The following is a 49,430-nucleotide window of genomic DNA, read 5'->3' as shown; positions in this document are numbered from 1 at the left end:
TTTTAATTATTTTAATTGAAATTCAATAAAATAGGAAAAAGACTATATTTGAAACTGGATATTGATTATTTTTTTACCTTTAAATCTATTTTTGAGTTCAATTTGATGGTATATTTGAATAAAAAAAAGAGTTAATTTGCCATTTTGAATATAGAATAACATATTAGTATTGAGTAAAGAAAATGCCTTAATATCAAAAAAAAGGCTTCCAATTGGAAGCCTTTTTGAGTATGTTTTACGTTGAACTATTTTTTTATAATCTTTTTGCTAAAAGTACCTTTGTCTGTTGTAATTCTAACAATGTAGTTTCCGGGTGTTAGATTGCTTAGATCTACAGATTCGATATTTTTTTCAATAGTTTTTAATAACATGCCTATTACATTGTAAATTTCTACTTTCTGAACGTTATCAGAAGAAATATAAAGTTGATTCGTTACCGGATTAGGATATACTTTTACTTGAGAATAGTCGAGATTTTCATTTAATCCTAATGTGCTGTAAGCTGTTTTTACATAAAATAAATTGGCAGTATCTTTTTTTGAAATTGTATGGTTTCCTGCTGCTACTGACACAGTAATAATTCCTGCTGTTGCAGTATAATTTGTTCCGTCAATTTTTGCAGTTCCTGCCGGTTCAACAAAAACTAATGTTAATGTGCTTGGTTGTGTAGTTGTGTAAGTAATAGTAGTTGCGGTTTCCATTTTTAGACACTGCGTTAAAGTTGAGCCATTATAAGTTACAGTTCCTTTGTTTGTAGCAAGGTTACCGGTAATGGTATAAAATGTGCTTACTTTTCCTGACAAAGTAAAATCATGAATTTGATCTCCTGCCGCCGGTATAGTAGTTCCTTCAACAGTTATTGTGCCTGATAATTTTGCAGGTGTTCCTCCAGTACCACTTGTTGTAATAGAAAAAGAGAGAGTTGATGTTGGAGTACCTGTTATTGTTATTGTTTTAGTCGTTGTGTTTTTTACGAAACTTATTCCTGATGCCGGTAATCCCGCTACAGTTGCATCTGTTGCATCGCCGCCCCACGTTAAGATCATAGGTTCAATTGCTGTTTCTGCAGCTACAGTTTGGTTTATATCGCTATCTGTAGTTAGCGTTTGACTGTTTTCAACAGTTGGTATTTCGTTTTGTACGGAAACTAATGTACTGGTATAGTTAGAAAGTGCTGACTTCAGAGCAGCAATCACCGTTGATGATTTATCGTCTGTAGCATTGTTGAAATTCCATTTTAAATCTCCGCCAGAAACTCTGCCTGCGTATTGCATTACTTTAGTTTTTGCAACCGAAGGTTCGTCGATTACTAGATTTTTTATGTAAAGTGATGCATCAGTATCAAAGTTGTTGTATGTATTTGCTCCAAGAACAGATTTTACAGTGGCCGGAACCTGATCTCCGCGATTGGCTGGAACGTAGGCATCAAAGTCAATTGTAGCATTTATTTTTCCTGAAATATTGTATAAAGGATTTGTATCTCCATAGGCAACAAATCGCATACTATTAGTAGCTATATCAGCATCAAAAATGTTGTTAAAAGCTTTGATATTACCTCCGGCTTCACCAGAAAAAGTACCTACTGTTCCTGCGTTATTTTTTTGAGCAGCCTCATCCCATGCATCTGTTCCCTGCATCGAAATCATCATAGGGTTTTTAGTATTACGGAAATAATTTCCTTCTACAAATAAAGAAGAGCCCATTGTTGATCCTGCTCCGTATTTTGAATTCCCATCATAATAATTGTTATAAATATGAGCAGAATAGAAACGAACACGTGGATGGCGAGAGTCAGAATGATCAAACCAATTATGATGATATGTTATATACAAACCGGTTGTTGTTCCTTCGCTCAAACCCAATAAACTGGCTTTACCGCTATCCCAAAAGTGATTATAAGCTAATGTGATATAGGTTGAACTTTTATTATCTAGAGCTCCATCTCCTTTTATTTGATCAGCATCACTTCCTGCATCTCCATAAAATAAATCACAATTATGAACCCAGATATGATCATTGTCTTGCTGCATTCCAATGTTGTCACCGGCTGTACTGTTGCAATTCATGAATCCAAGATTGCTAACTTCGATATTTGATGCTTTTTTAAGGCGAATTCCCATACCGTTTACAACTGCATCATTACCAATACCTTCTATGGTAAGGTAGCTATTTGCATTATTAGCATTTTCTATTGTAATATCTCCGCCCTCCATTATAGCCATATCAGTAATGTTTCCAATTAAGCGTATGATGAACGGACGTGTGTCTTTTCCTTTTTTAATTCCGTATAGAATATTTTGTAAGCCAACACAAGGATTTGTACTAGCTCCGGTAATATTCATCGAAATCGTATTTTTGGTGTTTTGTGTTATGTAAAGTATTACGGCATTATCTTTTGGTGTGCCATTTGCTTTGTATCCTCCAGGAAGTCGTCCGCCTTCAAAAGCAAAACCTGTTCGATCTTGTGCGATTACTGTTAATGCTGGAGTTGTTGATCCAGATCCTTCTACTGTTGCTGTGACTGGTTTTATGGTAATAGTATAGTTTCCTGCAGCAAGCCCTGGAATATCTGCGCGAAAATAACTTCCATAACTGCGAATTAGTTCGTTGTCGATTTTCTTGTTAGTTTGTCCACCTCCTGTATAATATACGTTATAGGTATCTGCTCCGCTAAGGGGAGTCCATTTTACAAAAGCCGATTCAAGCCAACCTGATGATTCGTTTATTACAACTTGTGACCATATTTGGCAAGAGGTCAATAAAAGCATTAGATAAAGTAATTTTTTTTTCATGATTGTGGTTTTTAAGTTAGATAAAGCGTGGTTTTTTGTGGTTTAACTTTTCGATTATTATTTATGAATAAATTGTAATCGATTACACAAACATAATCATAATTTTAATATTATCATTAATTTTGATATAAAAAATACATGATGTAAAAAAATAGATATTTTTTTGTTTATTTTGTAATAAATTGCATTAAATGTAATTTATTACACATTCGTAGCCATAAGGCTTAATGCGGTTTTGAAAGATTTTATTTATTTCTTATTATAAATTATTTTTATTGCGATTTTCTAATTTTAAATATTGAAACATAATATATAGTAGGAAAAAGAGTATAAATTATTTTTATTGTCAAAAGGTTAATTTCGTGATTCTGGTGGAAATTTAAAATTTTTGACATTTTCTCTTGGAAAAAGATGATGAATAAAATGTAATGAATAAAAAGGTAATCCTTGTAGTATTTTAAGAAAAGGTATAAAAAAAGCCTTTTTGAATTTTCAAAAAGACTTTGTATTTATTAGGGAAAGAAACTAATCTTTACTTGATAATTTTGATAGTAATCGTAAGAACTCGATGTACAGCCAAACTAATGTAATCATTAATCCCATTGCACCATACCATTCCATGAATTTTGGCATTCTTTCCTGAACTCCTTTTTCGATTTGATCAAAATCTAAAAACAGGTTCAGAGCAGCAATAATAATTACAAAAACACTAATTCCAATGCTCATCATTCCATTTCCGTAATGAACAGGAGTGAAATTAAAAATCAAAGAAGCTATCCATGAAATCAAATAATAAGTTGCAATTGCTAAAGTAGCAGCGATTACCACTGATTTAAATTGTTCTGTAACTTTTACAATTTTAAATTTATATAAACCTAAGCAAACCAAAAAGGTTACTAGTGTTGCGCTCACTGCATTAATTACAATTCCGGGATACTTAGCTTCAAAAATTGCAGAAATTCCTCCTATAAATAATCCTTCAAACATAGCATATCCGGGAGCTAAATATGGAGAAAGGTGGGGTTTGAATACTGAAATTAAAACCAAAATAAAACCTATTATTGCTCCGCCAATTGCAGGTAATAATGCATTCATTCCGTTAAATGCCATCCACCATGTTACCATTGCAGATCCGCATAATATTAAAAATAAAATAGCTGTTTTATTGATAGTACCTGACAAAGTCATTTCCTGATTGTAATCAATAATTTGAGCCTGGTGTACTTCTTCAGCTTTTGAAACAGCATTTGATGAAAAACGCTTGTTGCTTAAAAATGGATTTTTTGAATTGAAGTTCATATTTCTAATACATTTAATTGAACCCAAATATATGGAGTTTTTTTGAAGGTCGTATTGTTTCGGTTAAATTTTTAACATGAATTTCTCTTCTGAAACAAGCAGGTTATAAAATAAAAAATCCACTCGTGATAACGAATGGATTTCTATTTATTTTGAGTGATATTTTATTAGTTCAAAAGATCTAAAACCAAAGATGGAAACAAACCTAAAACAATATTTAAAGTTATTGAAATAACCGCAACTGCATAAATAAGAAGAGGTTTCCCAGTACGTTCCTGATTTGGTTCTTTAGAATACATCGCTAAAATTAATTTGAAATAATATCCAACACTAATAATTGAATTTATAACAGCAACAATTACTAAAGCAATATATCCTGCCTGGATAGTTTGATTGAATAAGAAAAGTTTAGCAAAGAATCCGGAGAAAATAGGAATACCAGCCATTGATAATAATGATCCTGTTAGGATTGCAGCTAATAAAGGATTTGTTTTTCCTAAACCATGAAAATTAGTAATGTCTTCATTATCCTGATTTTTACAAACATAAAGTATTACACTAAAAGCAGCGATTCCGGCCAATGCATAAGCAGCAGTATAATATAATAATACTCCCGCTGAAGTTGCTACAGTTAATAAAGTCATTAACATAAAACCTGCATGAGAAATCCCGGAGAATGCCAACATACGTTTTACATTTACCTGACGTAATGCCATTATGTTTCCAACTGTCATAGAAGCGATTGAAATAATTACTACAATAGTTTCAAAAGTTCCTAAAAGATCCTGATTGTCTAAAGACGGAACCAGGTTTAATGTTGAAACCAATTTATAAAGTGTTGCAATTGCTACAACTTTTGCCAAAGTACTCATTAAGGCAGTTGTTAATGCAGGAGATCCTTCGTAAACGTCTGGTGCCCAGAAATGAAAAGGAACAGCAGCTACTTTAAACAACATACCAATTATCATTAAAATCATTCCGATAGGAAACCAGATTGGCAATTCAGCAGATAAAGAACTCTCGTGAATTTCTGCAACATCAAAACTTCCCATTGCTCCGTAAATTAAACAAATTCCGAATAAGATAATTCCTGATGCAAAAGATCCCATCAAAAAGTATTTCATACCCGCTTCATTACTTTTTAAATTTAATCTTTCACTTGCCGCTAATACATAAAGAGCAATTGAAAGGATTTCGATTCCCAGGAAAAACATTGCTAAATTTCCAAAAGAAACCATTGCAACTCCTCCAGCTAACAAAAAGATTTTTATCGCAACAAAATCAGAGATTTTGGTTGGATGATTTTCGTAAAAATTATGGCTTAATGCTACTAAGAAAATAGTTAGAATAATAAATAGTGATGAAAAAGTGGTAGAGAACTTACTCACTGTAATCATATTATTATAGTAACTTGCTGTTGATCCAAACTCGTAATAGTTAAGTGCCAAAACACCCAATAAACCAATAATGGTAATTGGAACAATGGCCTTTCTTAAATTAAGAATTTCAAACAATAGGCAAAAAATACCCAATCCTGTTATAGCTATTAATGTATTCATTTTTGTTTTTTTGATTTAGGAAATCTAAAACTAATGACGCCCTAATTTATTTTTATTTAAAATATTAATTTTTATTGATAACGTTTAGAATTGTTTCTAAACTTGGTGTAATCAAATCTGTAATTGGTTTAGGATAAAAACCGAAGAAAATTAAAACAGCGATAATTGCTACGAATGAAATTCCTTCATTAATAGTAACATCTGCAAAAGTTTTAGAATTCGTTTCTCCTAACATTACATTTTGAAACATTTTAAGCATATAATAAGCTCCTAAAATAATAGTTGTTCCACCTAAAACAGCAAACCAAACATTGATTTGAGAAAGACTATATAAAACCGTAAATTCTCCAACGAAATTAAAAGTACTTGGCAAAGCTACTGAAGCCAGTACCAAAATTAAAAACATAGAAGTGAATTTTGGAGACTGAGTACGAATACCACCCATTTCATCAATTTCTCTGGTTTCAAATCTTCTAAAGATAACCTCCGCAGCAAAGAATAATCCTACCACAACAAAACCGTGGGCAATCATTTGCAATACAGCTCCGCGTAAACCATCTATAGTTAAAGTATAAGTTCCTGCAGCAATTAATCCAACGTGTGCTAATGAAGAATAAGCTAATAATTTCTTTAAATCTCTTTGTCTTAAAGCTACGATTGATCCATAGATAACTCCGGCAATTCCTAAAGCGATAAAAATGTTCATGTATTCTTTTGCAGCCAAAGGTGCAATTGGCAATTGCCAACGAATAACGCTATATAATCCCATTTTTAGCATGATACCAGATAAAAGCATTGTTCCAACAGTTGGTGCTTTTTGGTATACATTTGCTTGCCATGTATGAAAAGGAATAATTGGAATTTTAATCGCATAAGCGAAGAAGAAAGCTAAGAAGATCCAAAGTTGCTCAGAAGCAGATAAATTCAATTTGTATAAATCTTCAATCAGGAAACTTCCGGCTTTTGTATATAAGTAGATAAAAGCTACTAACATAAAGAGTGAACCTGCAAGTGTGTAGATAAAGAATTTAACTACTGCTTTTCTGCGCTCTTCAGCATCTCCATTACCCCAAATAAGAGCAATAAAATAGATAGGAATAAGTGCTAATTCCCAGAAAATATAATATAAAAGACCATCTGCGGCAAGAAAAGTTCCCGTCATAGCAAACGCCATAAATAAAATTAAAGCATAAAAACCTTTAGCATTTTTGTATTCATTCCCAAAAGATGAGAATATAATAATTGGCGTTAAAGCTACCGTTAGTAAAAGCATTGCAATCCCTAATCCATCAGCATTTAAAGCAAATGATATTTTAGGTTGATTAATCCAGGCATTTACAAAACTGATGTTTTCGCCTGCATAAAAATGATTTAGCAATACAATTGAACAACCTAAAGCGGCCAAACTAAAGAACAAAGCTACTTTTGATGCTAGTTTATCACCGGCAAAATAAGTGACAAATGCACCAATTAAAAGAATAATTAATATAAGAGAAACGTTCATAGTTGTAAAATTATTTAGCTAAAAATATATAGGAAACAATGGCACAAAGCCCCAAAACAAATGCAAAAAGATATAATCCGATACTTCCGTTTTGTAATTTTTTACCTTGAAAAGCTATTTCATTGGTTATTTTTCCTAATCCAAAAACAAGAGTAGATAAACCAGTCTCAATATAGTCTCTGAAAAATCTTGATAATCCGTTAATAGAGCGAACGAATATTGCGTCGTAAGCTTCGTCTACATAATATTTGTTGTGTAAAACTTTGGTTAAGCCTGTAATGTTTTCATCTGCTTCAGGAACATTATCTTGTTTAAAGTATTTAATGTAAGCAATTAAAATACCTAATAATCCGCCTAAGACAGCAACTCCCATCAAAGTATATTCAGTTGTTCCTAAATGATGTTCTTCACCGGCTACCTTTGTGAAAAGTGGCGCTAAATATTCATTTAACCAGCTATTTCCAGGTAAACTTATTAAACCGCCAAAAGTAGCAAGAACAGCCAAAATCATCAAAGGAAAAGTAATTAATCCGTCACTTTCATGCAAATGATGCTTTTGTTCCTCTGTTCCTCTGAAATCTTTAAAGAAAGTTAGGAACATTAATCTAAACATATAAAATGCTGTCATGATTGAAGCTATAGATCCTACAACATAAAGTGGAATATTATGGTGGAAAGCCGTTAACAAAATTTCGTCTTTAGAGAAGAAACCAGAGAAAAACGGAACACCTGAAATAGCCAATGATGAAATCAACATCGTCCAGAAAGTAATTGGCATTGCTTTACGCAAACCACCCATTTTACGCATATCTTGTTCTCCGTGTAAACCGTGAATTACAGAACCTGAACCTAAGAACAAACAAGCTTTAAAGAAAGCGTGTGTTATTACGTGGAATACAGCTACTTCATAAGCACTAAATCCTAAGGCTAAAAACATTAATCCTAATTGAGAAACGGTAGAATAAGCAAGTACTTTTTTAATATCAGTCTGAACTAAACCAATTGTTGCAGCAACTAATGAAGTAATAGCTCCAATAACAGCAATAACAGTTTGAACATCCGGTGCTAAATCAAATACAAAGTTCAATCTTGTTACCATAAAGATACCAGCCGTAACCATTGTTGCAGCGTGAATCAATGCAGAAACCGGAGTTGGTCCAGCCATCGCATCAGGTAACCAAGTATATAAAGGAATTTGTGCAGATTTACCACAAGCCCCAATAAACAAGCATAAAGCAGCTAGTGAAAGCAAAGGTATATTTAAGTTGGTTGCTCCTGCAATTGCAGTTTTTAATGTTGCATAATCTAAAGTAGAGAACATTGAGCCTATAATGAACATTCCAATTAAAAGACCTAAATCTCCAATTCTGTTCATGATAAAAGCTTTTTTCGCAGCATCATTGTAATCCTGGTTTTTATGCCAGAATCCAATTAATAAGTAGGAACAAAGTCCAACACCTTCCCAGCCAATAAATAAAACTAATAAGTTACTTCCTATTACAAGCGTAATCATGAAGAATACGAACAGATTCAAATATGCAAAAAACTTGTGCATATTTTGGTCATCGTGCATATAACTTATAGAGTATATGTGAATCAATGATCCAATACCGGTCACGAATAATAACCAAAGTAATGATAACTGATCTAATAAAAATCCAAGATTGATATGTATGTTGCTAATTTGAATCCAGTCAAATAAAGTAACCTGAACGGCTTGTTTTGTTTGGGTTAATTGATTGAAAAAGAAAAGCGTCACGGCAAATGAAACTACTACAGCAGCAGTCCCAATGATTCCTGAAACTGTTTTCCCTAAGCTCTTGCCAAAGAAAACATTGATTAAAAATCCTAAAAAAGGAGATAAAACTAAAAGTAAAGCTAAATTGGTATCCATTTTTATTTATCCTTTTAAATTTTTTAAATTATCGATACTAATCGAACCTAAATTTCTAAAGATCGAAACTAAAATAGCCAATCCAACTGCAACTTCTGCCGCAGCAACCGCCATCGAGAAGAATACAAAGACTTGTCCTTGTGCATCTTGATGATAAGTCGAAAAAGCAACAAATAAAAGGTTAACAGCATTCAACATGATTTCGATAGACATGAAAACGATAATAGCATTTCGTCTGTACAATACACCAAAAATACCAATACAGAAAAGTACAACACTTAAAAAGATGTAGTTTTCAATACCTATTTGATTTAATATATTACCCATTATTTATTTAATTTTTCTTTTTTAGACAATAATACAGTTCCAATCATGGCTACTAATAGCAAGATTGAAGCGAATTCAAACGGAACCATATATTCGTTTAGTAATATTTTACCAAGTACTTTGATCGATTGGAAATCTTCTCCTGTTGAATCGTATTCTCCAACAATTGGTTTAGAGTTGATGAAAATTGCAATCAATACAATGCAAATCAAACAAAAAGAAACGATTGCGCCTAAACGTGTAATTCTAGGTCTGTGTACATCTCGTTGTTCGTTTAGATTCATTAACATGATCGTAAACAGGAATAAAATCATAATTGCTCCGGAGTAGACAATAATGTGTACGATTGCCAAAAATTGAGCATTTAAAAGTAAATAGTGACCCGCAATAGAAAAAAAACAAATCACTAAATAAATAGCACTATGAATTGGATTTCTGCTAAAAATAGTAAGGAAAGCAGTAATCACTGTAATAAACGCTAAGAAACAAAATATAATTTGTACAGTTGTTGCGTGTGCAAAATCAGGAATATGTATCATTTAATTAGCATTATTAAGTTGAGCATTTTTGATCGCCACGTCAAGAGGCATCACTAATCTGTCTTTTCCAAAAATGAAATCTTCTCTTTCGTAGCTTGAAGGAACTAATACTTTTGAAGTTGTCAAATAAATGGCATCTTTTGGACATGCTTCTTCGCACAAACCACAGAAAATACAACGCAGCATATTGATTTCGTAGATCGAAGCATATTTTTCTTCTCTGTACAAATGTTTTTCGTCAGCTTTACGTTCAGCAGCTTTCATGGTAATAGCTTCGGCTGGACATGACAAAGCGCATAATCCACAAGCTGTACAGTTTTCACGACCTTGTTCGTCGCGTTTTAACTGATGCTGACCACGATAAACGGGACTCATTTCACGCACTTGTTCAGGATAATGAATCGTCACTTTTTTTCTGAATAGGTGTTTAAATGTGATAATTAATCCTTTCACAATCGCCACAAGATACAATCGCTCTAAAAAAGTCATCTCTTTATTAGAGACCATCTTTTTTCTACCCGATAATGATATAGTTTCTATTGACATTTTTACTATTATATTTATGATTCAAAATTTGAAATTAAATCAAATCAAAATCTATTTTATTTTTATTTGAAGCTTTTCCTGCTATCCGCTATATCTTTAATTTTTCTAAAGAAAAAAAATTAAAGGATATCGCTTCTATCACGGCTAGCCTTGGTAAGACGTTTTTTAAAATCCTAAAGCAGCTGCGATATCGTGTCTTAATATAACAACACCTGTGATCATAATATTAATAATCGAAAGCGGGATCAAAATTCTCCATCCTAAGTTCATTAATTGATCGTATCTAAATCTTGGAATTGTCCAACGCACCCACATATAGAAAAATATGAAGAAACATATTTTTGCAAACAATACTGCAATTCCTATTACATTACCAATATTTACACCTACATTTTCAACCATCCATTCCATTCCAGGATAGTTATATCCACCAAAAAATAGTACAGAAATAATAGTTGCAGAAGTAAACATACTGGCATATTCAGCAAATAAATAGAATCCCATTTTCATTGATGAATATTCTGTATGATAACCTCCAATTAATTCGCTCTCACATTCGGCCAAATCAAAAGGAGTTCTGTTCGTTTCTGCAAATGAACAAATTAAGAAGATCAAAAATGACAAAGGCTGATAGAAAACATTCCAGTTCATTCCTTGTTGTTGCAATGAAATTTCTTTTAAACTCATTGTTCCGGTCATCATCAATAATGCAATCATTGATAATCCCATCGCAACTTCATAAGAAACCATTTGAGAAGCTGCACGAACAGCTCCCATTAAGGAGAATTTATTGTTAGAAGCCCATCCACCAATCATAATACCGTAAACACCTACTGAAAGAACTCCAAAAATGTATAATAAAGCAATATTAATATCAGTTGCCTGTAGAATAACATCTCTTCCAAATACATGAAGTCTGTCTCCCCACGGAATTACTGCACTTGTCATTAAAGCGGTACTCATGGCAATTGCCGGACCTACAACGAATAAAAATTTGTTAGGTGTATTTGGAAAAAATTCTTCTTTCGAGAATAATTTCATACCATCAGCAAGAGGTTGTAATAATCCTCCCCATCCTGCACGGTTTGGTCCTACACGATCCTGAAGAAAAGCTGCAACTTTACGTTCAGCCCAAGTAGAATACATTGCCATAATCATTGTTACAGCGAAAACCACAACAATTACAACACTCTTTTCTATAATAAACGCACCATCTACCATCATTAAGAATTTTTGTTGTTAGTGTTTAATGGAATTTCAGCCATACTAATTTTTTTACGGTCGATATCTCTACCCATAAGGATTGTTTTTTCAGTATCGATTTGTACTTTCTCTAATTTTTGAGTATAGTTATTTTGATTGATAACAGAATCTTTTTCAAATTCTCTTGGTCCTTCAATAACCCAGTCATTCACATTTTTGTGATCAAAACGACAAGAGTTGCAAATGAATTCTTCTACTTCATGATACTCATCTTTACGACCAGTTACACGTTGAATTTCTCCTCCAAACATCCATACAGTTGTTTTTCCACAACATCCCGGAGTTGTACATTCTCTGTGTGCGTTATAAGGTTTATTAAACCAAACTCTTGATTTAAAACGGAAAGTTTTGTCTGTTAAAGCTCCAACCGGACAAACGTCTATCATGTTTCCTGAAAATTCATTATCGATAGCTTTTGAGATTCCAGTTGAAATATTAGCGTGATCACCACGATCTAATACTCCGTGAACTCTGTTGTCTGTCAATTGGTCTGCAACTTGTACACATCTTTGACATAAGATACAACGGTTCATATGTAGTTGAATATTTGGACCAATATCTTCCGGTTCAAATGTTCTTTTTTCTTCAATAAAACGTGATTTTGGATTTCCGTGTTCGAAGCTTAAATTTTGTAAATCACATTCACCAGCCTGATCACACACTGGACAATCAAGTGGGTGGTTGATTAATAAAAATTCTGTTACAGATTTGCGGGCTTCCGTTACTCTGTCCGAAGATTTACTGTTTACTTCCATTCCGTCCATACAGCCTGTTACACAAGATGCCATTAATTTTGGCATTGGTCTTGGGTCAGCTTCACTTCCTTTAGAAACTTCAACTAAACAACAACGGCATTTACCGCCACTGCCTTTTAATTTTGAGTAATAGCACATGGCTGGCGGTACCAAATCTCCACCAATCATACGTGCAGCCTGCAGGATCGTTGTTCCTGGCTCTACGTCTATACTTTGACCGTCTATGGTTACTTTCATCTTTGTTTTGTTTTTTTAGTTTCAGGTTTAAAGTTTCAGGTTGTTGAACTTGAAACTAAAAAAACTTGAAACTTGAAACTATTTTAAACTGTTTGTTTGCCTACTAAATGTTTTACTTGAGAGAAAGGCTCGGCAACAAAGTGCTCTCTGTTTTTTATTTTTTCAGGGAAACGAACGTGATATTCAAATTCATCTCTAAAATGACGAATTGCGGCTGCTACCGGCCAGGAAGCTGCATCACCTAATGGGCAAATTGTATTACCCTCGATTTTGCTTTGAATACTCCATAACAATTCGATATCCTCTTCACGGCCTTGACCATTTTCGATTCTCCATAATATTTTTTCTAACCAACCTGTTCCTTCACGACAAGGCGTACATTGTCCGCAAGATTCATGGTGGTAAAAACGTGCAAAATTCCAAGTGTTTCTTACCACACATGCAGTGTCATTGTAAACGATAAATCCTCCAGAACCTAACATTGATCCGGTAGCAAAACCACCATCACTTAAAGATTCGTAAGTCATTAATCTGTCTTCGCCATTTGCTGTTTTAAAAATCAATTCAGCAGGTAAAATTGGCACTGAAGATCCTCCTGGAACAAATGCTTTCAAAGGTCTGCTGGAAGACATTCCTCCTAAGTATTCATCAGAATTCATGAATTCATCAACGCTTAATCCTAATTCAATTTCATAAACACCAGGGTTCTTAATATGTCCTGAAGCAGAAATTAATTTAGTTCCTGTTGAACGTCCAATACCGATTTTTGCATAGTCATCACCAGAATTGTTGATGATCCAAGGCACAGTAGCGATTGTTTCAACATTATTTACAACTGTAGGGTTTGCCCAAAGTCCTGAAACTGCTGGGAAAGGTGGTTTGATACGAGGATTTCCTCTTTTACCTTCCAAAGATTCTATAAGTGCAGTTTCTTCTCCACAAATATAAGCTCCGGCTCCACAGTGTACATGTAATTCTAAATCGTAACCTGTTCCTAATATATTTTTTCCTAACCAACCGGCAGCTTTAGCTTCGGCGATTGCTCTTTCTAATATTTTGAAAACCCACATATATTCTCCACGAATGTAAATATAGGATAGGTTAGCGCCTAAGGCAAAACTAGAAGTAATCATTCCTTCGATCAATAAGTGAGGAATAAATTCCATCAAATAACGATCTTTGAAAGTTCCGGGTTCTGACTCATCGGCATTGCAAACTAAATGTCTTGGTTTTCCTGACTTTTTATCAATGAAACTCCATTTCATTCCTGCAGGAAATCCTGCTCCACCACGGCCACGAAGTCCTGACTTTTTTACTTCTTCAACAACTTCGTCCGGTGTAAGCGTTTTTAAAGCTTTTTCTACAGATGCATAACCGCCATTTTGACGATATACTTCATAAGTTTTAATACCAGGAACATTGATTTTGTCTAATAATATTTTCTGTGACATCTTATTTATCGTGTAATATTATTTTATCATCTCTGCAATCAGCAATTAACTGATCGATTTTTTCTTCTGTCAATTTTTCTTTGTAGAAATCTCCTAACTGCATCATCGGAGCATATCCGCAAGCACCTAAACATTCTACTCCGGCAATGGTAAACATTCCGTCTGGAGTTGTTTCGCCCATTTTAATACCTAATTTTTCAGAAGTGTAATCCATTAAATTTTCAGCACCATTTAAGCAACAACAAGAAGTCTGACAAAATTCGAACATATATTTTCCAATTGGTTTTTGGTTGTACATGGTATAAAAAGTAACCACTTCGTAAACCTCAATTGGTTTTATATGTAAAATTTCAGCAACTTTATCCTGTAACTCAATACTCAGCCAGTTATCATGAGCATCCTGCACTTCGTGCAAAACAGGCAGCAAAGCTGATTTTCTTTTGTCTTCAGGATAATGGCTGATCAATTCATTGATGCGGGACATCAATGCTTCAGTCATATTTATTTCTTGTTTGTAATGTTTACGTTCCATTTTTATTTTGGATTTTAGTCCCGAATCTTCGGGATTAGATTTTAGATTTTTCAATCTGCAATCTATAATCTACATTCTGCAATCTTTTTATTTTAGATTTTTAATTCTGATTTTAATCCGGAATCTAAAATCTATAATTTTTTAGGCATCTAATTCTCCGGCAATGACATTTAAACTTGATAAAATAACAATTGCATCTGATAATAAAGCACCTTTTATCATTTCAGGGTATGCCTGGTAATAAATAAAACAAGGTCTTCTAAAATGTAATCTATACGGGGTTCTGCTTCCGTCAGTAACCAGATAAAAACCTAATTCTCCGTTACCTCCTTCAACAGGGTGATAAATTTCTGCAACTGGTACAGGAACTTCTCCCATTACAATTTTAAAGTGATAAATTAAAGATTCCATTGAAGTATAAACATCTTCTTTTGGAGGCAGGTAGTAATCAGGAACTTCTGCATGATATTCATTTCCGGCTGGCATTTTATCTAATGCCTGGCGAATAATGCTTAAACTTTCCCAAACTTCAGCGTTACGAACACAGAAACGATCGTAAGTATCACCTGATTTTCCAACAGGAACAATAAAATCGAAATCTTCATATGAAGAATATGGTTGTGCAACACGAACATCATAATCAACTCCTGCAGCACGTAAGTTTGGACCTGTAAATCCGTAAGCCATTGCTTGCTCTGCTGAGATTGCACCTACGTTTACGGTTCTGTCAAGGAAAATTCTGTTTCTTTCAAATAAGTTTACAAATTCTTGCCATGCAACAGGAAAATCTTTTAAAAATACTTCCAGTTTGCGGAAAGCTTCTGGTGACCAATCTCTTTCGAAACCACCAATTCTTCCCATATTTGTTGTTAGACGAGCACCACAAATTTCTTCGTAAATCTCATATACTTTTTCTCTAAATTGAAATACATATAAGAAACCGGTATAGGCTCCGGTATCTACGCCCAGAATCGAGTTACAAATCAAGTGATCTGTAATACGTGCCAGCTCCATTACGATAACTCTTAAATATTGGGCACGTTTAGGGACTTCAATATTAAGTAATTTCTCTAAAGTCATCCACCATCCCATATTATTAATAGGAGAGGAGCAATAGTTCATACGGTCTGTAAGAGGCGTAATTTGATAAAAAGGACGATTTTCGGCAATTTTTTCGAAAGCTCTGTGGATATAACCTATAGTGGGTTCAGCTTCAAGAATTCTTTCTCCATCCATCAACAGGATATTTTGAAAAATACCGTGAGTGGCCGGGTGTGTTGGACCTAAATTCAATACTGAAAGCTCGCTTCCGTCTTCATTTAGTTTATCCTTTACTATTTTAGCATAACGATGCTCTGGTGGTAATAATAGTTCTGACATTTTATAATGTTGAATTATTTATTTTTTAGCAATTTGTTGTTGTTCTTCCAAAGAATCTGTCATCTTTATCAGTTCTTCCGCTGTCTTCCATTGGAAATTCTTTACGCATTGGAAAAGATATCATTTCATCCATGTTCAAAATACGTTTTAATTGTGGATGTCCAATAAAGTTAATCCCAAAAAAATCATATGTTTCTCTTTCCATCCAATTGGAACTCTGGAAAATATTTGAAATGGTTTTTATCTCCGGTTTTTCACCATTAAGAAATACTTTAATTCTAATGCGTTTGTTTTCGTACCAATTGTGCATGTGGTATACTATAGCAAACTGACGATCTGTTTCGTTGTCCGGATAGTGAATGCCGCATAAATCGGTTAAAAAGTGAAAACGCAGATCAGAATCGTTTTTCAAAAAAAGAATCAATGCTGTGATTTTATCAGCGGTAGTTTCCAGTGAAAAAATATCTCTTTCTTGTTGAAAGTTAAAAACACTTGCGTCAAATGTTTCTGTAAGTTTATCTTGAATCAGGGTATTTTCTAAAGCCATCTTATGAAATGTTATATGAAGCTAGTAATTCTTGGTATTCCGGAGAGCTTCTGCGTCTAACAGATTCACTTCGTACCAATTCCTGAAGTTTCATTACTCCATCTACTATTTGTTCTGGTCTTGGCGGGCATCCCGGAACGTAAACATCTACGGGGATTACTTTGTCAATTCCTTGTAAAACTGAATAGGTATCAAATATACCACCTGATGAAGCACAAGCTCCAACGGCTATTACCCAGCGTGGCTCAGACATTTGTTCGTAAACTTGTCTTAAAATTGGCGCCATTTTTTTTGAAATAGTTCCCATTACCATTAACATATCTGCCTGACGAGGAGAAAAACTCACACGTTCAGAACCAAATCGTGCTAAATCGTAATGTGAGGCCATTGTAGCCATGAATTCGATACCACAACATGAAGTTGCGAAAGGTAATGGCCATAATGAGTTGGCTCTTGCCAGACCTACAACATCATTTAGTTTTGTAGCGAAGAAACCTTCTCCTACAACTCCTTCCGGCGGCGCAACCATATTTACATTTGAATCGCTCATTTTATTTTAGATTTCTGATTTTAGATTTTAGATTTGGGAAATCGTAAAAGTTAAAATCAATTTTTTTAAATCAGTATATTAATTCGATGAAATCAAATTTTAAATTGTGGTTCTATATAAGTTCAGATAACAACTGTTCTTAAATCTAAAATCACTAAGTCTAAAATCTAAAATCTTTTTATTCCCAGTCTAATGCTTTTTTCTTGATGATGTAGAAAAAGCCAACTAAAAGAAGTGACATGAATACAATCATCTTTAACATTCCTTCTATTCCAAGTTCTTTGAAGTTTACTGCCCAAGGATAAAGGAAAATTACCTCTACATCAAACAATACAAATAAAATGGCTACCAGAAAATATTTTACTGAAAAAGGAATACGGGCATTACCAACTGATTCGATACCACACTCAAAGTTTTTGTCTTTTACTTCAGAGGTTCTTTTTGGTCCTAATTTTCCCGAAATAATGATTGTTCCTACCACAAAACCAACAGCCAGAATAAACTGCATTAAAATAGGAAGATAACTGTATTGATCTGATTGCATAAACTTAGGGTTTTTACTTAAAGAATAAGCCACAAAGATAACTTTCAACTCTGTAAATCACAAGCTAAAAAAGGATTTAAGTGTATTACAAAAGGGTGAATATTTGTAATTTTTATTGATTATAAATAATACCAACCTATTTTAAGGTTTTTTTAAGATTTGAACAAAAAAAAACGTTTCGAAATAAATCGAAACGTTTTTAAAACCATTCAGAGGCAAAAAAAATAAATTGCTATATTTTTCTTAGATTACTGCTACTTTAGCAGCAACTTTCCCTTTTCTTCCTTCTTCTTCTTCATAGCTTACACGGTCTCCTTCGCGTAATTCTTCCGCGTTAATTCCTGAAGCGTGAACGAAGATATCTTTTCCTGTTTCTTCGTCTGTAATGAATCCATAACCTTTAGATTCATTGAAAAATTTTACTGTACCTGTACGCATTGTAATTGTAATAATAATTTATAATGAAGCAAATGTAATATATAAATTCATACAAAAGACAATAAGGTGTTAATTTTTTGTAAAAATTATTGATTCACAGTGTTTTCGCTATTTATATTGCATCAATTTTGATATGCAACTACTTTATTTGAGAATCATCAATTGTAAGAATAAAAAGCTAAAAAAGTAGCTTATGTTTTACAAAATTTTATTAGCTTATGCAAAAGTAGTAAGACCAATCTTTGTTTCTGTGGGATAATACTTGTATTTGCTGGGCTGCTAACTTTTAAGGTGCATTATCGTGATATTAAAAAAAGGTAAAAAATAAAAAAACTGCAGCTAAATTTTAGCTGCAGTTCTATAATTGTGAAAATTGAGCAAATTAAATTGCATCAATTTTAATGTGTAATTCTTTTAATTGAGCATCATCAATTTTTGCTGGAGCATCGATCATTACATCTCGTCCTGAATTGTTTTTTGGGAACGCAATAAAATCTCTAATCGTTTCCTGACCTCCTAAAATAGCAACTAATCGATCAAGACCAAATGCTAAACCTCCGTGTGGCGGTGCTCCAAACTGAAAAGCATCCATTAAGAAACCAAACTGAGCTTTTGCTTCGTTTTCTGTAAAGCCTAAATATTTAAACATTAATTGCTGAGTCGCTTTATCGTGAATACGAATTGAGCCACCGCCAATTTCATTTCCGTTTAAAACCATATCATAAGCGTTGGCACGAACTTTTCCTGGTTCTGTTTCCAACAAAGCCATATCCTCCGGTTTTGGAGATGTAAACGGGTGGTGCATCGCATGATAACGGCCACTTTCTTCGTCAAGTTCTAATAATGGGAAATCTACAACCCATAACGGAGCAAAGACTTCAGGATTACGTAATCCTAAACGAGTTGCTAATTCCATACGAAGTGCAGAAAGCTGAGCACGTGTTTTGTTTGCAGGGCCAGAAAGAACAAAAATCATATCTCCTGGTTTTGCTCCTGTAATTTTTGCCCATTGCCCTAAATCTTCCTGATCGTAGAATTTATCTACAGATGATTTATAAGTTCCATCGTCATTGCATTTTGCATATACCATTCCTGATGCTCCAACTTGCGGACGTTTTACCCAGTCAATTAATCCGTCAATTTCTTTACGGGTATAATTTCCTGCTCCTGGAACTGCAATACCAACCACTAATTCTGCGGCATTAAATACCGGGAAATCTTTGTGTTGTGCAAATTCATTCAACTCACCAAACTCCATTCCAAAACGGATATCCGGTTTGTCATTTCCGTATGTTTTCATGGCATAATCGTAGGTAATTCTAGGGAATTTATCTACTTCAATGCCTTTAATTTCTTTTAATAAATGTCTTGTAAGACCTTCAAAAACATTCAGTATGTCTTCTTGCTCCACAAATGCCATTTCGCAATCGATTTGTGTAAACTCCGGCTGACGGTCTGCACGTAAATCTTCGTCACGGAAACATTTTACAATCTGAAAATATTTATCCATTCCGCCCACCATCAATAATTGTTTGAAAGTTTGTGGCGATTGCGGCAATGCATAAAATTGTCCTTCGTTCATACGGCTTGGAACAACGAAATCTCTTGCGCCTTCAGGAGTCGATTTGATTAAATATGGAGTTTCAACTTCACAGAAATCCAAATTAGATAAATATTTACGAACTTCCATTGCTACTTTATGACGGAAAAGCAAACTGTTTTTTACAGGATTTCTACGAATATCTAAATAACGATATTTCATTCTGATATCTTCACCACCGTCAGTTTCATCTTCAATTGTAAACGGAGGCGTAAGTGCTGCATTTAAAATCGTTAATTCAGTAACTAAAATTTCGATTTCACCAGTTGGGATATTCTTGTTTTTAGCTTCACGCTCAATTACCGTTCCTTTTACCTGAATTACAAATTCTCTACCCAGAGTTTTAGCTAATTCAAAAACAGTTTTATCAGTACGACTTTCGTCGAAAATAAGTTGTGTAATTCCGTAACGGTCGCGTAAATCAACCCAATTCATAAATCCTTTATCGCGTGATTTTTGAACCCAACCCGCTAGTGTAACTTCCGTATTAATATTTGAGGCATTTAACTCGCCACAATTATGACTTCTATACATGATCAAAATTTTAGACTGCAAAAGTAAACACAAAATTCAAGATAATATAGTAAAGTGATAAAGTTGATGTATAGAATTTTAAATATTTTGTTAATTCTGAAATTTGAAAGCTGTTATTTATTTAGATTTGAATCACTAAAAACAAACTTTAATTTATATGAACAAATTTTTTGTAACTGGTCTGTTGATTTTTAGCGCTTTGAATGTCATCGGTCAAGCCAAAAATCAAATTAAATTTACCGCTAAAATTACGAACAGAAATAGTGATACTTTAGTTATTAAAGGCAAGGATAATTTTAAACAAGTTATCCCGATTAATAAAAAAGAGATTTTTGCCGCTAATTTTGAAGCAGCAAAAGGATTTTATGTGTTTTCTGATGGTACAGAATCTTCTAATTTATACTTAAAGCCAAATTCGGAGATTAATCTAACGATGGATGCTAAAGAATTTGATGAAACAATTGTATATAAAGGTAAAGGAGTTGATGAAAGTAATTTTATGGCACAGCAAGCTTTAAAAGATGAACAATTTCAAAAAGATGCTTTTGCCAAAGAACCTACTGAATTTGCATCATTATTAGAAGCAAAGAAAAAAACTGATATTGAGAATGTAGAGAAAGGAAATTTTGATCCGGAATTTAAAACTGCTTTAAAAAATAGTTTTGAAAGTTTTAATCAATATGCTGCACAGGAATATGACAGAGCTTATAAAGCAAATAAATTAAACGGAAAGCCTTCTCCTGATTTTGATTATGTAAATCATAAAGGAGGAAAAACCAAACTTTCTGATTTAAAAGGTAAATATGTATATATTGATCTTTGGGCAACCTGGTGTGCACCTTGTAGAGCCGAAATTCCATATTTACAAAAAATCGAGGAAAAGTATCACGGAAAAAATATTGAGTTCGTTAGTATTTCGATTGATAAAATGAAAGACAATGAAAAGTGGAAAAAATTTGTAACGGATAAAAATTTAGGGGGAATACAATTGTTTGCGGATAAAGATTGGGAATCTGAATTTGTAACAGGTTATGGCGTTACCGGAATTCCGAGATTTATTATCGTTGATCCAAAAGGAAATGTTTTAAATGCAGATGCTTCAAGACCTTCATCTCCAGAGCTTCAAATGCAATTAGATGCATTATTGAAATAATTTATTTACGAAATTAATAACGTTGTAGTAAAATTATATTTTTATAAAAAACCAGTAAAACCAGTGCCTGAGCACTGGTTTTTTTGTTTATAGTGAATTTCCAATGTTAAGTTTTTATCTAATGTTACCAAATTGTTAAGTAAAAGTTTGTTTAATGCAAACAATTAATTATATTTGATAACGATTTGATAACATTAAATACCTAAAGATATGAAAAAGTGTGTAATTTTAGTTGCAATATTGTTCTCTGGAATTTTAGTTGCACAAGAGACAAAACCTGAATTAGAAGCTGTTGGAAACAAAGTAAAAGCTACTTATTACTATGAAAATGGTAAAGTACAACAAGAAGGCTTTTTTAAAGATGGTAAATTAGATGGCGTTTGGGTATCATATGATGAAAATGGGAATAAAATTGCGGTAGGAGAATACACAGACGGGTTGAAAACTGGAAAATGGGTTTTCTTCAATGAAAAAAATCTTTCTGAGGTTGCTTATGAGAACAGTAAAATAGCTTCAGTTAAGAATTTACAAAAAAATGCTTTGGCAAATAGAAATTAATACTATTTCAAATAATCTATAAACCGCTTTTGTTAGCGGTTTTTTTATGCCTTTATTTTTTTGCAGGATTTATTTCTTCTTCCATACCAAATTATAAAACCTGTCACAGGCAGGCATGCAGCAATCAGACTAATTATAAAAGCAATAATTTTTCCTGGCAGATCTAAAATTTGCCCCGTATGTATTCCGTAATTCATTTCTACCACCTGCAGGCCCAAACTCTTTTTATCAAAAGTTTGGCTTTGAATTAATTTTCCGTCACTTGGGTGAAAATAATAATTGCTTTGATGATCGTATCTTAAGGTATACGGATAAGCTCCGGTATTGATGATGTCTCCTTTTTGTTGGGGATAGGTTACAAATATCATTTCGGCTTTTGGCTGTAGTTTCATGGTTTCGACAAAAGCACGATCGACAGCTGCAAGTTTGTTATTACTAAATTTACTAGTATCGATTATTGGGGCTTTTGTTTCCAAAGCTTTATCACCACCAAAATTGAAGCTTTTATAAATGCCATTCCCAACCCATTCATAAGTAAAGGTTAAACCTGTGATAGCAATGACAACCGCGATAATTGAAATGTAAAACCCAGATGTATTATGCCAGTCATAGTTTACCCGGCGCCATTTTGCAGACCATTTTACGGTAAAACTTCTTTTTAAATCGCTTTTGCGTTTTGGCCACCATTGAATCATTCCCGAAATAAGCAATAAAATAAAAATAATTGTTGCACCACCAATAATGTGTTTGCCTATATAATCCGGTAAAAGCAAATACAAATGAATGTATTCGACGATAATAAAAAAGTCTGTTTCAGGATTTTCTGTTTTTAAATATTTCCCTGTGTATGGATTAAAGTATAAATATTCATTTTTTGTGTCAGAATAAGTATAAACAATTGCAGATCTGTTTTTACCATAATACGAAACCATGCTCGATTTATTTTTCGGAGCAATTTCTTTTGCTTTTTCCAGTAAAACTGATGGCATTAAAAACGGTTTGTTTTGAGGTTCAACCAATCGCCATTCTTTTCGGGTTATATCTTTTATTTCGTCATGAAAGCAAAAGATGCAACCGGTAATACTGATAATAAAAACAATAAGCCCGGAAATTAATCCGAGCCATTTATGTAGAAAACGTATTTTTTGTTTGAATCCCATTTTTTGAATAAAGCGTAAAAGTATACGCTAAATCAATAGAGGGCAAATTATTTAAGGTAATTTTTATAAAACGGCCTTTTTTGGCTTTAAGGAATAAGCCACATATAGAGATATAGAAGCTAAAACAATCCAGAAAACATCAATAAAGAATACCTGAATATGATTTTGCATAAACGAATTCCAGAACCAATTTCCTGATACAATTCCGTTTGAAACAGGAATTAGAAATCCTAAAATGCTTCCTGAAATCAAGCAGAATTTATTGGTAAAATCATCGTTCTTTTTGAGAATAAAAAAGACTGTAAGAATCAGCCATCCTCCAAAATATAGAAGGAAAAGATTGTCTTGTGTCAACGGGTAAAATATTTTGGTCGCTATAAAGGCTAACGCTGTAATAGGATACATGCTCAGGCAGATTGCTAAATAAATACGAACTACCGCAGCATTAAAACGTCTTTTTTTCTCTGGTAAACTATTTTTTTGTCTCGCGACTAACCAGATCATTACGCCAGAAATAATGACAAAACAAGTAATGATTCCCAGAATAAAACTCACGATTTTTAGAGGATAACCTCCATAATCGCCAAAATGTATTCTATATAAAACATTTTTTACAACATCTAAATAGTTGTTTTGTGTCACAGGGTTTTTCTTTGCAATTTCTTTTCCGTCAGCAATTCTGTAGACTACTTTTCCTATTCCTGTGAATTTTTTATGGCTTAACATTTCGCCTTCAACTAAAACATGCATGTTAGCATCGCCATAATTCTGAATAAAAACACGGGTGATTTCAAAATCTTTCCAGTTGTTTTTTGCTTTCGCAACTAACTGATCGATATTAAAAGGTGTTGCTAGTTTTTTATTGTCGAATTTATAATCCGGATCTTTATACTCTAATTCTTTGTATAATTTATCCTGATCGCCTTTATATAATGCCATTACGGCTGGTGCTACAATCAAAAGTTTGATCATAAAAAATGCTCCGGTTACAGCATATACAAACTGAAACGGTAAACCAATCATTCCTAATGCCGTATGTGCATCTGTCCATAATGTTTTTAATTTTTCTTTTGGGCGAAAAATATAAAAGTTAGAAACGATTTTTTTCCAATGTAGCAGAACACCGGTTACGATTGCAAATAGAAAAAATAAGGCGATAAAACCGGAAAGATAATACCCAATAGGATATGGTATTTGAGCCAGAAAATGTAAACGGTATAAAAATTCACCTAATGAGTAAGATTCTTCATAAGTGAATGTTTTAAATGTTTTAGTATCGAGATAAAAAAAGCTTCCTTCTTTTTGCTTGGCCGGAGCCAAAGTATCTTTGGTACCTTCCATATAAATGGCGACTCTTCTTTCGTTGCCAGGCTTAGAAATAGTGATATTTCTTCCATGTAAAACGTATTCCTTGTCAAGCTTATTTAAGGTTGTGTTGTAATCTAATTGGATTTCTTTGGAAATAGCAGTAGATTCATTTCTTTCCCAATTGATAATTTCATCTCTGAAAAAAGAAAAAGATCCTGCGAAAAAAATCACAAAAAGAACGACACTGATCACAATTCCGCTAACGGTATGTGTATGAAAATAGATATTGTAATTGCGATTATTCATGATTTATTTTGCTATTGGATTGTAGGTTTGACCCAAATAAATAAAAAGAGAAAAAACTAAAGTTAGAAGTATGTAAATGCCCCAAATTTTTAGTCCACTTTTTGCTAAGAAAGCAATTATCATAAGTGCTACCCAAAGAATGAATCCGCTAAAAGCCATTGTCATAAGGATATTAGCACGGTTAAACCAAGATGCCAGAGCCAAATGAAAAGTGACTGAAACAAAATAGCCACCTAATATGGCAGCTGTAATTTTGGCAAATCGTTGCCATTTAGATTGTGTTAGATATTTAGGATTTGCCGGCATATTTTGGTTAGAAATAAAGTTAATTATAATAAAATTCCAGTAAAGCAACAATAATAAAAAGTGCAGCAATAGCGAATCGGCTTATTTTTTTTAGTGGGGCTAAAATGATAATTAAACTGCCAATAGTCATCAGCTGAATAAAAAACATTAATGTACCGCAACATAGTGATTGTGTAAAAAGCCAAACAGAATAAGCTAATAAAAGAAGTCCTAAACCTAAAAACTTGGTTGGTTTAGGATTGCTTTTCATCCATTTTTCAAAACCTAAATCATAAGATAAAGTGGCTCTTTTTGATGTATAATAAAGCGTATAAAATGCTAAAAAAACGATAAGGCTTGCTATTGTTATCATAATTTAAGAATTTAAAAAACACCTTTCTAATAAAAGAAAGGTGTTTTTGTTTTTATTAGAATTTGTAAGTGAAACTAGCAGCAACTGCTCTTGGGTCTTTAGGATGAACTGTTGACCATCCGTCATAAATTTCTTCATTTGTGATGTTGTTGAATTTAACAGTAATAGTAAATTTTTCAGCACTATAAAATAAAGATGAGTTTAGTTCTGTATATGCTGGAATAGTAAATGTTCCAGAAGTTTGTCTGTTCATAATCATGTTGTCACCAACATAATTTCCTCCAAAACCTAAACCGAAGCCTCTCAAGAAGCCATTTGTGAGTTTGTAACTAGCCCAAAGATTTGCCAGATTTCTTGGTCCTGCATTTTCAGATCTGCGATTTACAAAGTCAGGATCTCCTTTTGTTAAAACGGCATCATTATAACTATAACCTAAAACAATGTTTAAACCGCTAATTGGGTTTGCAACAAATTCAGCCTCAAAACCTTTGTTTTTCTGAGCTCCATCCTGAAATGTTTGCTGATTATTTGGTTGTGGCGTTGTTGGGTTTGCAGGATCTACGTATGGAGTTTCTACCACATAAGTCTGATCGGAAACTTTAATGTCATAATAGCTAAAAGTTGCATAAAGTTTATCTTTAAAAAGATTCAATTTTGTTCCAACTTCAAATTGGTCGGCATGCTCAGGATTAAGTATTACTGGTGTAATAACTGATGCAGAACGATTTTGACCAGGTGCGATGTTAACAAATCCATTCATGTAATTTGCGAAAATCGAAACTTTATCGATAATAGGTTGGTATACCAATCCAAATTTTGGAGAAAAAGCAGTTTGGTTGTATCCGTCGTTTTTAGCGTTCATAAAACGGTCAGCACGTAAGCTTAACATAGCAGATAATCCAGGTGTAAAGTTGATTACATCAGATACATAAGCACTATATGTTTCTTGTTTCGTACTATTATCGTTTCTAGGACTATTTCCAATTATTGCAGCAGCTCCGGCTTTTGTTAAATCTCCGGTATCACCGTTTGTAGTTGTTCCAATATAGTCGTTAAAAGATTGTAAATCATCTCCTATATATACAGATCCATTTCCAAAATATCCTGAACTATGATCTGTAGCTGTTCTTTTGAAATAATCAAAACCTATAACAATTCTGTTTCTTAGACTTCCAATTTTAAAATCACCATTAAAATTTTGTTGAATATCTGTTGTCAAATTTTGATTGTCCTGATCAGTAAAATAACGATTTAATACAATTCCGTTTTTAATAGGTGTGTATTGAGTTCCTTCATACAAATAAGTATAATTTCCTTTTGATCTTGCTGAACTGTTCGAGAATACAGTTTGTGAAGTCCATTGATCAGAAAATTTATAATTCATTTGAGCCTGAATATTATATGACGGCGTTTTCATAGTAAGTTCATTACTTGTGTAAGAACGGTTGTTGTCATATTTTAATTCATTAATATTATGAACTCTTAATTGAGCTCCTCTGTCAAAAAACAACATAGTTGGATTTGTAGATTCGTTGCTCATAAATTCAGTATTAACAAGGAATGACAATTTGTTGTTTACTTCATAAGATAAGGAAGGAGCAACGAAAAATGATTCTCTAAAACCAGCATCCTGAAAACTATTTTGTTTGTTGTAAGCTGAATTTATTCTAAAATTTAAAGTCTTTTTGTCATTAAGAGGTGCATTCAGATCAACGGTTGCACGATTTAAACCATAACTTCCTACTGTATAATTTATTTCTCCTCCAAAGGTTTTGTAGGGTCTCTTTGTAGTGGTGTTGATTAACCCACCGTAAGATATCAGGCTGCTTCCAAATAAAGTTCCAGATGGACCTCTAATAATTTCAACTCGATCAATATTCGCAGGGTCTAAACTTCCGTTTGTTAAACCCGGTAAGCCATTAACCATTGTAGGTTGAACAGGAAATCCTCTTAAAGAATAATAAGCAGCTCCGTCTCCGGCGCGTCCTGTTGCGGCCCACAGTGGCGTAATTCCAGAGGCATTTTTCAAAGCATCATCAAAATTAGTTACTACTTGCTCTTTTAATAATTCTCCGCTAATGGTAGTATAAGATTGTGGGTTTTCGAGATTTTTAAGTGGTAATCTGGAAACCTGTTTAGTTTCTTTACGGGCAAAACGATTTGTTCTCCCACCGTTTATAACTACTTCTGTCAATTCTTCTGAATTTGAAGTAAGGCTGAAGTTTTCAGTGATTTCAGCACCTTCATTTACAGTAATCTTTTTTTCTTTCGTTGTAAATCCTACAGCTGATACTTTTATAGTATAAGTTCCAGGTTTAACATTTTTAATTTTGTAATTACCTGCTTCATCTGTAATAGTTCCAAATCTTGTTCCTTTTAAAGCAATAGAAATACCTTCTGGAGATTCGCTATTATTTAATAATATTTGACCTTTAATATTTGCTTTTTCTTGTGCAGAGATTGAAATACTCGTTAATAGGAGAAAACAAAAACTCAAAAAAGAAATTGTAAATTTATATTTCATTTTTATTTAGAATTAATTTTAATAGCGCAAATTTAGCTGTTGGATATTAACTAAACAAGCTATTCTTATTTATTCTAAATAAAATATTTTTTAAAGGGTTAAATTTACGTTTATTTAAAAAATTAACATCTTAAGGAAGATTTAAGCTAATATTAAGAATAAAAAAGCCCGTTCAACTTAATGAACAGGCTTTTCTTTATATCGAAAATTATTACAATTTACAATTCTAAAGCACGTTTAGCATCGCCATTCATCAATAATTCTAATGGGTTTTCTAATGCTTCTTTTACAGCAACCAAGAAACCAACAGACTCACGTCCGTCGATAATTCTGTGATCATAAGAAAGAGCAACGTACATCATTGGGTGAATTTCTACTTTACCGTTTACAGCAATTGGGCGCTCAATAATATTGTGCATTCCTAAAATTCCTGATTGAGGAGGGTTGATAATTGGAGTACTCAACATACTTCCAAAAACACCCCCATTAGTAATAGTGAAAGTTCCGCCTGTCATATCATCAACAGTAATTTGACCGTCACGAGCTCTAAGAGCTAATCTTTTAATTTCAGCTTCAATTCCGCGGAAAGATAAGTTTTCAGCATTACGAACAACAGGAACCATTAAACCTTTTGGTCCTGAAACTGCGATTGAGATATCAGCAAAATCGTAAGCTACTTTATAATCACCATCCATCATAGAGTTTACATCAGGATATAATTCTAAAGCTCTTGTAACTGCTTTTGTAAAGAAAGACATGTAACCTAAACCAAGACCACCATGTTTTGCTTTAAAAGCATCTTTGTATTCGTTACGAATCAAGTTGATTGGCGTCATGTTAACTTCGTTGAAAGTCGTTAACATAGCAGTTTCGTTTTTAGCAGCAACTAATCTCTCAGCTACTTTACGACGCAACATTGATAATTTTGTACGCTCAGATCCACGGTTTCCTCCAGTTGGAGTTCCCATAGAAGGCACTGCATTTACAGCGTCATCTTTAGTGATTCTTCCGCCTTTACCAGTTCCTGAAACAGTTGCCGGTGCTATATTTTTTTCGTCTAATATTTTTCTTGCTGCCGGAGATGGAGTTCCTGCTGCATAACTTGTAGCTGCCGGAGCCTGTACTGGTGCTGCTTTTGGAGCCTCAGCTTTTACTTCAGCCTTTGGAGCTTCAGCTTTAGGTGCTTCTGCCGCTGGTGCAGCCGCAGCATCACCTGCAGGTTTTACACCATCTGTATCAATTAAACAAACTACAGCTCCTACAGCAACTGCATCACCTTCTTCTGCTTTAAGCGTAATAATTCCGCTCATTTCAGCAGGTAATTCAAGAGTTGCTTTGTCTGAATCAACTTCAGCAATAGCTTGATCTTTTTCTACATAATCTCCGTCTTTTACTAACCAAGTTGCAATTTCAACTTCTTTTATTGATTCCCCTGGTGATGGGACTTTCATTTCTAAAATCATCTTATTTTTTGTTTAAGGTTTTTATGGTTTAAAGTTTCCTGTTAGCTTGAACCTGAAACTTTAAACTTGAAACATTCTTTTTATCTGAATAAATTTTTATCGAATACCATTCTAATTGCATCTGCATGACGACGTTTTGCACGTGTGTAACTTCCTGATGCCGGAGCAGCGTAAGCTTTTAATGAAGCTAATCTCCATTTTACAAGATCAAAGTTCATTAACATAAAGCTGTAAGCTCCCATGTTTTTAGGCTCTTCCTGTGCCCAAACATAATCGTCAGCATTAGGATATTGTGCGATAATTGCTTTTAATTGCTCAACTGGTAAAGGGAATAATTGCTCGATACGAACAACTGCAACATCATTTCTTCCGTTGTTTTCTCTTTCAGCAACGATGTCATAGTAGAATTTACCAGTAACAAAAACTAATGTTTTTACTGCTTTTTTATCTACTGTATTGTCGTCAATAGTTTCCTGGAAGCTTCCGTTAGCTAATTCTTCTACTGTAGATACGCATCTTGGATCACGCAATAAACTTTTTGGAGAAAAAACTACTAAAGGTTTACGGAAATTGGTTTTCATTTGTCTTCTCAACAAGTGAAAAAAGTTGGCTGGCGTTGTACAATCTGCAACATACATATTTTGTCTTGCGCAAAGTTGTAAGTAACGTTCCATTCTTGCCGAAGAGTGTTCTGCACCTTGTCCTTCATAACCGTGAGGCAATAATAAAACGATACCATTTTGGTTGTTCCATTTATCTTCACCACATGAAATATATTGGTCAATCATGATTTGTGCTCCATTAGAGAAATCTCCAAATTGTGCTTCCCAGATAGTTAATGCGTTTGGATTCGCTAATGCGTATCCATAATCAAAACCAAGAACTCCATACTCAGATAAAAGAGAATTGAATACGCCGAATTTTCCTTTTTTGTTTTCGATAGAATCCAATAAAATTACTTCTTCTTCAGAATCTTCCACTTTAACAACAGCATGACGGTGAGAGAATGTACCACGCTCTACGTCCTGACCAGAAATACGAATATCAAATCCCTCGGTCAAAAGTGAACCGTAAGCCAGTGCTTCTGCAGTTCCCCAATCGATAGTGTTATTGTCGTATCCTGCTTTTCTGTCTGTTACAATTTTAGTTATTTTATTGATGAATTTTTTGTCTTCAGGTAATGTTGAAATTGTATTGATGATAGAATCCAATCCTTTTTTGTCAAAAGAAGTGTTTACTTTTTCAAGCATTTGAGTATCTGTTACCTGAACAAATCCATCCCATTCGTTTTTCATGAATGGAGTTATGATCGTCAAATCTTTTTTACGGGAAGCTTCTAAATTCTCCTCCATCAAAGATTTGTATTCTTTTTCTAAAGCATTTACATAAGATGCATCGATTACGCCGTCAGACAATAATTTCTCTGCATAAATATCTCTTGGATTTTTATGTTTTGCAATGATTTTATATAAAACCGGTTGTGTAAAACGAGGTTCATCACCTTCGTTATGACCGTATTTTCTATATCCTAATAAATCGATAAATACGTCACGACCAAATTGCATTCTGTAATCTAATGCAAAAGACACGGCATGTACAACAGCTTCAGCATCATCAGCATTTACGTGTAATACTGGCGAAAGTGTAACTTTAGCAACATCTGTACAATAAGTAGACGAACGTGCATCTAAATAGTTAGTTGTAAAACCAACCTGATTGTTGATTACGATATGAATTGTTCCTCCGGTTTTGTAACCGTCAAGCTGAGCCATCTGAATGATTTCGTACAAGATACCCTGACCTGCAATTGCAGCATCTCCGTGAACGGCGATAGGTAATACTTTAGAAAAATCATTAGCATAATATTTATCTTGCTTCGCTCTTGTAATTCCTTCAATTACAGCTCCAACCGTTTCTAAGTGAGAAGGGTTTGGTGCTAAATTGATATTGATATTTTTTCCTGTTCTTGTTTTTTTGTCAGCCGTAAGACCTAAGTGGTATTTTACGTCACCGTCAAAATATTCCTGATCGTAATCTTTACCGTCAAACTCACCAAAGATATCCTGAGTAGATTTGCCAAAGATGTTTGCCAAAACGTTCAAACGACCACGGTGAGCCATTCCCATTACGAATTGTTCAACACCTTTTTCAGCAGCTTGTTCGATCAAAGCGTCTAAAGCAGGAATAATTGATTCACCACCTTCTAATGAAAAACGTTTTTGACCTACGTATTTCGTATGCAAAAAGTTCTCGAAAGAAACCGCCTGATTTAATTTATTTAAGATAGTTTTCTTTTCTTCAGAATTGAAATTAGGCTGATTTACATTTACAGCTAATTTATCCTGAATCCATTTTACAACGCCAGGGTTTCTGATATACATATATTCAATACCAATATGTTGGCAGTAAATAGATTGTAGACGTGTTACAATGTCTTGTAATGTAGATGGTCCCACTCCAATAGTCTGAGCAGCATCAAAAACTGTTGAAAGATCAGCAGTTGTTAATCCAAAATTTTCAATGTCTAAAGTTGGAGAAGATGTTCTACGGTCGCGAACAGGATTTGTTTTTGTAAACAAATGTCCGCGAGTACGGTATCCATCAATTAATTTTAGAACGTTAAATTCTTTTTGCAGTTTTTCTGAAACTTTACTGTAATCTGTGTTGTCGCTAGTCACATATTCAACAATCTGTTGAACTGGATTTTCGTCATTATAAGTCGTTTGTCCAAAGTCGAAACCTTGAAAAAAACTTCTCCAGCTTGGCTCAACGCTATCTGGATTTACTAAATACTGATCATATAATTGTGCGAAAAACTCTGTATGCGCTGCATTTAAAAATGAAAACCTATCCATAATATTAGTGAATATACTTTTTGTTAAATAGAATGGCAAAAGTACAACAATCGACTTTATTTAAACCTTTTTTTTACGTACTTTTACGTAAAAATTTGTTAAAAATAGACTCAACTATGCATAAAATTCAATTTTCAATCGATTGCAAACTTTTTTTTGTGATTTTGACAGTCTTATTTTCCAGTTCAGCAATTGCACAGCAAAACTATGTAATTGATAACAGCAATCATTTTTGGGACAAAGTACAATTTGGTGGAGGTCTTGGTTTAGAAATAGGTTCCGGATACACAGATATCTCCGTAATGCCAAGCGCTATCTATAATATAAACGAAATTGTAGCAGTAGGTGTTGGGTTGCAATTTGGTTATTTATCATCTAAAAGTTATTACAATTCCTTTGTTTATGGCGGAAGTGTAGTAGGACTTGTAAACCCGATTCCGGAAATTCAACTCTCAGCAGAATTAGAGCAGGTACGAGTAAATACAGATTATAATTCGACTCCATACAGACCAAGTTATTCAGATAATTATTGGAATACTGCTTTATATCTTGGTGCCGGTTACAGAGCCGGAAATGTTACAATTGGTGCGCGTTACGATGTTTTATATGATCCTGACAGAAGTCTTTACGGATCAGGATTTATGCCTTTTGTGAGGGTATATTTTTAGTCTAAGTTGCTAAGGTTCTAAGATACTAAGTCACTAAGATTTTTAAATATTGAAATTTGAAGAAATATATTTTTATACTTATTGTTGTTATAATTTCGAGTTGTAATAATTCGAAGAAATCAGAAGTTGCAGACACAAAAGTTGTAAAAAAAGAATTAAAACCTTTTTTTGATTCAGATAAAATAGATCATTATTATCTTGATTCGTCTAAAAGGGAGTTTGAGCATTCTAGCACTGATAATATTGTACAAGAAAAAAGAGTTTTCGAGTTTTTTTTATGGATATTATCCAGAGACTATTCTAAATAAAAATTTTGAAAATCTTTTGTTGAAATACAGCTATAAAAAATCAAAGTTATCTTCTAAACAAGAAAAAGAAATTGAAAATATATTTAGCGAAAAAGATTCTTTACAAACCGATGGATATGCTTGTATAGCTGAATATCGAGATGTTTTTATTTTTAAGAAGAAAGAAAAAACAGTTGGGATAGCAAAGATTTGTTTTAAATGTGGTCGTTTCCAGATTACAGGAAGTAAACTGGATACTAGCGGATTTGGGCTTTGGAATGAATTAGACAGATTGAAAAATATTGTCCGTCCAAATAGCAAAACTTAGAATCTCAGTATCTTAGAATCTCAGCACCTTTTACTTATAATAATTCCTAAACCACACTTTCTGCCATTCTCTTTTCAAAACTAAAAAAGAAACCTGTTCAGCAAGAATTACTAAATCTGATCCGTCTAGTTTTTTGATTTCAATTTCAGAAACATCAATTATATAAAGCAGATTAAGATATTCAGCAAATTTATACTGAATCATTCTGTAGATCTTTTCGTGAAGCTGGATTTTTAATTCTTCTGGAGAAATACTCAACGGAAAATCAATTCCTTCATTGGCGAGATTAAAGTCTTTATTGATTTGCTCAATCAGACTTAAATATAGATTTCCACTTTCGGCATCAGCCAATAAAATATCGGTATTTTCAGGAATCGGAAACATTGATGCTTTTTAAGATTGACGCAAAGTTAAAACTAAAAAATCATTTAACTGTTGATTCTCTTTCAATGATTCTTGTAGGAAGTTCAATAATTTGATGTGTTACCGGTCGATGTTCTTTTATATCTACAATTTCATCAATTAAAAGCGAGACGGCCTGATGTCCCATTTCGAATCCGGGCTGATCTATTGTTGTTAATTTAGGCGAAATAACGGTACTCATAAACCAATTGCTAAAGCCAAAAACGGCCACTTGTTCCGGTGTTTTTATTCCGGCTTCATTAAAATATTTTATAATACCAATGGCGACCAAATCAGTAATGGCAAAAATGGCATCGATATCCGGATTTTCGGTCATGATTTTTTGGGCATTTTCGTAACCGTCTTCAAAATCAGTATTGTTATCACAAACATAAACCAATTTCGAATCGTACTCAATTCCGTTTGCTTCGAGCGCTCTTTTATATCCTAAAAAGCGATCAATAGAATTTTGCGGAACATATGAACCTCTAAAATGGGCAATTTTTTTATATCCTTTATTAATAAGGTATGAAACGGCATCAAAAGCTGCTTTTGCATCATTAATGACCACTTTGGAACAATCGACTCTTTTAGCAATTTTATCAAACAATACAACGGGAGTATTTTTTCTGATGGCTTCATTAATATGAGTGAAATCATCAGTTTCATTCGAGAGTGACATTAAAACTCCGTCAACACGTTTTTGAATTAATAAAGCGAGCTGCTTTTTCTCTAATTCATATTTTTCGTTAGACTGTAGAATGATGACCAGGTAACCTCTTTTTTCGGCTTCTTCAAGAATACCATTTAATACGCTCGAAAAAAAGTGATGTACCGTGGCAGGAATAATAACCCCGATTGTTTTGGTTTCATTAGTTCTAAGGTTAACTGCAACAGAATTAGGGATGTAATTCATTGTTTCTGCCATTTCAAGAACTCTGGCACGCGTAGACTTACTAATATCAGTATATCCTTTTAACGCTTTTGAAACCGTTGTAACCGAAATTCCTAATGCCGAGGCTATATCTATTAATTTTGTGTCATTCATGAAATAAAAGTACTAAAAATAAACTGCATCGATAAAAAATTAACTTCCGAAAACGTTTTAGGAGTTTTCGAAAACGTTTTCGATTTTAAATTCTTATATTCCTTATAATTTGTTGTTAAGTTTGACAGTGATAACCATAATTACTAACTAACCAAACAAAAAAATGAAAAAGCTAGATCAATATTTAGGCACATTACTTTTAATGTTTTGCCTATTTTCTTTGCCAAATAATGGGTTTGCGCAAAATCAAAATACGATTTCAGGAAAAGTACTTGATGATAGTGGTGTAACCGTTCCGGGAGCAAACGTATCTATTAAGGAAACTGGCAAAAGTACAGTTACAGATGAAAACGGAGGATACTCATTCTCTAATATTGAAGCAGGAACATATACTATTATTGCAACAAATGTGGGTTACAAAACTTTCGAAAAGCAAATTGCAATAAAAGAAGGAGAATCTCTGGAAGTAAATTTACTTCTTGAAGGAGAATCACAAAGTTTAAAAGAAGTTGTGGTTACGGGATCATCAGCGCCAAGATCTAAATTGGAATCCAGCGTTGCAATTACTACAATGGGCGCAAAAGCAATCGAAGACAGAGCGCCATCAAGTACAGCGGCTTTGCTTCAAACGATTCCGGGATTTGTCGTTGAAGCATCTGGAGGAGAAATTGGGAATAACCTTTTTGCAAGAGGAATTCCTTCAGCTGGAGCTTATGAATATGTGCAAATTCAGGAAGATGGATTGCCGGTTTTTGAAGATGGAGCTTTGCAATTTGCTAACGCCGATACGTTTTACAGGTTAGACGAAACGGTAAGCAAAATGGAAGCTGTTCGTGGAGGTTCAGCATCAATTTTTGCCAATAATGCTCCGGGTGGAATCATCAATTTCATTTCGAAAACAGGTCAGAATGAATTTATGGGAAGAGCAAAATTCACGACGTCAGATTACGGAATGTTCAGAACTGATCTTAATTTATCAGGTGCTTTAATTCAGGATAAATTATTTTTTAATGTTGGAGGTTTTTACAGAGCGGATAATGGCGTAAGAAACACTGGTTTTACAGCCAATAAAGGCGGACAAATTAAAGGAAATATTACTTATAAAATTGATGAAGAAGATTATTTAAGAATCAACTTCAAACATCTTGACGACAGAAATACATTCTATCTGCCAATTCCATTAAAAAGTAACAATGGGAAAGTAGAAGGTATTCCAGGATTTAATCCAAATTACGGAACGTTGACTTCAGTAAATTTCAGTCACTTAAATGTGCCTCAATATGGCGGAGGAACTTTTAGTGCAGATTTAGAAGATGGTTCTCATCCGGTTATCAACTCAATTGGAGCCGAATTTAAAAAGAAAATATCTGAGAAAGTAACTTTCAAAAATGCATTTAAACAAACGAATATCGATTTAAATTACAATGCAATTTTTCCAAATGGTGGACCTTGGACACAAAGCGCTTATGCAACAGATGTTCAAAATACAACGGCAAGCAATTTGACTTATTCTTATGTTGATAATGGAGCAACGCTTGATCCAAACGCTTTGATTATGAGAGCTGATCTTTGGCATATCGAAAAAAAGATGAACAATTTTGCCAATAATTTCTCTTTCAATTTTGATTTAGATCCTGTAAAATTAACTGCCGGTTACTATTATTCTAACTGGAAATCGAACCAATACTGGAACTGGAATTCGTATTTAGTAGGTGTTTCAGACAATCCAAGATTATTAAACGTAAAAGACAATACAACTGGAGTTGATCATACCTGGAATGGTGTAGAAAGAATCACGTGGTTAGAAAGAGATGCTCAAACCAAAGGGCTATTGAATGATATTTATGCTGATGCTGAGATTAAAGCTACAGATAATTTGACCTTCAACGCAGGTTTAAGATATAACAAAGACAAATATTCAGGTTACAGAGATAATGCGAGATTTTTTGCAGAAAACTTAGGTATTTTAGATAATAATACGGCTGATGATGCGGTGACAACAGTAAAAGGAAATCCTTATACCTATTGGAGATATGATGTAAGCGAATGGTCTTATACTGCAGCTGGAAATTATAAATTCAATGATAATATGGCTTCTTATGTTCGTTACAGCCACGGTTTTAGATCTCCAATTGAGGAATCTTTTTATGATAATGCAGCAGATTTAAGCAAGCTTGAAAATACCGAAGTAAATCAGTTTGAGTTAGGTTATAAATATTCTAATTCATTCTTTAATGTGAATGCCAATTTATTTCACATGGGTTTAAAAAATGTTGCTTTTACAGACATTTTATCTGACGGGTCTTCAGAAAACAAATTTGCTGATGTAAACAATATTGGTCTTGAAGTAGAAACCAATGTGAGATATAGTATTGCAAAACTGAATTTCACTTTCACCGTTCAAAAACCGGAATACGATAATTTTACAGGAACAAATGCTGACGGTTCGACTTTTGATTTTAACGGAAATACAGCACGAAGAATCCCTAAATTTTTCTGCAATTTAAGACCAGAAGTTGATATTACAAAAGATCTTACAGCTTATGTTCAATTCTCTTATTTTGATAAAAAATTCACGAATCAGGATAATAAACAGGTTTTACCGGCTTATAAAGAAGTTGGGGCAGGTTTAAATTATACCTATAATAATCTTCGTTTTGCAGTAGATGCTTCGAACTTATTCAACGAAATTGGTTTAACAGAAGGAGATCCAAGACAAACAACTTCCGCGGCAAGCGATGTGTTTATGGCAAGACCTATTTTAGGACGCGCGTTTAGATTTTCGGTAGCGATTAATTTCTAAATTTATATTGATGACGCATTATAATGCGTTTTGCAAAACATACGGCAATGTAGAGGCGCACAGCAGTGCGTCTCCGCACCGTAACCGCACCGTAAAAGTAAAACATCGGCAACAAATCACATCCGAAAAAAATGAAAAACATAGGAATTAAAATCTCTCTTTATCTTAATTATTTTGTCTTCGCTATTTTATTAAATAGTGTGGGAATTGTGATTTTAAAATCGCAAAGAAATTACGGAGTAGATGAAGTTCAGGCAAGTATTTTAGAAGCTTTCAAAGACATGCCAATTGCTATTGTATCCTTTTTTATAGCCTCTTTTTTACCAAGAATAGGCTATAGAAAATCGATGTTGATAGGATTAGGTTTGGTTACTCTGGCTTGTATTTCTATGTATTTTGGAAACTCATTTGACAATGCTAAGATTCTTTTTGCAACCGTTGGAGTTTCATTTGCGTTGATCAAAGTTTCGGTTTATTCCTTGATTGGTACTGTGACCGAAACCAAAAAAGAACACAATGCTTTGATGAGTAGTATTGAAGGTTTTTTTATGGTTGGAATTGCGTTGGCTTATTTTTTATTTCCAGCTTTTAATAATGAAAACGATCCTAATTCATGGCTAAATGTATATTGGTTTTTGGCTGCATTATCGTTCTTGTCATTTCTGTTTTTATTTTTTGTAAAATTCAAAGAACCGGAAGTTTCGGCAGGAGCAAATCTAAAAGACGACTTTTTGCAAATGTTCAAATTAATGGCAAAATTACTTACCGTTATTTTTGTTATCAGCGTCTTTTTGTTTGTTATGATCGAACAGGGAATCCTTTCGTGGTTGCCAACATTCAATACAAAAGTGCTCCATTTACCAGAGAATATCAGCATAATGATGGCGAGTATTTTGGCTATTTCACTAGCAATTGGGCGAATGATTGCAGGTATTGTAACTAAAAAAGTAAACTGGATTTGGGTTTTAAGTGTGTGCATTTTTTCGGCAATGCTGATCGTGATTTTTGTACTTCCAAAAACAGTTGGATTAGAGGTAAAAAACATCAATACACTTTCGGATATACCTCTAATAGGGTTCGCGTTTCCGTTAATCGGATTGTTTATTGCGCCAATTTATCCTTTGCTAAATTCGATTGTATTAAGTGCTTTACCTAAGAATTTGCAAAGTTCAATGACCGGATTAATTGTAATATTTTCTGCTCTTGGCGGAACATTAGGTTCCAGAATAACGGGCTGGTTGTTTAAAAATGAAGGACCGGAAAACGCATTTTATTTTACTTTAATTCCAATGTCTTTATTATTAATATCCTTTTTTATTCTCAAAAAAATAACTGCAAAAGATGAAATTTAAACTACATATAACCCAAACCATCCAAAAATTATTGGCTCAGGAAGATACTGATGGCGATAAAAAAATAACGATTGATGATAATGGTCCTAAAAAGTTTTTATTGGATGATGAAAACGGAAATTCAGCAGTAATTGAAGGAACATATCAACTTTCGAATTTATTGCAGGAATTAGCTTTGGCTAAAAAAAACAATACCGAATTTGCCGAAATTAATCTGGATGAAATCACCGAAGATCCGGTAAAAAGAATTTCCGGAAAAATAAAAAACCTTTACTGGAAAGGACTTACAAGAACAATTGATGCTAATGGTGTAAGGAAAATTCTGGAAGACAATAAGATCGAAAATGAAATTGCGTATTTATATGTGCCTTTTGGGGATGAAATTGTTTTTGATTATTTCAAGAAATTAGAAGCTACAATTCCAAATTTGAAAGTCGTGCAAATGCCCAAAAATATTTCGCCGGAATATGTTTTGTCGCTCAATAAAAAACCAGGGATTTTAGCCTTGGCACTTCAAATAAAAAACAATGAAATTTCAGGAGTTCCTTTTGTGGTTCCTGGCGGAAGATTTAATGAAATGTACGGTTGGGATAGTTATTTTATTGCCAAAGGACTTTTGATCGACGATAAAATTGATCTTGCTTTAGGCATTGCCGAGAATTTTAAATATCAAATCGATCATTACGGAAAAATCCTAAATGCCAACCGAAGTTATTATTTAACCCGTACGCAACCGCCGTTGTATACATCATTGATTATTGATGTTTTAGAAAAGTCGAATCCGGATATTTTCTGGATAGAAAGACATCTGAAAACGGCTATAAAAGAATATCAAACCGTTTGGATGGAAGAAGGAAAACGTCTTACAGCAAATGGATTAAATCGATATAAAGCAGAAGGAATCGGACTTCCGTTTGAAGTTGAAGAAGGACATTTTGATGATATTCTAGAACAATACGCACCGAAATATAATTTGTCTACAAGAGAATTTGAAAAGAAATATCTTGAAAGAGAAGTTGTAGATGCTGAACTTGATAAGTATTTTATTCACGATCGAAGTATGCGCGAAAGCGGACACGATACAACAAATAGATTGGTTGGAGTTTGTGCCAATTTAAATACGGTTGCGATCAATAGTTTGCTTTATAAATATGAAACAGACATTGCTTTTTTGATTAAAAAGTACTTCAAAAATGAATTTCAATATTTTGAAGACAAATCCTTTTCAAGTGAATATTGGATTTCAAAAGCCAATTCGAGGAAAGAAAAAATCAATAAAATGTGTTGGAATTCGGAATTAGGATGTTATCTGGATTATGATTTTGTAAACGAAAAGCAGCATTTCTTTGAAGCAGCGCCAACATTTTATCCGCTTTGGGCGAAAATAAGCACGCAGGAACAAGCCGAAATTTTGGTTAAAAAGACACTTCCAAGATTTAAAATGAAAGGCGGAATTGCAGGCTGTACCAAAGAATCGATCGCTGATGTTGACGAAAATGCGCCAATAAGACAATGGGATTATCCGTTTGGATGGGCGCCGCATCAAATGCTTTTATGGGAAGGTTTATTGAACTATAATTTCAACGAAGAAGCGCAGGAAATGGTTTATCGATGGCTTTGGTTAATTACCAGAAATGCGGTTGATTATAACGGAACAATTCCGGAGAAATTTGATTTGTCGATAAGCTCACACAAAATTTTCGCAGAATACGGAAACGTAGGAACTGAATTTGATTATATCACAGAAGAAGGTTTTGGCTGGATGAATGCTTCTTATCAATACGGATTAACGATTTTAGAAGACGATTTAAAACAAAAACTATCAGATTTAGTAGATCCTGATGATTTGTTTTAAAAAATAAAATAGCCACAAATTAAAACGACAAACCCGACAGGTTTTTAAAACCTGTCGGGTTTACTATGTGTAATAAAATGAAATTTTTTGCCACGAATTAGACAATTCTCCATGAATCATCATAATTATATTTGATTCTGAATTTTACTGAAAACTGAGACTAAAAAACTATACTTTTCTTCCCATTAAATTCTCGCCAAAAGTTCTAAGAATATCTTTCTTTTCGGCGTTAATATCCATTTTTTCTAAAGTTTCAAAAGCTTTAAAAGTATACATTTCTATGGCATCCTGGGTCGCTTTTGAAGCTCCGGATTCATTGAAAATTGCTTTTGCAGTAGTTATTTTATCGGTATTGTCTTCTAATTGTAAACTGAATAATTTTTCTAATTCCAGAGCTTTTTCAGTTGATGAAAACTCGCGCGCTTTGAGGTATAAATAGGTTTTTTTATTGACGATAATATCACCTCCAACTTGTTTCCCAAAGGTTTCAGGATCTCCAAATGCATCCAGATAATCATCCTGAAGCTGGAAAGCCAATCCTAAATTCAATCCGAAATCATAAATTAAATCACCATCTTTCTCAGAAGTTTTGGCTACAATTGCGCCCATTTTCATGGCTGCAGCAACTAAAACGGCTGTTTTATATTCGATCATTTTTAGGTATTCAGGAATCGTAACGTCGTTTCTTTTTTCGAAATCAACATCCCATTGTTGTCCTTCGCAAACTTCAAGAGCTGTTTTGCTGAATAGTTTTGCTAAATCTCTAAAAACAGCTGGTTCGTATTGTTCAAAATACTGATAAGCCAGAATAAGCATTGCGTCTCCGGAAAGAATTCCGGTATTAAGATCCCATTTTTCATGCACAGTTTCCTTGCCTCTTCTCAAAGGCGCATCATCCATGATATCATCGTGAACCAGTGAAAAATTATGAAAAACTTCAACCGCCATTGCAGCCGGAAGAGCTGCTTTGTAATTGGCATCAAAAACTTCTGAAGCCATTAAAGTTAGTATCGGACGCATGCGTTTTCCACCAAGACCTAAAATATATTCAATAGGTTCGTAAAGGTTTTTAGGCTCTTTACTGATGCTTTGTTTTTCTAAATAATTGATAAAAAAATCCTGGTATTGGCTAATATCGTGCATAAAATATAATCTGAATTACGAGCCTCAAAGATACGATTCATAATGAATTATTCCTTTCTTAAATTTTAAATGATAGTTTCCGTTTACAATAGCGCTTGAATCTGTTAATTCTTAAGGAGTTAAAAATATTTAAAAAAAACTTGGAAACTTTTTTGGTGTTTAGAGTTTCCTGTTTATATTTGCACCGTTAATTGGAAACTCTGAACACTGGAAAAGTTTCCGTGAAGAGTTTGAGTAATTTATAAACTCAATAAAATCAAATATTTATGAAAACAACATGGACCTTAGATTCTAGCCAATCAGATGTTTTAATTAAAATGAGACATTCGATAATTGCCTATATGGGAGGAACTACCAATAAATTTGATGGTTATGTGAACATCGAAGACAATGAAATTGAAGATGCTTCGGTTGAGTTTTCTTTAGACATCAACAATAAAAAAGATAGTTTTCAACAAATCGATACCTATTTACAACTTCAGGATTTTTTCGATGTAAACGAACATCCGATTATTAGTTTTAAATCGACTTCTTTTCAAAAAGTAAACAACAACATCAATTTTTTTAAAGGTGATTTAACGATAAAAGATGTAACCAGAGTAGTAGAACTTGATGCTGAGTTTATTGGTGTTAACAATTATAATGGTGAAAGAAAAGTTGCTTTTGAAATTAAAGGAGATATTAAACGTCAGGATTTTGGATTAGATTATAATTCCTTCAATCATAACGGAGGTCTGGCTTTAGGTAAAGATATTAAGCTGATTGCAAATTTAGAATTCAGTATATAAATCTTACATGAAGAATAAATTAATGTAAAATTATTACAAATATAGTGGAAACTATTTTTTTGATTTTAGTTTCCTAAGTATATTTGTGATGCAATTTGAAAATTAAAATGAAAGAGAAAATCATATCAAAAGCAAGTGAATTATTTTTAAAACTAGGTTTTAAAAGTGTTACCATGGATGATATTGCAGGAGAAATGTGTATTTCTAAAAAAACGATCTATAAATATTTCTGTAATAAAGAAGTTTTAATCGAAGAAAGTACCTCAACGGTTCACAAGCAAGTACATGAAGTTATCGATACTATAGTAGCGAGAGGTTATAATGCAATTCATGAGAATTTTGAAATTAGAGAAATGTTTCGTGATATGTTTAAAAATGCAACCGATACTTCTCCTCTTTATCAGTTAAAAAAACATTATCCTGAAATTTATCAAAATGTAATGACCCACGAAATAGATCAGTGCAACCATTATTTTAGAGATAATATTTTAAAAGGAATCAGTGAAGGTTTATACAGACCGGATTTGAATATAGACTTATATGTAAAGTTTTATTACACGCTGATTTTTCATATTAATGCTACTACGGATTCAGAAAGTGAAGCACAAAGAATAGAATTAGAAGCACTGGAATATCATACCAGAGCAATGGCAACAGAAAAAGGAATACTGGAATTAGAAAAACAACTTAAAAAAATTATCATTTAATCATCAATCTATGAAACGAATAATTCTTATATTTTTGTGTTCAATTGGCTTGTCTGCCAACGCACAAGTCAAAACACTAACCCTGAAAGATGCTCTTATATATGCACTTGAAAACAAGGCTGATGCAAAAAAAGCAAAGCTGCAGGTTGAAAATAGTGAGTACAAAATTCAGGAAGTGCGTTCCAGAGCGTTGCCTCAAATTTCTGCAAACGGAAGTTTAACTTATAATCCTGTAATACAAACGACGGTTATTGACGGAGCAGGATTTGGTGCGCCGGGAACTACTATTCAGGCAGCATTTGGTCAAAAATGGACTTCGGGAGCAGGACTTTCGCTAACACAGACGATATTTGATCAATCTGTTTTTACCGGATTAAGAGCTGCAAGATCTACACGTGAATTCTATCAGATAAACGAGCAATTAACAGAAGAGCAAGTAATAGAAAGAGTGGCTAATAACTATTATTCTGTTTACGTACAACGTGAAAGATTAATTTTATTAGACAGCAATTATGTTAATACGACTAAAGTTCGTGACATCGTAAAAGGACAATTTGATAATGGTTTGGCTAAAAAAATTGACTTAGACCGTATTGTGGTTAAAATGTCAAATATTGATACAGAACGTCAGCAAATTAAAAATCAAATTACATTACAAGAGAATGCTTTAAAGTTTTATATGGGAATGCCTATTGAAACCGTAATAGAAATTCCGAAAGAAGAATTTGAAGTTGTACCTGCTGCATTGACAGAAACTCCTAATACAGAAAACAGAACAGAATACCTGCTTTTGAAAAAACAAGAAGAGCTTTTAGTATTCAATAAAAAAGCGGTTGAAGCCGGATATTATCCAACACTTTCTTTAACTGCAGGATACAATTATATTGGTCAGGGACCTCAAATGCCTTGGTTTGCAAAACCTAAAGATGGCGTGTATTGGTCAGATTACTCTGCAATTGGATTAAATCTACACGTTCCAATTTTTACAGGATTTGGTACCCGTGCAAAAGTAAAACAAGCTGATATAGAAATCAGATCGCTTCAGGAAGATATGAAAGACACCAAACTTTCACTTGATTTAGATTATAGAAATGCAATGGCTGATATTGATAACAACCTTGTAACTATTCAGAATCAAAAAGAAAATATGCAGTTGGCAACAGAAATCCTAAGCAACACAAAAAACAATTATCTTCAGGGATTAGCATCATTAACAGATTTGTTAGATGCTGAAAATGCACAGCTTGAAGCTCAAAATAATTTTACCAGAGCAGTCTTGAATTACAAAATTGCCGAAGTAGCACTAATCAAATCAAAAGGCGAACTTAAAACTCTTATTAAATAACTAAACAAAATGAAGAAAACTATTTTAACAATCGTAATCATAATCGCAGCGCTGGGTGTGATTGGATATGTCTTAAATAATAATAAGAAGGAGAATAAAGAAAAAACAGATATCGTAGCAGAGAAAAATGCTGCAGTTTCAGTAAAAGTAGCTCCGGTAAAAACAGAAGAAGTTTCGTTAGACTTCGTTGCTAACGGAAATTTTCAGCCAATTCAACAATTAACATTTTCTGCTGAAAAATCAGGAAAAGTAATTAGTGTTCTGGCAAAAGAAGGTGATTACGTAAGAGTAGGTCAGACTTTATTGACAGTAAGAGGTGATGTTATTAATGTAAGCGCGCAACAAGCGCAAGCTGTTTACCAAAATGCAAAATCTGATTACAGCAGATACGAAAATGCTTTTAAAACAGGCGGTGTTACGAAACAACAATTAGATCAGGCAAAATTAGCTTTAACAAATGCTGAATCTAGCCTGAAACAAGCCAACATCAATGTTGGGGATACTAAAGTAAAAGCTCCAATAAACGGATTCATCAATAAAAAATATATTGAGCCGGGATCTATCTTAGCAGGAATGCCTGCAACAGCATTGTTTGATATTGTAAACGTTTCTAAATTAAAACTAGTAGTTACAGTAAACGAAAACCAGGTAGCGAGTTTGAAAGTTGGAAATACAATCAACGTGACTGCAAGTGTTTATCCTGATAAAACTTTCTCTGGAAAAATTACATTTATTGCTGCAAAAGCAGATGAATCTTTGAATTTTCCTGTTGAAATCGAAATTTCAAACAACGTAAATAATGACCTGAAAGCAGGTATGTACGGAACTGCAAATTTTGGTTCAAAACAACAAAAACAAAACTTGATGGTTGTACCTAGAAATGCTTTCGTAGGAAGTGTGAGCAGCAACGAGATTTTTGTAGTTGAAAAAGGTATTGCAAAATTAAGAAAAGTAACTGCCGGAAGAATTTTAGGAGATCAGGTGGAAATTATTAATGGATTATCTGATGGAGAAACTGTAATTGTTACAGGTCAAATTAACTTACAAGACGGTAATACAGTAGAAATTATTAAATAATTGGAGGCTATAAGCCGTAAGCTATAAGCTTTAAGCATTTCTCAAAAGCCTAAAGCAAATAGCGTAAAGCCTAAAGCATAAAAAAACAAATATGAAATTAGCCGAAATATCCATAAAACGTCCGTCGTTGGTAATTGTATTGTTTACAATTCTGACACTTGGTGGATTGTTTAGCTACAGCCAACTGGGCTATGAGCTGATCCCGAAATTTGAACAAAACGTTATTACAATTTCTACTGTTTATCCGGGAGCTTCTCCTAGTGAGGTAGAAAATACTGTAACCAAGAAAATAGAGGACGCGATTGCATCCTTAGAGAATGTTAAGAAAATTGACTCAAAATCATACGAAAGTTTATCTATTGTTTCGATTACACTGACATCAAACGCAAAAGTCGATTTTTCTTTGAATGATGCACAGCGAAAAATAAACGCGATCATTAGTGATTTACCGGATGATGTAAAAACACCGGCACTGACCAAGTTCTCGCTGAGTGATTTACCAATCATGACGCTTGGTGCTAACGGAAAAATGGACGAAGCAGAATTTTATGACTTAATTGACAAAAAAATTGCCCCTATTTTATCCCGTGTACAAGGTGTTGCGCAGGTAAATATTATTGGTGGATCTGAACGTGAAATTCAGGTAAATCTTGATGCATTAAAAATGCAGGGATACGGATTATCTGTTCCGCAGGTACAACAAAATATTTTGACATCTAACTTAGATTTCCCAACCGGAAATATCCAGACGCGTAATCAAAAAATATTAATTCGTTTAGCGGGTAAATATAAAAGTGTTGCAGAATTAAGAAATCTGGTAGTTTCTTCTCAAAACGGAATTCAGGTTCGTTTAAGTGATATTGCAGATGTTCAGGATACACAGAAAATTGCAGAGAAAATATCACGTGTAGATCAAAAAAGTGCTATTGTTTTGCAAATCGTAAAACAATCTGATGCGAATGCCGTTGCAGTAAGTGAGCAATTATTAAAAACAATTGCTATTCTTGAAAAAGATTATAAAGTAAACCAGCTAAAATTAGAAGTAGCAAAAGACAGTACCGTTTTTACTCTTGAAGCAGCAGATTCTGTTGTTCACGATTTATTAATTGCAGTAGTTCTGGTAGCTTTTGTAATGTTGTTCTTCTTACATAGTATTAGAAACTCGCTGATTGTAATGGTGTCTATTCCGGCATCTTTGATTGCTACCTTTATTGGTATTTATTTAATGGGGTATACTTTGAACTTAATGAGTTTATTAGGATTATCTCTTGTTGTAGGTATTCTGGTCGATGATGCGATTGTGGTCCTCGAGAATATTTACAGGCACATGGAAATGGGTAAAAGCCGAATTCGTGCATCTTACGATGGTACTGCCGAAATTGGAGGAACTGTAACTTCGATTACATTAGTAATTGTGGTAGTGTTCTTGCCTATCGCGATGAGTTCTGGTTTAGTTTCTAATATCATTACACAATTTTGTGTTACGGTAATTATATCGACTTTACTATCACTTTTAGCTTCATTTACAATCATTCCATGGTTATCATCTCGTTACGGTAAATTAGAGCACATTGAAGGAAAAAATTTCTTTGGAAGAGTTATCCTTGGTTTCGAAAGTTATTTAACACGTTTTACAAACTGGGTTTCTGAATTATTGACCTGGTGTTTAGATCACTATATTAAAACGCTTATTGTCGTTCTGGTATTATTCTTTGGATCTACGATAGGATTAATGGGAGGTGGATTTATTGGAGGAGAGTTTTTCGCATCATCTGATAGTGGGGAATTCTTAGTTCAGATCGAAATGCCAAAAGACGCTTCGTTAGAACAAACAAACTTCATGACACAAAAAGCCGAAGCTTACTTAAAAGCTCAGGAATATGTTCATAGTCAAATTACAACGGTAGGACAAACCTCAGAAGGTTTTGGAGCATCGCAAGCTACAGCTTATAAAGCAGAGATTGACGTAAAAATGATCGAACAAAAAGACCGTACGGATGACGCGAATGTTTATGCTGCAAAAATTAAACGTAAGCTTGAAAAAGTACTGGTAGGAGCAAAAGTAAAAACAGTTCCTGTAGGTATTTTAGGTACTGCTGAAGATGCTACATTAGGATTAATTGTAACAGGTCCATCGACAGAAAGTGCTATGGCATTTGCTAAATTAGCAGAAGCTGAATTACGTACAATTCCAGGAACAACAGAGATTAAACTAACTGTTGAAGACGGAAACCCTGAGGTTAACGTAAAAGTAGACCGTGATAAAATGGCCGCTTTAGGATTAACACTTCAAACTGTTGGTCTAACGATGCAAACTGCTTTTAGCGGAAACACAGATGGTAAATACAGAGCTGGTGAATACGAATATGATATCAACATTAGATACAATGCATTCGACAGAAAAAGTATTACTGATGTAAGTAATTTGATATTCATTAATGCAGCAGGACAACAAATTAAGTTATCTCAATTTGCTGATATTACAGAAGGTTCAGGACCTAGCCAGTTAGAGCGTAGAGACAAGTCAGCATCTGTAACCGTAAAAGGACAAAACGTTGGGGTTCCTTCAGGAACAATTGTAACACAATGGCAAGCTAAATTAGACAAGCTTAAAAAACCAGCCGGTGTAAACTATATCTGGGGTGGAGACCAGGAAAACCAATCAGAAGGATTTGGTACTTTGGGAATCGCTTTATTAGCCGCTATTATCTTGGTTTACCTTGTAATGGTGAGTTTATATGATAGTTTTGCTCACCCGTTTGTAGTATTGTTCGCGATTCCGCTTTCATTTATTGGAGCGATGTTAGCACTGGCATTAACAAACAACTCATTAAATATCTTTACAATTTTAGGTATTATTATGTTGATTGGTCTGGTGTGTAAGAATGCGATCATGCTTGTGGATTATACCAACCAAAGACGTGCAGCAGGAGAATCAATCAGAACGGCATTAATTCAGGCAAATCACGCTCGTTTACGTCCAATTTTGATGACTACAATTGCGATGGTATTTGGTATGTTCCCAATTGCATTAGCATCTGGAGCAGGAGCTGAATGGAAAAACGGATTGGCTTGGGTAATTATCGGAGGATTAATTTCTTCATTATTCCTAACCTTGATTGTGGTTCCGGTTATATATAGTATCATGGAGAAAATTATTCATAAATTCTCTAAAGGAGAAAAAATCGATTACGAAGCTGAAATGGTTGCAGATTATACACCAACTGAATTAAGCGAGGACGGTTTTAATCCTAAACATACCCATTAATTGATTTAATTTTAGATTGAAAAGTCCCAAATTCCGAAAGGAGTTTGGGACTTTTTTTTGTGGTGTCTCGTCCTGAAAAAAGT

The 49,430-nt window shown here is 33.7% G+C and carries 40 protein-coding genes; 12 read left to right on the top strand and 28 right to left on the bottom strand.

Translation table 11 applies throughout. The annotated features are described in order from the left end of the window. Positions 1-245 precede the first annotated feature (245 nt). The 18 genes from BXU01_RS04555 to aspS form a co-directional block, all read right to left on the bottom strand. Complete coding sequence (locus tag BXU01_RS04555) at positions 246-2,792, bottom strand: T9SS type A sorting domain-containing protein (RefSeq protein WP_083691927.1); 2,547 nt, start codon at positions 2,790-2,792, stop codon at positions 246-248. A 525-nt stretch (positions 2,793-3,317) separates the two neighbouring features. Continuing rightward, positions 3,318-4,091, bottom strand: coding sequence for a Bax inhibitor-1/YccA family protein (locus BXU01_RS04550; protein ID WP_083691926.1), 774 nt, complete (start codon positions 4,089-4,091; stop codon positions 3,318-3,320). A 167-nt stretch (positions 4,092-4,258) separates the two neighbouring features. Continuing rightward, the gene (locus tag BXU01_RS04545; protein ID WP_083691925.1) at positions 4,259-5,650 is read right to left on the bottom strand and encodes an NADH-quinone oxidoreductase subunit N; all 1,392 of its coding nucleotides are present in this window, start codon (positions 5,648-5,650) and stop codon (positions 4,259-4,261) included. A 64-nt stretch (positions 5,651-5,714) separates the two neighbouring features. Continuing rightward, positions 5,715-7,154: a NuoM family protein gene (locus BXU01_RS04540; RefSeq protein WP_083691924.1), complete on the bottom strand. Its 1,440-nt coding sequence runs from the start codon at positions 7,152-7,154 to the stop codon at positions 5,715-5,717. 10 nt (positions 7,155-7,164) lie between these two features. Next, positions 7,165-9,048: an NADH-quinone oxidoreductase subunit L gene (nuoL, locus tag BXU01_RS04535; RefSeq protein ID WP_083691923.1), complete on the bottom strand. Its 1,884-nt coding sequence runs from the start codon at positions 9,046-9,048 to the stop codon at positions 7,165-7,167. Positions 9,049-9,054: 6 nt separating this feature from the next. Further along, entirely contained in the window at positions 9,055-9,375 is a 321-nt protein-coding gene (gene nuoK, locus BXU01_RS04530; protein WP_017494599.1) for an NADH-quinone oxidoreductase subunit NuoK, read from the bottom strand. Then, complete coding sequence (locus BXU01_RS04525) at positions 9,375-9,914, bottom strand: NADH-quinone oxidoreductase subunit J (RefSeq protein WP_055097509.1); 540 nt, start codon at positions 9,912-9,914, stop codon at positions 9,375-9,377. The genes nuoK and BXU01_RS04525 overlap by 1 nt, the downstream gene beginning before the upstream one ends. Continuing rightward, positions 9,915-10,460 carry an NADH-quinone oxidoreductase subunit I gene (locus tag BXU01_RS04520; protein WP_055097507.1) on the bottom strand — a complete coding sequence of 182 codons (546 nt, stop codon included), beginning with the start codon at positions 10,458-10,460 and terminating at the stop codon, positions 9,915-9,917. It abuts the gene before it with no gap. A gap of 165 nt (positions 10,461-10,625) precedes the next feature. After that, on the bottom strand, positions 10,626-11,684 hold the full coding sequence (nuoH, locus tag BXU01_RS04515; RefSeq protein WP_206196602.1) for an NADH-quinone oxidoreductase subunit NuoH: 1,059 nt from the start codon (positions 11,682-11,684) through the stop codon (positions 10,626-10,628). Then, complete coding sequence (locus tag BXU01_RS04510) at positions 11,684-12,715, bottom strand: 2Fe-2S iron-sulfur cluster-binding protein (protein WP_083691922.1); 1,032 nt, start codon at positions 12,713-12,715, stop codon at positions 11,684-11,686. The genes nuoH and BXU01_RS04510 overlap by 1 nt, the downstream gene beginning before the upstream one ends. An 83-nt stretch (positions 12,716-12,798) precedes the next feature. Next, positions 12,799-14,166 carry an NADH-quinone oxidoreductase subunit NuoF gene (gene nuoF / locus BXU01_RS04505; protein ID WP_055097506.1) on the bottom strand — a complete coding sequence of 456 codons (1,368 nt, stop codon included), beginning with the start codon at positions 14,164-14,166 and terminating at the stop codon, positions 12,799-12,801. Between the two features lies 1 nt (position 14,167). Beyond that, the gene (locus tag BXU01_RS04500; RefSeq protein ID WP_055097774.1) at positions 14,168-14,698 is read right to left on the bottom strand and encodes an NAD(P)H-dependent oxidoreductase subunit E; all 531 of its coding nucleotides are present in this window, start codon (positions 14,696-14,698) and stop codon (positions 14,168-14,170) included. Between the two features lie 141 nt (positions 14,699-14,839). Then, positions 14,840-16,078: an NADH-quinone oxidoreductase subunit D gene (locus BXU01_RS04495; protein WP_083691921.1), complete on the bottom strand. Its 1,239-nt coding sequence runs from the start codon at positions 16,076-16,078 to the stop codon at positions 14,840-14,842. 25 nt (positions 16,079-16,103) lie between these two features. Beyond that, positions 16,104-16,625 (bottom strand): NADH-quinone oxidoreductase subunit C, encoded by a 522-nt coding sequence (locus BXU01_RS04490; RefSeq protein ID WP_055097502.1) that lies wholly within the window; start codon positions 16,623-16,625, stop codon positions 16,104-16,106. A gap of 1 nt (position 16,626) precedes the next feature. Beyond that, positions 16,627-17,175, bottom strand: a complete 549-nt coding sequence (locus tag BXU01_RS04485) for an NADH-quinone oxidoreductase subunit B (RefSeq protein WP_029271568.1) — start codon at positions 17,173-17,175, stop codon at positions 16,627-16,629. A 178-nt stretch (positions 17,176-17,353) separates the two neighbouring features. Further along, positions 17,354-17,719, bottom strand: coding sequence for an NADH-quinone oxidoreductase subunit A (locus tag BXU01_RS04480; protein WP_055097501.1), 366 nt, complete (start codon positions 17,717-17,719; stop codon positions 17,354-17,356). Between the two features lie 243 nt (positions 17,720-17,962). Then, entirely contained in the window at positions 17,963-18,157 is a 195-nt protein-coding gene (locus BXU01_RS04475) for a cold-shock protein (protein ID WP_007137066.1), read from the bottom strand. Between the two features lie 382 nt (positions 18,158-18,539). Beyond that, positions 18,540-20,291 (bottom strand): aspartate--tRNA ligase, encoded by a 1,752-nt coding sequence (gene aspS / locus BXU01_RS04470; protein WP_083691920.1) that lies wholly within the window; start codon positions 20,289-20,291, stop codon positions 18,540-18,542. A 157-nt stretch (positions 20,292-20,448) separates the two neighbouring features. Here aspS and BXU01_RS04465 point away from each other — a divergent pair, with 157 nt between their 5' ends. Next, the gene (locus BXU01_RS04465; protein WP_083691919.1) at positions 20,449-21,444 is read left to right on the top strand and encodes a TlpA disulfide reductase family protein; all 996 of its coding nucleotides are present in this window, start codon (positions 20,449-20,451) and stop codon (positions 21,442-21,444) included. 210 nt (positions 21,445-21,654) lie between these two features. After that, positions 21,655-22,002: a toxin-antitoxin system YwqK family antitoxin gene (locus tag BXU01_RS04460; protein WP_083691918.1), complete on the top strand. Its 348-nt coding sequence runs from the start codon at positions 21,655-21,657 to the stop codon at positions 22,000-22,002. Positions 22,003-22,046: 44 nt separating this feature from the next. Here BXU01_RS04460 and BXU01_RS04455 read toward each other — a convergent pair whose 3' ends face one another. From BXU01_RS04455 to BXU01_RS04425, 7 genes are all read right to left on the bottom strand, one after another. Further along, positions 22,047-23,162: a PepSY domain-containing protein gene (locus BXU01_RS04455; protein WP_083691917.1), complete on the bottom strand. Its 1,116-nt coding sequence runs from the start codon at positions 23,160-23,162 to the stop codon at positions 22,047-22,049. Between the two features lie 63 nt (positions 23,163-23,225). Then, positions 23,226-24,776 carry a PepSY domain-containing protein gene (locus BXU01_RS04450; protein ID WP_083691916.1) on the bottom strand — a complete coding sequence of 517 codons (1,551 nt, stop codon included), beginning with the start codon at positions 24,774-24,776 and terminating at the stop codon, positions 23,226-23,228. Between the two features lie 3 nt (positions 24,777-24,779). Beyond that, positions 24,780-25,082 carry a hypothetical protein gene (locus BXU01_RS04445; RefSeq protein ID WP_083691915.1) on the bottom strand — a complete coding sequence of 101 codons (303 nt, stop codon included), beginning with the start codon at positions 25,080-25,082 and terminating at the stop codon, positions 24,780-24,782. 19 nt (positions 25,083-25,101) lie between these two features. Then, a complete protein-coding gene (locus BXU01_RS04440; RefSeq protein ID WP_083691914.1) occupies positions 25,102-25,434 on the bottom strand; it encodes a hypothetical protein in 333 nt (110 codons plus the stop codon). A gap of 55 nt (positions 25,435-25,489) precedes the next feature. Continuing rightward, the gene (locus tag BXU01_RS04435; protein ID WP_083691913.1) at positions 25,490-27,958 is read right to left on the bottom strand and encodes a TonB-dependent receptor; all 2,469 of its coding nucleotides are present in this window, start codon (positions 27,956-27,958) and stop codon (positions 25,490-25,492) included. 218 nt (positions 27,959-28,176) lie between these two features. Then, positions 28,177-29,421 (bottom strand): 2-oxoglutarate dehydrogenase complex dihydrolipoyllysine-residue succinyltransferase, encoded by a 1,245-nt coding sequence (odhB, locus tag BXU01_RS04430; protein WP_083691912.1) that lies wholly within the window; start codon positions 29,419-29,421, stop codon positions 28,177-28,179. 80 nt (positions 29,422-29,501) lie between these two features. Further along, on the bottom strand, positions 29,502-32,276 hold the full coding sequence (locus BXU01_RS04425; RefSeq protein ID WP_055097488.1) for a 2-oxoglutarate dehydrogenase E1 component: 2,775 nt from the start codon (positions 32,274-32,276) through the stop codon (positions 29,502-29,504). Positions 32,277-32,392: 116 nt separating this feature from the next. Between BXU01_RS04425 and BXU01_RS04420 the strand changes: the two genes are divergently transcribed. Then, a complete protein-coding gene (locus BXU01_RS04420; RefSeq protein WP_083692689.1) occupies positions 32,393-32,944 on the top strand; it encodes a hypothetical protein in 552 nt (183 codons plus the stop codon). Between the two features lie 219 nt (positions 32,945-33,163). Continuing rightward, on the top strand, positions 33,164-33,559 hold the full coding sequence (locus BXU01_RS04415) for a hypothetical protein (RefSeq protein WP_123773953.1): 396 nt from the start codon (positions 33,164-33,166) through the stop codon (positions 33,557-33,559). A 30-nt stretch (positions 33,560-33,589) separates the two neighbouring features. Here BXU01_RS04415 and BXU01_RS04410 read toward each other — a convergent pair whose 3' ends face one another. Further along, on the bottom strand, positions 33,590-33,943 hold the full coding sequence (locus tag BXU01_RS04410) for a hypothetical protein (protein ID WP_083691910.1): 354 nt from the start codon (positions 33,941-33,943) through the stop codon (positions 33,590-33,592). A gap of 40 nt (positions 33,944-33,983) precedes the next feature. Next, positions 33,984-35,009 carry a LacI family DNA-binding transcriptional regulator gene (locus BXU01_RS04405; protein ID WP_083691909.1) on the bottom strand — a complete coding sequence of 342 codons (1,026 nt, stop codon included), beginning with the start codon at positions 35,007-35,009 and terminating at the stop codon, positions 33,984-33,986. A 163-nt stretch (positions 35,010-35,172) separates the two neighbouring features. Here BXU01_RS04405 and BXU01_RS04400 point away from each other — a divergent pair, with 163 nt between their 5' ends. The 3 genes from BXU01_RS04400 (at position 35,173) to BXU01_RS04390 (ending at position 41,019) form a co-directional block, all read left to right on the top strand. Next, on the top strand, positions 35,173-37,812 hold the full coding sequence (locus tag BXU01_RS04400; protein WP_083691908.1) for a TonB-dependent receptor: 2,640 nt from the start codon (positions 35,173-35,175) through the stop codon (positions 37,810-37,812). A gap of 131 nt (positions 37,813-37,943) precedes the next feature. Then, entirely contained in the window at positions 37,944-39,164 is a 1,221-nt protein-coding gene (locus BXU01_RS04395; RefSeq protein ID WP_083691907.1) for a sugar MFS transporter, read from the top strand. Then, positions 39,154-41,019: a trehalase family glycosidase gene (locus BXU01_RS04390; protein ID WP_083691906.1), complete on the top strand. Its 1,866-nt coding sequence runs from the start codon at positions 39,154-39,156 to the stop codon at positions 41,017-41,019. Before BXU01_RS04395 ends, BXU01_RS04390 begins: the two co-directional genes overlap by 11 nt. A gap of 168 nt (positions 41,020-41,187) precedes the next feature. Here BXU01_RS04390 and BXU01_RS04385 read toward each other — a convergent pair whose 3' ends face one another. Continuing rightward, entirely contained in the window at positions 41,188-42,162 is a 975-nt protein-coding gene (locus BXU01_RS04385; RefSeq protein ID WP_083691905.1) for a polyprenyl synthetase family protein, read from the bottom strand. 266 nt (positions 42,163-42,428) lie between these two features. On the opposite strand from BXU01_RS04385, the gene BXU01_RS04380 reads away from it, so the two are divergent. The 5 genes from BXU01_RS04380 (at position 42,429) to BXU01_RS04360 (ending at position 49,347) form a co-directional block, all read left to right on the top strand. Further along, complete coding sequence (locus BXU01_RS04380; protein WP_056244273.1) at positions 42,429-42,950, top strand: YceI family protein; 522 nt, start codon at positions 42,429-42,431, stop codon at positions 42,948-42,950. A 107-nt stretch (positions 42,951-43,057) separates the two neighbouring features. Continuing rightward, positions 43,058-43,657: a TetR/AcrR family transcriptional regulator gene (locus BXU01_RS04375; protein WP_083691904.1), complete on the top strand. Its 600-nt coding sequence runs from the start codon at positions 43,058-43,060 to the stop codon at positions 43,655-43,657. Positions 43,658-43,667: 10 nt separating this feature from the next. Further along, on the top strand, positions 43,668-45,002 hold the full coding sequence (locus BXU01_RS04370) for a TolC family protein (RefSeq protein ID WP_083691903.1): 1,335 nt from the start codon (positions 43,668-43,670) through the stop codon (positions 45,000-45,002). 9 nt (positions 45,003-45,011) lie between these two features. Next, a complete protein-coding gene (locus BXU01_RS04365; protein ID WP_083691902.1) occupies positions 45,012-46,079 on the top strand; it encodes an efflux RND transporter periplasmic adaptor subunit in 1,068 nt (355 codons plus the stop codon). Positions 46,080-46,170: 91 nt separating this feature from the next. Continuing rightward, complete coding sequence (locus BXU01_RS04360) at positions 46,171-49,347, top strand: efflux RND transporter permease subunit (RefSeq protein ID WP_083691901.1); 3,177 nt, start codon at positions 46,171-46,173, stop codon at positions 49,345-49,347. Positions 49,348-49,430: the final 83 nt, after the last annotated feature.

This window comes from [Flexibacter] sp. ATCC 35103 (assembly GCF_001975985.1).
GTDB lineage: Bacteria > Bacteroidota > Bacteroidia > Flavobacteriales > Flavobacteriaceae > Flavobacterium.
Note: the sequence above shows the minus strand (reverse complement) of the source record. Positions and strands in the feature narration are given on the sequence as shown.

Bases quoted from the DNA above. Each gene is read 5' to 3' on its own strand.
- BXU01_RS04555 (WP_083691927.1), bottom strand. From the start codon at position 2,792: ATGAAAAAAAAATTACTTTATCTAATGCTTTTATTGACCTCTTGCCAA.
- BXU01_RS04550 (WP_083691926.1), bottom strand. From the start codon at position 4,091: ATGAACTTCAATTCAAAAAATCCATTTTTAAGCAACAAGCGTTTTTCA.
- BXU01_RS04545 (WP_083691925.1), bottom strand. From the start codon at position 5,650: ATGAATACATTAATAGCTATAACAGGATTGGGTATTTTTTGCCTATTG.
- BXU01_RS04540 (WP_083691924.1), bottom strand. From the start codon at position 7,154: ATGAACGTTTCTCTTATATTAATTATTCTTTTAATTGGTGCATTTGTC.
- nuoL (WP_083691923.1), bottom strand. From the start codon at position 9,048: ATGGATACCAATTTAGCTTTACTTTTAGTTTTATCTCCTTTTTTAGGA.
- nuoK (WP_017494599.1), bottom strand. From the start codon at position 9,375: ATGGGTAATATATTAAATCAAATAGGTATTGAAAACTACATCTTTTTA.
- BXU01_RS04525 (WP_055097509.1), bottom strand. From the start codon at position 9,914: ATGATACATATTCCTGATTTTGCACACGCAACAACTGTACAAATTATA.
- BXU01_RS04520 (WP_055097507.1), bottom strand. From the start codon at position 10,460: ATGTCAATAGAAACTATATCATTATCGGGTAGAAAAAAGATGGTCTCT.
- nuoH (WP_206196602.1), bottom strand. From the start codon at position 11,684: ATGATGGTAGATGGTGCGTTTATTATAGAAAAGAGTGTTGTAATTGTT.
- BXU01_RS04510 (WP_083691922.1), bottom strand. From the start codon at position 12,715: ATGAAAGTAACCATAGACGGTCAAAGTATAGACGTAGAGCCAGGAACA.
- nuoF (WP_055097506.1), bottom strand. From the start codon at position 14,166: ATGTCACAGAAAATATTATTAGACAAAATCAATGTTCCTGGTATTAAA.
- BXU01_RS04500 (WP_055097774.1), bottom strand. From the start codon at position 14,698: ATGGAACGTAAACATTACAAACAAGAAATAAATATGACTGAAGCATTG.
- BXU01_RS04495 (WP_083691921.1), bottom strand. From the start codon at position 16,078: ATGTCAGAACTATTATTACCACCAGAGCATCGTTATGCTAAAATAGTA.
- BXU01_RS04490 (WP_055097502.1), bottom strand. From the start codon at position 16,625: ATGGCTTTAGAAAATACCCTGATTCAAGATAAACTTACAGAAACATTT.
- BXU01_RS04485 (WP_029271568.1), bottom strand. From the start codon at position 17,175: ATGAGCGATTCAAATGTAAATATGGTTGCGCCGCCGGAAGGAGTTGTA.
- BXU01_RS04480 (WP_055097501.1), bottom strand. From the start codon at position 17,719: ATGCAATCAGATCAATACAGTTATCTTCCTATTTTAATGCAGTTTATT.
- BXU01_RS04475 (WP_007137066.1), bottom strand. From the start codon at position 18,157: ATGCGTACAGGTACAGTAAAATTTTTCAATGAATCTAAAGGTTATGGA.
- aspS (WP_083691920.1), bottom strand. From the start codon at position 20,291: ATGTATAGAAGTCATAATTGTGGCGAGTTAAATGCCTCAAATATTAAT.
- BXU01_RS04465 (WP_083691919.1), top strand. From the start codon at position 20,449: ATGAACAAATTTTTTGTAACTGGTCTGTTGATTTTTAGCGCTTTGAAT.
- BXU01_RS04460 (WP_083691918.1), top strand. From the start codon at position 21,655: ATGAAAAAGTGTGTAATTTTAGTTGCAATATTGTTCTCTGGAATTTTA.
- BXU01_RS04455 (WP_083691917.1), bottom strand. From the start codon at position 23,162: ATGGGATTCAAACAAAAAATACGTTTTCTACATAAATGGCTCGGATTA.
- BXU01_RS04450 (WP_083691916.1), bottom strand. From the start codon at position 24,776: ATGAATAATCGCAATTACAATATCTATTTTCATACACATACCGTTAGC.
- BXU01_RS04445 (WP_083691915.1), bottom strand. From the start codon at position 25,082: ATGCCGGCAAATCCTAAATATCTAACACAATCTAAATGGCAACGATTT.
- BXU01_RS04440 (WP_083691914.1), bottom strand. From the start codon at position 25,434: ATGATAACAATAGCAAGCCTTATCGTTTTTTTAGCATTTTATACGCTT.
- BXU01_RS04435 (WP_083691913.1), bottom strand. From the start codon at position 27,958: ATGAAATATAAATTTACAATTTCTTTTTTGAGTTTTTGTTTTCTCCTA.
- odhB (WP_083691912.1), bottom strand. From the start codon at position 29,421: ATGATTTTAGAAATGAAAGTCCCATCACCAGGGGAATCAATAAAAGAA.
- BXU01_RS04425 (WP_055097488.1), bottom strand. From the start codon at position 32,276: ATGGATAGGTTTTCATTTTTAAATGCAGCGCATACAGAGTTTTTCGCA.
- BXU01_RS04420 (WP_083692689.1), top strand. From the start codon at position 32,393: ATGCATAAAATTCAATTTTCAATCGATTGCAAACTTTTTTTTGTGATT.
- BXU01_RS04410 (WP_083691910.1), bottom strand. From the start codon at position 33,943: ATGTTTCCGATTCCTGAAAATACCGATATTTTATTGGCTGATGCCGAA.
- BXU01_RS04405 (WP_083691909.1), bottom strand. From the start codon at position 35,009: ATGAATGACACAAAATTAATAGATATAGCCTCGGCATTAGGAATTTCG.
- BXU01_RS04400 (WP_083691908.1), top strand. From the start codon at position 35,173: ATGAAAAAGCTAGATCAATATTTAGGCACATTACTTTTAATGTTTTGC.
- BXU01_RS04395 (WP_083691907.1), top strand. From the start codon at position 37,944: ATGAAAAACATAGGAATTAAAATCTCTCTTTATCTTAATTATTTTGTC.
- BXU01_RS04390 (WP_083691906.1), top strand. From the start codon at position 39,154: ATGAAATTTAAACTACATATAACCCAAACCATCCAAAAATTATTGGCT.
- BXU01_RS04385 (WP_083691905.1), bottom strand. From the start codon at position 42,162: ATGCACGATATTAGCCAATACCAGGATTTTTTTATCAATTATTTAGAA.
- BXU01_RS04380 (WP_056244273.1), top strand. From the start codon at position 42,429: ATGAAAACAACATGGACCTTAGATTCTAGCCAATCAGATGTTTTAATT.
- BXU01_RS04375 (WP_083691904.1), top strand. From the start codon at position 43,058: ATGAAAGAGAAAATCATATCAAAAGCAAGTGAATTATTTTTAAAACTA.
- BXU01_RS04370 (WP_083691903.1), top strand. From the start codon at position 43,668: ATGAAACGAATAATTCTTATATTTTTGTGTTCAATTGGCTTGTCTGCC.
- BXU01_RS04365 (WP_083691902.1), top strand. From the start codon at position 45,012: ATGAAGAAAACTATTTTAACAATCGTAATCATAATCGCAGCGCTGGGT.
- BXU01_RS04360 (WP_083691901.1), top strand. From the start codon at position 46,171: ATGAAATTAGCCGAAATATCCATAAAACGTCCGTCGTTGGTAATTGTA.